This is a genomic window from Paenibacillus sp. 276b (genome assembly GCF_900107875.1).
Taxonomy (GTDB): Bacteria; Bacillota; Bacilli; order Paenibacillales; family Paenibacillaceae; genus Paenibacillus; species Paenibacillus marchantiae.
In genome coordinates, this window is sequence record NZ_FNRR01000009.1 from 115,344 (window position 1) to 173,014 (window position 57,671).

The 57,671-nt window shown below is 47.3% G+C and carries 50 protein-coding genes and 1 riboswitch (2 of these 51 cut by a window edge); of the genes, 41 read left to right on the forward strand and 9 right to left on the reverse strand.

Translation table 11 applies throughout. From position 1 onward, the window contains the following. The 18 genes from BLV50_RS28780 to BLV50_RS28865 all read left to right on the forward strand — a co-directional run. Positions 1 to 1,505 carry the 3' portion of a cbb3-type cytochrome c oxidase subunit I gene (locus BLV50_RS28780; RefSeq protein WP_063566559.1) on the forward strand. The gene continues 466 nt to the left of window position 1, outside the view, so 1,505 of the gene's 1,971 nt are visible here — the last part of the coding sequence; its start codon lies beyond the left edge, outside the window; it ends in the stop codon at positions 1,503 to 1,505. After that, complete coding sequence (gene cyoC / locus BLV50_RS28785; RefSeq protein WP_063566560.1) at positions 1,506 to 2,126, forward strand: cytochrome o ubiquinol oxidase subunit III; 621 nt, start codon at positions 1,506 to 1,508, stop codon at positions 2,124 to 2,126. It abuts the gene before it with no gap. Beyond that, the gene (cyoD, locus tag BLV50_RS28790; protein ID WP_063566561.1) at positions 2,127 to 2,456 is read left to right on the forward strand and encodes a cytochrome o ubiquinol oxidase subunit IV; all 330 of its coding nucleotides are present in this window, start codon (positions 2,127 to 2,129) and stop codon (positions 2,454 to 2,456) included. A 210-nt stretch (positions 2,457 to 2,666) separates the two neighbouring features. Beyond that, a complete protein-coding gene (locus tag BLV50_RS28795; RefSeq protein WP_063566562.1) occupies positions 2,667 to 3,683 on the forward strand; it encodes a LacI family DNA-binding transcriptional regulator in 1,017 nt (338 codons plus the stop codon). Positions 3,684 to 3,838: 155 nt separating this feature from the next. Then, a complete protein-coding gene (locus BLV50_RS28800) occupies positions 3,839 to 6,169 on the forward strand; it encodes a glycoside hydrolase family 65 protein (protein WP_090811362.1) in 2,331 nt (776 codons plus the stop codon). 26 nt (positions 6,170 to 6,195) lie between these two features. After that, a complete protein-coding gene (locus BLV50_RS28805; RefSeq protein WP_064640611.1) occupies positions 6,196 to 7,482 on the forward strand; it encodes an ABC transporter substrate-binding protein in 1,287 nt (428 codons plus the stop codon). A 59-nt stretch (positions 7,483 to 7,541) separates the two neighbouring features. Continuing rightward, the gene (locus BLV50_RS28810; RefSeq protein WP_053780124.1) at positions 7,542 to 8,438 is read left to right on the forward strand and encodes a carbohydrate ABC transporter permease; all 897 of its coding nucleotides are present in this window, start codon (positions 7,542 to 7,544) and stop codon (positions 8,436 to 8,438) included. Positions 8,439 to 8,452: 14 nt separating this feature from the next. Further along, complete coding sequence (locus BLV50_RS28815; protein ID WP_063566566.1) at positions 8,453 to 9,295, forward strand: carbohydrate ABC transporter permease; 843 nt, start codon at positions 8,453 to 8,455, stop codon at positions 9,293 to 9,295. 56 nt (positions 9,296 to 9,351) lie between these two features. Next, positions 9,352 to 11,553 carry an alpha-L-rhamnosidase-related protein gene (locus BLV50_RS28820; RefSeq protein WP_090811364.1) on the forward strand — a complete coding sequence of 734 codons (2,202 nt, stop codon included), beginning with the start codon at positions 9,352 to 9,354 and terminating at the stop codon, positions 11,551 to 11,553. A gap of 18 nt (positions 11,554 to 11,571) precedes the next feature. Continuing rightward, positions 11,572 to 12,261 carry a beta-phosphoglucomutase gene (pgmB, locus tag BLV50_RS28825; RefSeq protein ID WP_090811366.1) on the forward strand — a complete coding sequence of 230 codons (690 nt, stop codon included), beginning with the start codon at positions 11,572 to 11,574 and terminating at the stop codon, positions 12,259 to 12,261. A 21-nt stretch (positions 12,262 to 12,282) separates the two neighbouring features. Continuing rightward, positions 12,283 to 13,926: an alpha-glucosidase gene (locus tag BLV50_RS28830; protein ID WP_090811368.1), complete on the forward strand. Its 1,644-nt coding sequence runs from the start codon at positions 12,283 to 12,285 to the stop codon at positions 13,924 to 13,926. Between the two features lie 141 nt (positions 13,927 to 14,067). Beyond that, entirely contained in the window at positions 14,068 to 14,907 is an 840-nt protein-coding gene (gene kduI / locus BLV50_RS28835; protein WP_063566631.1) for a 5-dehydro-4-deoxy-D-glucuronate isomerase, read from the forward strand. Positions 14,908 to 14,944: 37 nt separating this feature from the next. Then, positions 14,945 to 15,703: a DeoR/GlpR family DNA-binding transcription regulator gene (locus tag BLV50_RS28840; RefSeq protein ID WP_177031288.1), complete on the forward strand. Its 759-nt coding sequence runs from the start codon at positions 14,945 to 14,947 to the stop codon at positions 15,701 to 15,703. Between the two features lie 82 nt (positions 15,704 to 15,785). Continuing rightward, positions 15,786 to 16,538 (forward strand): 2-dehydro-3-deoxy-D-gluconate 5-dehydrogenase KduD, encoded by a 753-nt coding sequence (kduD, locus tag BLV50_RS28845; RefSeq protein WP_090811430.1) that lies wholly within the window; start codon positions 15,786 to 15,788, stop codon positions 16,536 to 16,538. Between the two features lie 34 nt (positions 16,539 to 16,572). Next, positions 16,573 to 17,418, forward strand: a complete 846-nt coding sequence (locus tag BLV50_RS28850; protein ID WP_090811372.1) for a sugar phosphate isomerase/epimerase family protein — start codon at positions 16,573 to 16,575, stop codon at positions 17,416 to 17,418. 246 nt (positions 17,419 to 17,664) lie between these two features. Next, positions 17,665 to 18,972 carry a homocysteine synthase gene (locus BLV50_RS28855; protein ID WP_063566572.1) on the forward strand — a complete coding sequence of 436 codons (1,308 nt, stop codon included), beginning with the start codon at positions 17,665 to 17,667 and terminating at the stop codon, positions 18,970 to 18,972. Positions 18,973 to 19,343: 371 nt separating this feature from the next. Continuing rightward, on the forward strand, positions 19,344 to 21,356 hold the full coding sequence (locus tag BLV50_RS28860) for a heavy metal translocating P-type ATPase (protein ID WP_090811432.1): 2,013 nt from the start codon (positions 19,344 to 19,346) through the stop codon (positions 21,354 to 21,356). A 181-nt stretch (positions 21,357 to 21,537) separates the two neighbouring features. Continuing rightward, positions 21,538 to 22,353, forward strand: coding sequence for an alpha/beta fold hydrolase (locus BLV50_RS28865; RefSeq protein ID WP_090811374.1), 816 nt, complete (start codon positions 21,538 to 21,540; stop codon positions 22,351 to 22,353). Positions 22,354 to 22,508: 155 nt separating this feature from the next. On the opposite strand, the gene BLV50_RS28870 is transcribed toward BLV50_RS28865, so the two are convergent. After that, positions 22,509 to 23,240, reverse strand: a complete 732-nt coding sequence (locus BLV50_RS28870) for a ZIP family metal transporter (protein WP_053779008.1) — start codon at positions 23,238 to 23,240, stop codon at positions 22,509 to 22,511. 253 nt (positions 23,241 to 23,493) lie between these two features. On the opposite strand from BLV50_RS28870, the gene trxB reads away from it, so the two are divergent. Then, entirely contained in the window at positions 23,494 to 24,435 is a 942-nt protein-coding gene (trxB, locus tag BLV50_RS28875; RefSeq protein WP_076291238.1) for a thioredoxin-disulfide reductase, read from the forward strand. Positions 24,436 to 24,495: 60 nt separating this feature from the next. Continuing rightward, on the forward strand, positions 24,496 to 24,726 hold the full coding sequence (locus tag BLV50_RS28880; protein WP_024631391.1) for a glutaredoxin family protein: 231 nt from the start codon (positions 24,496 to 24,498) through the stop codon (positions 24,724 to 24,726). A gap of 219 nt (positions 24,727 to 24,945) precedes the next feature. On the opposite strand, the gene BLV50_RS28885 is transcribed toward BLV50_RS28880, so the two are convergent. After that, positions 24,946 to 25,143, reverse strand: a complete 198-nt coding sequence (locus BLV50_RS28885) for a hypothetical protein (protein WP_053779005.1) — start codon at positions 25,141 to 25,143, stop codon at positions 24,946 to 24,948. Between the two features lie 145 nt (positions 25,144 to 25,288). Then, positions 25,289 to 26,455 carry an ROK family transcriptional regulator gene (locus BLV50_RS28890; RefSeq protein ID WP_064641135.1) on the reverse strand — a complete coding sequence of 389 codons (1,167 nt, stop codon included), beginning with the start codon at positions 26,453 to 26,455 and terminating at the stop codon, positions 25,289 to 25,291. Between the two features lie 200 nt (positions 26,456 to 26,655). Between BLV50_RS28890 and xylA the strand changes: the two genes are divergently transcribed. From xylA to BLV50_RS28930, 8 genes are all read left to right on the forward strand, one after another. Then, on the forward strand, positions 26,656 to 27,972 hold the full coding sequence (xylA, locus tag BLV50_RS28895) for a xylose isomerase (RefSeq protein WP_063566575.1): 1,317 nt from the start codon (positions 26,656 to 26,658) through the stop codon (positions 27,970 to 27,972). A gap of 525 nt (positions 27,973 to 28,497) precedes the next feature. Further along, the gene (gene xylB, locus BLV50_RS28900; protein WP_090811376.1) at positions 28,498 to 29,991 is read left to right on the forward strand and encodes a xylulokinase; all 1,494 of its coding nucleotides are present in this window, start codon (positions 28,498 to 28,500) and stop codon (positions 29,989 to 29,991) included. 291 nt (positions 29,992 to 30,282) lie between these two features. Beyond that, positions 30,283 to 30,999 carry a glycosyltransferase family 2 protein gene (locus BLV50_RS28905; RefSeq protein ID WP_240321507.1) on the forward strand — a complete coding sequence of 239 codons (717 nt, stop codon included), beginning with the start codon at positions 30,283 to 30,285 and terminating at the stop codon, positions 30,997 to 30,999. A gap of 19 nt (positions 31,000 to 31,018) precedes the next feature. After that, positions 31,019 to 32,986 (forward strand): glycosyltransferase, encoded by a 1,968-nt coding sequence (locus BLV50_RS33635; protein WP_256338071.1) that lies wholly within the window; start codon positions 31,019 to 31,021, stop codon positions 32,984 to 32,986. 234 nt (positions 32,987 to 33,220) lie between these two features. Continuing rightward, positions 33,221 to 33,853, forward strand: coding sequence for a bifunctional 4-hydroxy-2-oxoglutarate aldolase/2-dehydro-3-deoxy-phosphogluconate aldolase (locus BLV50_RS28915; RefSeq protein ID WP_063566578.1), 633 nt, complete (start codon positions 33,221 to 33,223; stop codon positions 33,851 to 33,853). Between the two features lie 157 nt (positions 33,854 to 34,010). Continuing rightward, positions 34,011 to 34,961 (forward strand): alpha/beta hydrolase, encoded by a 951-nt coding sequence (locus tag BLV50_RS28920; protein ID WP_256338072.1) that lies wholly within the window; start codon positions 34,011 to 34,013, stop codon positions 34,959 to 34,961. Positions 34,962 to 35,164: 203 nt separating this feature from the next. Then, on the forward strand, positions 35,165 to 37,564 hold the full coding sequence (locus BLV50_RS28925; RefSeq protein ID WP_090811380.1) for a YcdB/YcdC domain-containing protein: 2,400 nt from the start codon (positions 35,165 to 35,167) through the stop codon (positions 37,562 to 37,564). A gap of 198 nt (positions 37,565 to 37,762) precedes the next feature. After that, a complete protein-coding gene (locus BLV50_RS28930; RefSeq protein WP_090811382.1) occupies positions 37,763 to 38,890 on the forward strand; it encodes a transglutaminase domain-containing protein in 1,128 nt (375 codons plus the stop codon). A 166-nt stretch (positions 38,891 to 39,056) separates the two neighbouring features. Here the strand turns inward: BLV50_RS28930 and BLV50_RS28935 are convergent, their stop codons facing one another. Both BLV50_RS28935 and BLV50_RS28940 read right to left on the reverse strand, forming a co-directional pair. Continuing rightward, the gene (locus BLV50_RS28935; RefSeq protein WP_063566581.1) at positions 39,057 to 40,523 is read right to left on the reverse strand and encodes an amino acid permease; all 1,467 of its coding nucleotides are present in this window, start codon (positions 40,521 to 40,523) and stop codon (positions 39,057 to 39,059) included. Positions 40,524 to 40,637: 114 nt separating this feature from the next. Beyond that, a riboswitch (Lysine riboswitch) is annotated at positions 40,638 to 40,855 on the reverse strand. Positions 40,856 to 40,997: 142 nt separating this feature from the next. Then, positions 40,998 to 42,140, reverse strand: a complete 1,143-nt coding sequence (locus BLV50_RS28940; RefSeq protein WP_090811384.1) for a virulence factor — start codon at positions 42,138 to 42,140, stop codon at positions 40,998 to 41,000. A gap of 225 nt (positions 42,141 to 42,365) precedes the next feature. Between BLV50_RS28940 and BLV50_RS28945 the strand changes: the two genes are divergently transcribed. Continuing rightward, positions 42,366 to 42,806: a hypothetical protein gene (locus BLV50_RS28945; RefSeq protein ID WP_090811386.1), complete on the forward strand. Its 441-nt coding sequence runs from the start codon at positions 42,366 to 42,368 to the stop codon at positions 42,804 to 42,806. Between the two features lie 40 nt (positions 42,807 to 42,846). Here BLV50_RS28945 and BLV50_RS28950 read toward each other — a convergent pair whose 3' ends face one another. Next, positions 42,847 to 43,545 (reverse strand): response regulator transcription factor, encoded by a 699-nt coding sequence (locus BLV50_RS28950; protein WP_064640594.1) that lies wholly within the window; start codon positions 43,543 to 43,545, stop codon positions 42,847 to 42,849. Positions 43,546 to 43,925: 380 nt separating this feature from the next. Here BLV50_RS28950 and BLV50_RS28955 point away from each other — a divergent pair, with 380 nt between their 5' ends. The 6 genes from BLV50_RS28955 (at position 43,926) to BLV50_RS28980 (ending at position 52,624) form a co-directional block, all read left to right on the forward strand. Further along, a complete protein-coding gene (locus BLV50_RS28955; RefSeq protein ID WP_177031289.1) occupies positions 43,926 to 46,736 on the forward strand; it encodes an ATP-binding protein in 2,811 nt (936 codons plus the stop codon). A gap of 327 nt (positions 46,737 to 47,063) precedes the next feature. Beyond that, positions 47,064 to 48,410: a cytochrome ubiquinol oxidase subunit I gene (locus BLV50_RS28960; protein WP_063566586.1), complete on the forward strand. Its 1,347-nt coding sequence runs from the start codon at positions 47,064 to 47,066 to the stop codon at positions 48,408 to 48,410. Then, positions 48,407 to 49,441, forward strand: coding sequence for a cytochrome d ubiquinol oxidase subunit II (locus BLV50_RS28965; protein WP_063566587.1), 1,035 nt, complete (start codon positions 48,407 to 48,409; stop codon positions 49,439 to 49,441). The genes BLV50_RS28960 and BLV50_RS28965 overlap by 4 nt, the downstream gene beginning before the upstream one ends. An 8-nt stretch (positions 49,442 to 49,449) precedes the next feature. Then, complete coding sequence (locus BLV50_RS28970) at positions 49,450 to 49,647, forward strand: cytochrome bd oxidase small subunit CydS family protein (RefSeq protein ID WP_063566588.1); 198 nt, start codon at positions 49,450 to 49,452, stop codon at positions 49,645 to 49,647. A gap of 71 nt (positions 49,648 to 49,718) precedes the next feature. Then, a complete protein-coding gene (locus tag BLV50_RS28975; RefSeq protein WP_090811390.1) occupies positions 49,719 to 50,783 on the forward strand; it encodes an MBL fold metallo-hydrolase in 1,065 nt (354 codons plus the stop codon). Between the two features lie 215 nt (positions 50,784 to 50,998). Further along, positions 50,999 to 52,624 (forward strand): ABC-F family ATP-binding cassette domain-containing protein, encoded by a 1,626-nt coding sequence (locus BLV50_RS28980; RefSeq protein ID WP_063566590.1) that lies wholly within the window; start codon positions 50,999 to 51,001, stop codon positions 52,622 to 52,624. A 167-nt stretch (positions 52,625 to 52,791) separates the two neighbouring features. Here the strand turns inward: BLV50_RS28980 and BLV50_RS28985 are convergent, their stop codons facing one another. Then, entirely contained in the window at positions 52,792 to 52,980 is a 189-nt protein-coding gene (locus BLV50_RS28985; protein ID WP_063566591.1) for a hypothetical protein, read from the reverse strand. 292 nt (positions 52,981 to 53,272) lie between these two features. Here BLV50_RS28985 and BLV50_RS28990 point away from each other — a divergent pair, with 292 nt between their 5' ends. Continuing rightward, positions 53,273 to 54,163, forward strand: a complete 891-nt coding sequence (locus tag BLV50_RS28990; protein WP_063566592.1) for a cation diffusion facilitator family transporter — start codon at positions 53,273 to 53,275, stop codon at positions 54,161 to 54,163. 105 nt (positions 54,164 to 54,268) lie between these two features. Here the strand turns inward: BLV50_RS28990 and BLV50_RS28995 are convergent, their stop codons facing one another. Together BLV50_RS28995 and BLV50_RS29000 are read right to left on the reverse strand one after the other, a co-directional pair. After that, positions 54,269 to 54,772: a hypothetical protein gene (locus BLV50_RS28995; protein WP_090811393.1), complete on the reverse strand. Its 504-nt coding sequence runs from the start codon at positions 54,770 to 54,772 to the stop codon at positions 54,269 to 54,271. Positions 54,773 to 55,170: 398 nt separating this feature from the next. Beyond that, complete coding sequence (locus tag BLV50_RS29000) at positions 55,171 to 55,335, reverse strand: DUF1328 domain-containing protein (RefSeq protein WP_017692264.1); 165 nt, start codon at positions 55,333 to 55,335, stop codon at positions 55,171 to 55,173. A 219-nt stretch (positions 55,336 to 55,554) separates the two neighbouring features. Here BLV50_RS29000 and BLV50_RS29005 point away from each other — a divergent pair, with 219 nt between their 5' ends. From BLV50_RS29005 to BLV50_RS29020, 5 genes are all read left to right on the forward strand, one after another. Beyond that, positions 55,555 to 56,067, forward strand: a complete 513-nt coding sequence (locus tag BLV50_RS29005; protein WP_063566593.1) for a DUF948 domain-containing protein — start codon at positions 55,555 to 55,557, stop codon at positions 56,065 to 56,067. A gap of 66 nt (positions 56,068 to 56,133) precedes the next feature. After that, the gene (locus tag BLV50_RS29010) at positions 56,134 to 56,667 is read left to right on the forward strand and encodes a hypothetical protein (protein WP_090811395.1); all 534 of its coding nucleotides are present in this window, start codon (positions 56,134 to 56,136) and stop codon (positions 56,665 to 56,667) included. 93 nt (positions 56,668 to 56,760) lie between these two features. Beyond that, positions 56,761 to 57,105, forward strand: coding sequence for a YflT domain-containing protein (locus BLV50_RS29015; protein WP_064640589.1), 345 nt, complete (start codon positions 56,761 to 56,763; stop codon positions 57,103 to 57,105). 39 nt (positions 57,106 to 57,144) lie between these two features. Beyond that, on the forward strand, positions 57,145 to 57,312 hold the full coding sequence (locus BLV50_RS33240; RefSeq protein WP_218135449.1) for a hypothetical protein: 168 nt from the start codon (positions 57,145 to 57,147) through the stop codon (positions 57,310 to 57,312). A gap of 184 nt (positions 57,313 to 57,496) precedes the next feature. Further along, positions 57,497 to 57,671, forward strand: the start of a protein-coding gene (locus tag BLV50_RS29020; RefSeq protein WP_063566596.1) for a PP2C family protein-serine/threonine phosphatase. 995 nt of this gene lie beyond the right edge of the window; the window shows 175 of its 1,170 coding nt (coding positions 1-175); its start codon is at positions 57,497 to 57,499; its stop codon lies beyond the right edge, outside the window.

Here is a 57,671-nt window from a genome sequence, read left to right on the forward strand (position 1 = left end):
TCAACCTGTCCTTCGTTATCGGTGGTTCACCGGACGCAGGTTGGCTCAGTTATCCGCCTTTATCGGAGCTATCGCATAGCCCGGGGGTGGGACAAAACTTCTATATATGGGGTATTCAGATTTCGGGTATCGGTTCCCTGGCTACCGGTATCAACTTCCTGGTTACCATCATTAAAATGCGTGCGCCAGGCATGAAATGGATGAAAATGCCGATGTTTACATGGTCGGTATTCTCCACTTGTATTATCATTCTGTTTGCATTCCCAATCTTGACAGTGACACTTGCATTGCTCTTCCTCGACAGGTTTGCGGGGGCGCATTTCTTCACACTTGATCTGGGCGGTAATCCGATGATGTATATCAACTTGATCTGGATGTGGGGTCACCCTGAGGTATATATCGTTGTCTTGCCGGCATTCGGTGTGTTCTCCGAGATTGTAAGTACATTCTCGAAGAAAAAATTGTTTGGTTACAAATCAATGGTATTTGCGATGCTGATCATTAGCTTCCTGTCCTTCTTTACATGGGCGCATCACTTCTTCACGATGGGTTCGGGAGCAGACGTTAATGCATTCTTCGCCGTAACCACGATGTTGATAGCCATACCAACAGGGGTTAAGATCTTCAACTGGCTGTTTACCATGTTCCGGGGAAGGATACGCATGGATACCCCGATGCTATGGACACTTGCATTTATTCCATGCTTTATCGTCGGAGGTATGACGGGGGTTATGTTATCCGTTGCACCTGCTGACTTCCAGTTCCACAACAGTTACTTCCTGATTGCCCACTTCCACCAAGTATTGATCGGTGGTGTAGTATTCGGATACTTTGCAGGTCTGTACTACTGGTGGCCTAAAATGTTTGGATTCCAACTGCCAGAAAAACTGGGTAAATGGGCTTTCTGGACTTGGAATATCGGTTTCTATGTCTGCTTCATGCCGCAGTACGCTGTCGGTTTGATGGGTATGACACGTCGTCTGAGCACCTATGGCTGGGATACCGGCTGGTGGGAACTGAACTTTGTATCCACAATCGGGGCTTTCCTGATGGGTGTCGGATTCTTGTTCCAGGTAGCACAAATCGCAGACGGCATTCGGAAATACAAAACACTCAAAGCATCTGGCGACCCTTGGGGTGGTCGTACGCTCGAGTGGTCGATTCCTTCACCTGCTCCTGAATATAACTTCGCCATTACACCGCGCGGAGATGATATTGATGAGTGGTGGGAAGAGAAAGAACGTCGTGCCAAAGGCATCTATCCACCTGAACAGCCGCTTGAGCCGATTCATATGCCTAAAAATTCCGCGATTCCGTTCATCATGTCTATATGCTGGTTCGTTGCCGGTTTCGGCTTTGTATTCGGATGGCTGTGGATGGCGATTCTTGGACTCGCTGGCGTAGGGATTTGCATGATCGCTCGTTCATTCTCATACGATACGGATTATTATATTCCGGTTGACGAAATTAAGCGTACCGAAGCGTCGTTAAGGGGGTCGGTATAAATGGCTCAAGCAGCCGCGAAGCACGGTCATGACCATGCACATGATCATGACCATGGTCACCATGACCCGCAAGAATTGAAAATACTCGGATTCTGGTTCTTCCTGATTTCCGACGTTATCCTGTTCTCCGTGTTGTTCGCAACCTTTATTGTGTTGCGTGACAATTCGGCGGGCGGACCTGTATTGTCTGAACTGATCAAAATGCCTGGCGTTATTGCCGAGACATTTATCTTGCTCACAAGTTCATTCACAAGTGGACTTGCGGTTCTTGCCATGAATCAGGGCAAGGTGAAGCAATTGATCAGCTGGCTGGCAGTTACAGCTGTTCTGGGTGCGAGCTTTATCGCCCTGGAAGTAACGGAATTTATTGAGTTGATTCATGAAGGGTTCAGTTATACAACGAGTGCAGCTTCTGGTGCATTCTTCACCCTTGTGGGAACTCACGGACTTCACGTATCGCTCGGTCTGATCTGGATGATCGGATTGATGCTTCAACTGAAAAAACGTGGAATTACCGATGTTACTCGCGGTAAAATCAACGTAATCAGCTTGTACTGGCACTTCTTGGACGTCGTCTGGATTTTCCTCCTGTCGATCGTCTATCTGATGGGGGTGATGTAGATGGCAGAGCATAACTCACATGAATCCCATGGCCACGAACAGCATGGTTCACTCAAGTCCTATGTCATCGGCTTCATTCTGTCCGTTGTCCTGACCATTGTTCCTTTGGTAGTGGTTCTGAATGACATGATGGGCAGAACAGCAACACTGAGTGTCGTTCTGGTAACAGCAGCACTTCAGTTTGTGGTTCAACTCTTCTTCTTCATGCATATCCGTGAATCGGAGAAGCCGCGTTGGAATGTAATGGCTTTGATCTTTGGTCTGTTGATCATGATGACCATCGTTATTGGTTCCATCTGGATCATGTTGAACAATACAGTTGCACATTAAGTTTTATAGGTTCAGGGATCTCCCGACTTTATTTAAAAGTCGAGAGATCTTTTTTTTATCCTTTTTCCATCCTGAATGCGGGCAGAATAAGGGAAGGGACGCATGAGATACAAAAAGTCGAAAATATTGTCGAAAAAAGTTCTTGATTTTTTTTCTTGAATCCGTATACTCAGAAATATAAGTAATCCGAAACGTTTTGGAGGAAAGCAATTGGCTACAATTAAAGACATATCACAAATGACGGGATTTTCGATTACGACCGTATCCAGAGCATTGAATGGGTACTCGGACGTCAGCGATAGTACGCGCAAACTGATTAAAGAAGCCGCCGAAACCCTGAACTATAGTCCAAATGGTCTAGCGAGAGGCCTGGTCATGAAGGAAACCAAAACGCTGGGGTTGCTCGTATCAGGCATGACGTACAAAAACATCGATAACAACTTTGTTTTCGAAGTGCTTTGCGGTATTAATGATAGCGCTGCCAATTCGGATTATGATCTGATTTTGTTCAGCACAAATACAGCGAAGCAAAAGATGAAAACGTACACACAGCTGTGCAGGGAACGAAAGGTGGACGGTGTCATTCTTCAGGGTGTGAAGACGGATGATCCGTATTTGCAGGAAGTATTGGATAGTGACATTCCTTGTGTATTGATTGATATACCCATTCACAGTGAGTATGTTGGTTTTGTATCAACGAATCACAAACAAAGTGCACAGACTGCTGTAGAGCACCTTATTGGTTTGGGTCATCGGCAGATTGCCATGGTGAACGGGTACCCCGAGGCTTTTGTATCCAAGGAGCGTTATGAAGGATATTCCGATGCAATGCGAAATGCAGGGTTGAGCTTGAAGCCTGAATGGATCGTAAACGGGAATTTCACGGAAGAGGAAGCACAGCAACAAGCTTCTGAATTGTTGAAGACATATCCGGAAATTACCGCAGTTTTTTGCGCAAGCGACATGATGGCTTTGGGTGTAATGAAGGCTGCGAATGAAATAGGCATCTCTATACCGGATGAATTATCTGTAGTAGGATTTGACGACATTCCAACAGCCGCTTATTTTCAACCACCACTCACCACCATCGGCCAGAACATGTATCAGTTGGGACATGAAGCTGCAAACCTGTTGATGGGCATGCTGAGATCGGAAGACAGTCCCAAATTTAATATTTTGCAAAATGAATTGGTTTTGAGATCCTCAACAGCCAAACCAGGTCGCTGAGTTTAGCTGAGAAACGGTTCGCGAGGGATTGCAAAATGAACGAGATGAAGAGAGCACCGAAATGTTTTATTTAATCCGAAACGTTTCGGTATTATTTTCACTCAAATCCAAAACGTTTCGGATACAACATAAGATAGACATAGGGGGAATACAAATTGCTGAAATACGATGCAGGACAAGGAGAATGGAGTAACTGGCTGGTAACTGAAACCGGGTTTGATCCGGCTCATCAAGGGAAAGGCGAAGCTGTGCTCTCACTTGGAAACGGCTACATGGGACTTCGCTCCGCTACGGACGAGAATTATGTTGGACAGGTGCGGAACTGGTTCGTAGCAGGAACCTTCAATAAGTTTGATGAGCATGAAGTAACAGAACTCCCTAATGCAGCGGATGTAACGGAACTTTCAATCACCCTGAATGGGGAAACCTTCAGCTTGGAAAAAGGAAGAACGATCAGCTACAGTCGTCAACTCAATCTCAAGAACGGTGAGCTGACCCGTAACGTGGTATGGCAGAGCCCAACTGGAGAAAGCTTTGAACTTCAATTCCGTCGCTTTGTTTCCTTGAGCAACCGTCATTTGGTTGGTTCATCCGTAAGTATCAAGCCACTGGATGGTCAGGCACGTGTTCACATTGCGTCTGGTATTAACGGACAATGGACGAACTCGGGTGCACAGCATTTCACGGAAGGCGAAAAACGGATATTTGAAAAGACTTATATTCAAATGACGTCAACGACGACACAATCGGCGGTTGATTTTGTAACCAATACGGTGCATCACTGGCAGCTGAATGGTGAAAAAGTTGAGCCGGAATTGCGTCAAACGATGGGACGCCGCAAGGTTGGCATCGAAGGCACAGTGACCGTGGAAGCCGGACAATCGGTAACACTGGAAAAAATCTCGAATGTGCATACCAGCCGCGATCTGGTGTACAGCAACGGTGGATATTCACTGGATCAAATGCGTGAATCTTCACTGACAGAACTGAAGCAAGAGTCGCAAAAAGGGTATGATCAGCTGTTTCGTGAAAGCGCTAACTCCTGGGCGGATACCTGGTCCACGTACAACATTGAAGTGGACAGCACAAGCGGATATGACCAGCTTGCTATCCGTTTCGCCATCTATCATCTCGTCATTATGACACCTGCTCATGATAATCGCATGGGAATCGGGGCGAAAGGATTAAGTGGTGAAGGGTACAAGGGACATTCCTTTTGGGATACGGAAATCTTCATCCTGCCTTTCTTCATCTACAGCAATCCCAAGATCGCAAGATCCTTGCTGGAATATCGATATCAGGGGTTGGATGGAGCTAGAAGCAAGGCCAAGGAGAACGGATTCGAAGGAGCCATGTATCCGTGGGAAGCAGCCTGGATCGAAGATGGCGAAGTTACACCGGTATGGGGAGATGTAGATATCGTAACCGGAGAACAGACGAAGATCTGGTCCGGCTTCATTGAACAGCATATTACCTCTGACATCGCTTATGCCGTTTGGCATTACGTCCAATCTACAGGCGATGAGGCGTTCATGGAGCAATATGGCTACGAGATCATTTTTGATACAGCAACGTTCTGGGCCAGCCGTCTGGAGTGGGATGAGGCCAAGGGCCGCTATCACATCAATGAGGTTGTTGGACCGGATGAATATAAGGAACATGTGGACAACAATGCATTCACCAATCATATGGCTCACTTCAATATGGAACTGGCCATTCAATATTATGAAAAGCTTGAGCAGGAAAAACCTGGATTACTCAAGGCATTGTCTGGGAAGCTTGACCTGACATCAGCTCGGAAAACATGGAACAAGCTGGATCAAATGTATCTGCCAGGGCCAAATGAACAAGGACTTATTCCACAAGATGATACCTACTTGCAGAAGAAAGTCATTGATCTTACCCCTTATAAAAATCAGACGAAAGTCGCCAGCATCTTCAATGATTACAACCTGGATCAGGTTGGTGAAATGCAAATTTCGAAGCAGGCTGACATCATGATGCTGTTCTTCCTGCTTGAGAATAAATTTGAACCCGCTATCAAACGTGCGAACTATGACTACTATGAGGAAAAAACATTGCATGATTCCTCATTGTCGCTGTCAACGCACAGTATCCTTGCCAGTGACTTCGGTAATCGTCCGCTCGCTTATGATCTGTTCCGCCGGGCGTCCGAGATTGATCTGGGACCGCATATGCACTCTTCGGATGCAGGCATCCACTCAGCTTCTCTGGGCGGAATATGGGAATGTGTCGTGATGGGATTTGCCGGAGTTCGCATGTTGGATGGCCAGCTTCATCTCGATCCGAAGCTGCCAGAGTCCTGGAGCAGTCTGAAATTCCCGCTTTACTGGCAAAACCAGCTGTTGCATATCACAATCACGTCCGAGGGTATTCTAATCGAGAGTGATGCAGAGGAAGAAATTTCTCTCCTTCTGTCCGGTCAGCAAGTTACTTTCAGCAAACGGTTTCAAACCTTGGTTTAATATAAATCCATGTGGAGGTCATTCAAATGAAAAAAGGGTCCGCAAGTTTGGTCATGATGCTGATTTTGGTATTAGTGTTATCTGCGTGTTCTTCAGGTGGAAGCAACAGCGCGGAAGGCGGAAAAGGAGAAAAAGTAAAACTCACCTTCTCCGTATGGGGGGATGTCAACTCCGGTGCGGATGAAGTGAAGCTTGCGGAAGAGTTCAATGCTGCACACCCGGATATCGAAGTGAAGTTTGAGCCTATTCCAAGTGAAGGTTATGGAACAAAACTCACTACATCTCTGGCAGCAGGTCAGGCTCCAGACGTATTCCTGGTTGGTGAAGGCGACTACTACAAATACGTTGATAAAGGTGTAATTGAGCCACTCGACGATTATTTGAGCAAAGACACTGCCTTTAATCTGGATATTTTCCAAAAGGATCTCATTGAAAATATGAAAATCGAAGGCAAACAATACTACTTGCCTAAAGATTTCAACCCACTTGCACTTTGGTACAACAAACGCATGTTTGATGAAGCGGGAATCCCTTATCCAACAGATGAATGGACTTGGGATGACATGATTGCAACTGCACAGAAACTGACTAAAAAAGATGGAAAAAAATATACTCAATTCGGATTCAACGCAGGCAAATGGGAATATCCGATTTATACGTACCTGTGGGATAACGGTACAGACATCGCGAATGAGGATGGAACAGCTGCGGAAGGCTACATGAACAGTGAAAAAACGATAGCGGCAATGGATAAATATGTATCCTGGTCTCAAGGAGATAGCCGTGTATCCCCGACGCCACTGGATTCCGAGACACTTGGCGGAGATTCATCGATGTTCATGACAGACAAGCTCGCCATGATGATTACAGGTCGTTGGATCAAAGGTGATCTCGACAAATCCGATGTTCAATATGGTTCTGCACTGATTCCACAAAATACGGACGGTACTCGTTCAAGCATTATCGCAAGTGCAGGTTGGGCGATCAACGCAGCCGGTAAAAATAAAGAAGCGGCTTATGAACTGGTGAAATGGCTCTCGGGTACAGATGCACAGAAGCTTCGTTCTGCGAACGGTAAAGTACTGCCAGCGACTGTGAAAGAACTGGACGAAGTCAAAGCCAAAGAAGTAGCAGACAAACCGGTCATCGAAATGATGGATTATGCTAAAAAACCGGTCACCATGCGTTCTACAAACGGACCTGTGTTTGTTGAAGAATTCACCAAGGCGCTGGAAAAAGTGCTGCTTGGCAAACAGGATGTCAAAGGCGCTCTGGATGAAGCTGCGAAGAACGTTGACAGCAAAATCAAGTAAAAACCATGCGGGTGAGTCGGCGGCCATGCTGATTCACCCTCTTCATCAAGGAGGCTGCTATGCGTAATTCTAAATCCGAGCGTGCCGGGTATTGGTTCATATTGCCCTGGCTTATAGGCTTGTTGCTCTTTACCATTGGTCCAATGTTATTCTCCCTGCTGCTGGCATTTAGTAAATGGGATATTATCACCGGCGTACAATCGATCGAATGGGTCGGTCTGGATAACTTCAAAACGATGTTTCATGATGAGCTTTTCTATCAATCGTTGAAAGTTACCTTTATCTTCGCTCTGGTATCCGTACCACTATATCAAGTGGCATCACTGCTTATCGCCTTGCTGCTGAATATGCGGAACAGAGGCATGAAATTTTTCCGATTGATCTATTTCATGCCATCCGTCATTCCAGCTGTAGCGGCATCAATGATGTGGATTATGATTTTCAATCCGGAATACGGCATTCTGAACCGGGCGCTTGCCTTTTTCGGCGTACAGGGGCCAGCTTGGCTTCAAGATCCGAGCTATGCGCTGGGCGCACTGATTGTCATGGGTTTGTGGGGCGTCGGCAATACGATCATCATTTATTTGTCCGGCTTGCAGGGCGTTCCAGAAGAGCTGTATGAAGCTGCCAATCTGGATGGCGCGGGACCGTTTCAACGGTTTTTCAACATTACATTACCTATGATTTCCCCAACGGTGTTCTTCAACGTAATTATGGGTATCATCGGTGGATTCCAGTATTTTACACAAGCATTTGTTATGACCAACGGGGGACCGCTTAACTCGACCTTGTTCTATAACTTGTATCTGTACAATAAAGCTTTTACCGATTTTGAAATGGGTTATGCTTCGGCATTGTCCTGGGTATTGTTCATCATCATTCTGGCGTTTACGTTGCTGGTCATCCGCAGCTCTTCGATGTGGGTCTATTACCAGGGCGATAACGAAAAGGATTGAGAGGAGGACAAATGATGAATCAAGCAACGACACGGAAACCGGTCTACTCGAAACTATTCTCTATGCTCATGCTTATCGCTGGTGCAGCCGTCGTGCTGATCCCACTGTTATGGACGTTTGCAACGTCTCTTAAAACACCTGCCGAGGTGTTCAAAGATGATTTTTTCCCGGCTGTATGGATGTGGTCTAACTATAAAAATGCCGTCTTGGCCATCCCGTTTTTTACATTTTTGAAAAATACGCTGATTATTCTGATTCCGGTATTAGTCGGTACCGTATTCTCGTCTGCCCTATGTGCGTATGGTTTCGCCCGGTTTAACTTCCGCGGCAAACGCACGCTGTTCCTGGTGCTATTGGCGACGATGATGCTGCCTTCGCAGGTAACGATGATCCCGATGTTCATCATGTTCAAGGAAATCGGCTGGGTTGATACATTTTTACCACTCATTATCCCTGCATTCTTCGGGGGCGGAGCGTTTAACATCTTCCTGATTCGCCAGTTCATGCGCGGTATTCCGCGTGATCTCGATGAGTCTGCTTTTGTAGACGGAGCCAATAAAATGCAGATTTTCACTAAAATCATGCTGCCACTCTCCATGCCGCCACTGATTGCCGTATCGATCTTTACCTTTATGGGCGTATGGAATGACTTCCAGGGACCACTCATTTATCTGAACTCCAGTGAGAAGTATACGCTGGCTCTCGGATTGTCCATGTTCAAAGGGTTGTATAACGTGGAATGGAACATGCTAATGGCTGCAACGATGCTGATTATGCTTCCGCCACTCCTTGTATTCTTTGTTGCACAAAAATACTTTATTGAAGGCATTTCCATCTCTTCTGCAATCAAGGGCTAATCGTCCGTATGAATAGAAGAGATGAGCGGTAAGCCAAACCGCAGAGGAGGACTACCATGGCCACATTAACAAGCAGACATCCTTTTAATTTGTATTATAACGCAGGTGAATATGTAAAGATTTGCGGTACCCAGGACGGATACTTTCCCGACTTTGGGCATCATATGGCTAACGAAATGGGTGGTGTATGGCTGCATCCGATCAAGCTGCTGGACGGCTTCTGGCTGAAGGTAACCGATCTGGATCGCAACATTGCGGTATGGGCAAGGGCAGACGGATTCACAAGTGAATCCTGGGGCGGAAGCCGGTTCGATTATGATCACGGATTGAGCCACATTCCGGTATCCATTGAACGCAACCAGTTTGCCCCCGATTATGAAAAAGGCATGGTCGCAGAATATGAGATAAGCGCTTACGGCAAAGGAACAACCCGGCTCAAGCTGGAGCTGCTGTCACGTACCGATCTCCGTCCAGTGTGGTATTCCGATGAGATCGGAATTATCCCAGGAGCGGGTGAAACGGCAGAAGCTATTTCTTCGCGCAAAGTCATCGTCAAAGATGATGCCCAAGACTGGTATGCCATGATAGGAAGTGATCTGCCTGGAACGGTAATGACGGTTGGTCCTGAGATTTACGGACCAGAACTGACGGCAGGCAAGGGCACAGGCATTTCTTTTGTAACCGAATGCACGCTGGAGGAGAAGGATGTGTTCCGCTTCCGGTTATTTGTTGCCGGTTCGGAGTCGTCCCGTGAAGCCTGTGAGCAGACTTATGCAGTCATCGAACGTGACTACGTCAGCTTGAAAGAGCAGAAGCAGCAACTCTACGACAAGTTGGATCAGCGCGCAGTGCTGACCATTGAAGGCGAGGATGAGCTGAACGAGCAATTTGCCTGGGTGAAGCGCAATAATCAGTGGCTGGTGCAGCAAGTAGACGGCATTGGTCGTGGATTGACGGCAGGTGGACCCACGTATCCGTGGTGGTTCGGCTGTGACAGTACGTATGCGCTTCAGGGTGTGCTTGCTACGGGAGACCATCAACTGGTGCGGGATACGCTGAATTTGTTGCTGGAGAAATCCAAGGAAGCAAACGGTAATGGACGTTTTGTGCATGAAGTGACCACGATAGGAGCCGTGTCTAATCTCGGCAACACGCAGGAGACGGCACACTATATCGCCTTTGTATGGGAAATGTTCCTGTGGACCGGAGATGATGCACTTCTGCGCGAGCATTATGACTATTGTGTTCAGGGAATCGACTGGCTGCTGGGTGAGATGGACCCGGACGGAGACCTGTTCCCTTCTGGTTACGGCATCATCGAGATTGCCGGATTGAATATGGAACTGATTGATAGTGCCGTATATACAGCCAAGGCTCTTCAGGCGCTGGAGCACATGAGTCTCTATTTGGGTGAAACGAAGCGGCATCAGACATATCAAAAACTGGCTGAAAGAGCGGTACGCGCAGTGAATGATGTGTATTGGTCTGAAAAAGACAGCCTCTATGCGGATGCCGTTGCACCTGTTTCTGATATTGTGCCCAAGGTGGATTACATGGTTTCTCTCGCTGAAAAGCAAGGGATCACAGACTACCGGGAGTACGTGGAAGGATTGCTTGCCGATGCAGGTGAGGATCAGAAAGATCGCGGTTGGCTGCTGAACAAAAACTGGGTCATTGTCACTCCAATGGAAGCAGGAATTGCCGATCAGGACAAAGCACAGCGTGCTCTGGAAGCGATGCGAAATCGCGACTTCATTGGTGAATACGGTACTTATCTTGCTGCCATTTACCAACAGGGCACGATGACAATCTCTACCGGAGCACATGCGGTTGCAGAAGCGGCGTACGGGCATCCGGATCACGCACTGGATTTACTGCGTCGGATGGGGAAAAGCTTCTCACGTGTAGTGCCAGGTTCTTTCTCGGAGATGTCCCCGGACTACGGCTGTGTAGTGCAGGCGTGGACCATCTATGCACTGGCTGTACCAGTCGTACGACATTTCTTCGGCGTTCAACCGGAAGCACAGCATCGCCGTGTAACCTTATCACCTAATATGCCGCAGGCATGGGATACCAAAACATGCAGTCTGGAGCACCTGATGGTAGGCGATGCGGAGTTCGATATTCATTTTGAATCCCGTGAGGGCAAACGTTATGCGAGCATTTCTAACGCATCGGGCTGGACGGTCGTTCTGGACTGGAAGGGCGAAAGACGGGAAAGCAACGAGAAACGAATCGAATGGCAACTAGAGCAATGACATGGGGAGGAACGGGTAATGAAAGGGAACGGAGCACTTCAAGCCGTTATTTTTGATTTGGATGGTGTCATTACTGACACGGCGGAGTACCATTATGTAGCGTGGAAGAAGCTGGGGGAATCGCTGGATATTCCGTTTGATCGGGAGTTCAACGAGCAGTTAAAGGGCATTAGCCGTGGGGAGTCACTGGCGCGCATTTTACGTCTGGGTGGCAAGGAAGAGGCGTTTTCGGCTGAGGAAAAGGAAGAATTCGCACAGCGTAAAAACGAACATTACGTCTCGTTGCTGGACTCGCTGACACCGGAGCATACCTACCCTGGAATTCGGGAATTACTGCTTGAGCTGCAAGCTTCAGGCATTCCTGCGGTGATCGCCTCGGCCAGTAAAAATGCCCCTCAAATTCTGAAGGCGCTAGAGTTGGACTCGCTGTTCCGCTTTGTGGTACATCCGGATTCCGTACCAAACGGCAAGCCAGCACCTGATCTATTCCTGCGCGGAGCGGAAGAAGTGGGTGCTGACGTTAAAGCCTGCATCGGCATCGAGGATGCGCAGGCGGGTATTGAGGCCATCAAATCCGCAGGCATGATCGCCGTGGGTATTGGTGAAGAAGCTGTACTTAAAGGTTCCGGAGCGGACGTGGTGCTGAAAGATACGAAACAGCTTACACTGTCATTCCTGGAGCGTACGTTGCAGGAGCATAGCCATTAAGCGGAAAAGGGGAGATGCAGCATGAACCGGGCATGGTGGAAAGAAGCCGTGGTATATCAGGTCTACTGGCGGAGCTTCCTGGATGCGAATGGGGACGGCATCGGGGATTTGGAGGGCTTGATGCTTAAGCTCGACTATATTAAAAGTCTGGGTATTGATGTCATCTGGCTTAATCCCATTTATGAATCGCCGGATAAAGACAACGGATACGATATCGCGGATTATTACCGTATCATGGCGAAAGCCGGAACGATGGAGCAGTTCAAGAAATTGCTGGACAAGGTCCATGAACTGGGCATGAAGCTCATTATGGATCTGGTGGTCAATCATACATCAGAGCAGCATGCATGGTTTGAAGAATCACGTTCATCTGTCGATAATCCGAAACGCGACTGGTATATATGGAAGCCGGGGAAACCGGATGGCCCACCGAACAACTGGCGCTCCTATTTTGAACCGTCGACCTGGACATATGACGAGCGGACGGGAGAGTATTATTTCCACTCCTTTGCCAAGGAGCAGCCTGATCTGAATTGGGAAAATCCCGAGCTGCGTCAGGAAATTTACCGGATGATGCGTTTCTGGCTGGATCAGGGCATTGATGGCTTCCGCATGGATGTTATTAATCTGCTCGCCAAGCTGGAAGGTTTCCCGAATGCGGAGCACCCGGAGAACATTGATTATCTGGGCAATAATCCGGGTATTCATGAATATTTGCAGGAAATGAACCGGGAGGTTCTCCAGCATTATGACATCATGACTGTAGGAGAAATTCCGTTTGTCACACCAGTAGATGGCCTTCTGTATGTGGGGGATAACCGGAAAGAGCTGCATACGTTATTCCATTTCCAGGTGGCGGATGACATGCCTACTTGGGATCTGGCACGGTACAAGGAAATTCAGGAGAGCTGGTATGAAGCATTCCGCCATGAAGGTTGGAACTCCCAGTTCCTGAACAATCACGATCACACCCGACAGGTTTCGAGGTACGGCAATGATGGACAATACCGTGTGGAATCCGCCAAACAACTGGCGACCATGATTCATACTCTTCCGGGAACACCGTATGTATTCCAGGGAGAGGAGATCGGCATGACGGGTGTCCGGTTCTCTTCCATTGATGAATATCACGATATTGCAATGAAGAACAAGTATAATGAAGAAATCGGTAAAGGTCGTGCGCCAGATGAAGTGCTCCACAGTCTTCAGCCGCTGAGCCGGGATAATTCCCGGACACCCATGCAGTGGGATGGCAGCAAGCACGCCGGGTTTACCGAAGGGCAGCCGTGGATGCAGGTGAATCCCAACTATGAAGAGATTAATGTGGAGCGGGATTTGGCCGCGCAGGACTCCATATTTGCATATTACCAGCAGCTGATTGCCCTGCGTAAAACACACGCGGTTATGGTCTATGGAGATTATAGTGACCAATCGGCAGGGGAAGAGCATGTATATGCATATAGCCGCAGTCTGGATGGAGAGACATGGCTTGTCATTCTCAATCACTCGGACCGGGAGCAGTCCTATCGTCTGCCTGCTTCATTCGCTGATCGAGCGACGAATGCCCGCTTGATCATTGGCAATTTGGATCGGTCAACCTCCGATGAGGTTAGAAACGGCACCGTTCGTTTGCGTCCTTATGAGGCGCTCATTTACTCCTTATAATACATCGCAAGATCAGCAGAGCCTGGCGGGGATTTTCCCGTCGGGTTCTTTTTTTATAAAAAAAGGTACACAAAAGATACATAATGAACTAAAATGAACTTATATGAACATTATCTGACTAACGAAAGGAATGGATTAATGATGCAAAACCGTTATGCTGCACACCCAAATGAAGTGAAAAACTATGATACCTCCCGTCTGCGCGAGGAATTTCTGATGGAGCAATTGTTTGCCACAGATGAGTTGGTAACCGTTTACTCTCATGTAGATCGTTATATTGTAGGAACGGCTGTACCTCAAAGCAAGGATATCGCACTTGAAGTGAATCTGAAGGATATCGGAACGAACTTTTTCCTAGAGCGTCGTGAAATCGGTATCATTAATGTTGGAGGCCATGGAACCGTGACAGCTGACGGTCAAGGCTACGAGATTGGTGCGAAAGAATGCCTGTACATCGGCAGAGGTGTAAAAGAAGTCGTGTTCAAGAGCAGCGGCAAGGATCAGCCGGCTCAGTTTTATTTTGTATCCACACCGGCTCACCACACATATCCAACAGTAAAAGCAACGCAAGAACAAGCTCAGCCGAACCACCTTGGCAGCATCGAAAGCTCGAATGAACGGACGATCTATCGCTATATCCATCAGGGAGAAGGCGGGATTCAGAGCTGTCAGCTGGTGATGGGCATTACGGAACTCGACAAGGGCAACATGTGGAATACGATGCCTGCACATACCCACAACCGCCGTTCCGAAGTATACTTGTATTTCAACCTGCCGGAAGATGGCGTCGTATTCCATATGATGGGCGAGCCAAATGAAACACGGCATCTGGTTGTACGTGACCGTCAGGCCATCATCTCTCCTAGCTGGTCTGTCCACAGTGGTGTCGGTACGAGCAGCTATACCTTCTGCTGGGCAATGGCTGGGGAAAACCAGACGTTCGAGGATATGGACGGCGTGGCGATGAAAGACCTGAAATAGGCGCGTAAATTCCAAAGAAACAGGAAGTTGATCTGTGATGAATCCATTGAAAAGACATGAAAAAATTATGGAGGCTCTGCTGGAGCGGCAGGAAGTCACCGTTAGTGATCTGAGTGAACTGCTGCAGGTGACGGGCAAGACCGTACGGGAGGATCTCGATAAGCTGGAAGGCATGGGATTGCTCGTACGTGTCCATGGGGGTGCGATGCTGGCTCAGAACGACCAGTACGGCATCCTCACGAGTCGTGGGGCTACGGAAAAGCATCATTCGGAGAAAACGGAGATTGCCGAGCGAGCCCTTGCGTATATCCGACCAGGAGATATTGTTGCGCTGGATGGCGGGAGCACTACGTTGGAGATGGCGAAGCGTATGGACAATCAGTCCATTACCGTGGTTACCAATGATCTGTTCATCATTGCTGAGCTGACCAAAAAGGAGCAGGTGCGACTGGTTGTGCCCGGCGGAGCAAGAGTTCGCAATATGCTGGTGGGAGACGATACGGCTGCCTTCATTTCCGGTCTCAACATTCACAAAGCGTTTATCTCCACGACGGCACTTCATCCGGAATTTGGACTTTCCATATATACAGGAGATCTGGTGCCACTAAAAAAAGCAATGATCTCTGCTTCACAGCAGGTCTATGGCGTCGTGGATCATTATAAATTCGGACAATTTGCCCTTCGGACCTTTGCACACTGTTCGGAGCTGGACTGTATCATCAGCGATAGTCGCTTGGATGAGGAGACAGCAGCCCTATACAGGCAAAATGGTATTGAAGTGGATTATCAGAGCTGATCTTCAGTTCCACAGTGGTTACATGACTGCCGAGGCTGAAGAACACGGTTTGCAACCCAATAACCATGCGGAGGAATCATTCATGAATCCATTTGATTTAAGCGGACAAGTTGCACTTGTCACTGGTACGTCAGGAGGACTGGGGCAAGGAATGGCGATTGGCCTTGCTGAAGCCGGCGCGGATGTTGTGCTGGTTTCCTACTCCAATCCATCGAAAACAGCGCGTGCTATTGAGGCTCTCGGACGTAAAGCGTATGTGATTGAAGCTGATTTGAGCCGTGAGGACGAATTGACCGGGGTGTTTGAAAAGGCATTAGCCTTTCAAGGGAGAATTGATATTCTGGTCAACAATGCAGGAATTATTCGTCGCACACCTGCAGCCGATCACGGTCAACAGGACTGGCATGATGTCATTGGTCTTAACCTGAACACGGTATTTTTCCTGAGCCAGTTGGCTGGCAGACATATGATTGAACGGGGAAGTGGCAAGATCATTAACATTGCATCCATGCTATCTTATCAGGGTGGAATTAATGTACCGGGATACACGGCCAGTAAACATGGGGTAGCCGGTTTAACGAAAGCACTCGCGAATGAATGGGCAGGCAAAGGTGTTCAAATCAACGGGATTGCACCAGGCTATATGGAAACAGACAATACAACTCAGATTCGCGCCGATGAAAATCGGTACCGTGACATCACGGCACGGATTCCGGCTGGACGCTGGGGAACACCTGAGGATCTGAAAGGTCCGGTTGTTTTCCTGGCATCGGCGGCTTCGGATTATTTGAATGGTCACGTACTGAATGTGGATGGCGGCTGGATGGCTCGTTAACGCTGTCAGCGATCGATGCAAAGGAGGCAATGACATGAAATTTGGTATTCTTGCGCATACGTTTGGTAAACAGCCTACAGCACAGCTTGCACAGACCATCGCAGATAACGGATTTAATTCGGTCCAGCTGGCATTAGCCAAGGCCTTGTCGGATGTGGACTCGGCCAACGGCAAGCTGAGCCCTGGACTGGCGAATGAGATCGGAGATCAATTTGCACAGCGCGGAGTCAAGATTGCGGTACTAGGTTGCTACATTAACCCGATTGATCCTGATCCTGTGGCTCGTCGTGCAGACATTGAACGATTCAAGGAGCATCTGCGTTATGCCCGGGATTTCGGTTGCAGCATGGTTGCAACGGAGACAGGGGGCCTGGATACGTATCGCGACACTCATCCGGATGCATATGAAGAAAAGGCATGGACGGTGCTGCGGGAGACGGTAGAGGAACTGGCGGAAGAGGCGGAAAAGTGGGGCGTTCATGCGGCGATTGAGCCAGTATCTACCCATACGCTTCATACACGTGAACATATGATCCGTCTGTTTGAAGAAATTCCTTCATCCAATCTGGGCATGCTGTTCGATCCTTGTAATCTGATCAAACAACCTCATGTGGCTGACCAGTCTGCATTCCTGCGTGAAGTGATGGAAACGCTGTATCAGCGTATCATTGTCATTCATGCCAAAGATGTGGCTTTCAATGCGCAGGGTGAAAAGTTCAATCCGGTGCCGGGTGAGGGCATTCTGGATTATCCGTTATTTTTTGAACTATTGAAGAGCTATAAACCACACATCGATATTTCACTAGAAGGGGTAACGGCGGAAGAAGCTGTCCCAGCGGCCAAGCATTTAAGTGAGATATGGAGTGGCGTTCGGGTATAAACGGTATAAATTCGCGCAGAAGTTCAGCAGGTGATGGTTGAAAAAAATCCGAAAAACCTTTGCGGGAGCAAAGGTTTTTTTGGTGTAGCAGTCTTACTGATACATATTTAATATTTCTCATCGGAAAAATCGGAAATATTTCTTTTCAAAAGCGACATCTTGTGAGAGAATATGGAAAACATACGCCACCATGTCATGACATCTAGGGATTTGCCAAACGTATAAGTTAAGGGAGGAAACAGATTTATGTCAAACGAACGTGAGCTTTCATTTGAAACATTGGCAATTCATGCCGGCCAGGAGATTGATCCGACCACCCATGCACGTGCAGTACCGTTGTACCAAACAACATCCTACGGATTCCGTGATACGGAGCATGCAGCCAATCTGTTTGGATTGAAAGAGTTTGGCAATATCTATACACGTCTGATGAATCCGACCACGGATGTGTTCGAACAACGTATTGCTGCACTTGAGGGAGGCGCTGGTGCACTGGCTACGGCTTCCGGTCAGGCAGCGATTACGTTCTCCCTCTTAAACATCGCAGGTGCGGGAGATGAGATTGTTTCCGCAGCGAGTCTGTATGGAGGAACGTACAATCTGTTCTCAACCACACTACCGAAACTTGGCTTAGATGTAAAGTTTGTAGATTCCAGTGATCCTGAAAATTTCCGGGCGGCGATTACGGACAAAACCAAAGCATTGTACGCTGAAACGATTGGTAATCCGCAAGGCAACGTACTGGACATTGAAGCTGTGGCAGCTATCGCCCATGAACATGGCATTCCTTTGATTGTAGACAATACATTCCCAAGTCCGTATCTGCTTCGTCCAATCGAACATGGAGCTGATATTGTCGTTCATTCGGCTACCAAATTTATTGGCGGTCACGGTACTTCCATTGGTGGAGTTATTGTGGACAGCGGCAAATTCGACTGGAAAGCGAGTGGCAAGTTCCCGGGACTGACAGAACCGGATTCCAGCTATCATGGTGTCGTATATACAGAAGCGGTTGGACCGATTGCTTATATTATCAAAGCTCGTGTACAATTGCTGCGTGACTTTGGTGCTACGATCTCACCTTTCAATTCATGGTTGCTCATTCAAGGGCTGGAGACACTGCATCTGCGTGTAGAACGTCATAGCAGCAACGCACTGGCTGTGGCGCAATATCTGGAGAAACATGAGGATGTGGAATGGGTAAGCTACGCAGGTTTGCCGAGTCACCCTTCCTATGAACTGGCACAGAAGTATTTGCCGAAAGGCCAGGGAGCCATTCTGACCTTTGGTATCAAAGGCGGAGTGGATGCAGGACGTAAACTGATTGAAAATGTGAAGCTGTTCTCTCACCTTGCCAACGTAGGTGACTCCAAGTCACTGATCATTCATCCGGCAAGTACGACGCATCAACAGCTGACAGAAGATGAGCAGACTGCAGCCGGAGTTAATCCTGAGCTGATTCGTCTATCTGTGGGTACAGAGAATATTCAGGATATCCTCTACGATCTGGAGCAAGCCATTAAGGCTAGCCAGCAATCAAGCGTTAGTGTTTAATTCATAACGTGAACAAATTAAATTCATACGAGCCGCTTGTCCTTATGGACGAGTGGCTTTTTTAATTTTACACCGGCTAAGGTGAAAAACCCATTTACAAATGCAAAGCACAGGCATATAATGAATCAAAAGTTGTATTGGGTAAAAATAATTGCATAAGTACAAAAATGATTATCATTCTCATTCAAAATGATTTGAAAATCATTCGACAACCATTCAATAACCATGCTGCTGCGGGATTCCCGCAGCAGCATGTGTCATTTTTAGGGTATTAACAATGGCTCTCATTCTCAATACGACTTCAATACACGGGACATGGATGCAGCAAAATGCACTCCACAACCCGACATTCAGAAAGGATTGTGATTCATATGCAAGCGATACACCAACCCATTCAAACCCAAGCAAAAGCTGAACAGCGTTCAACCAATACACCTGGCCCAGGCCGAGGGCGCAAACCAGACTTTCGGGCTATGCTGCGCAACAGGGAAATGCAAGCTGCTCTGGGCAGTGGACTTTTGATGCTTATTGCCTGGGCGACGGCATCATGGTCTAACCCGTTATCTGTACTGCTATATATTGTTGCTTATGCCATAGGTGGATGGACCAAAGCCAAAGAAGGCATAGAGACACTGGTCAAGGATCGTGATCTCGATGTAAATCTGCTCATGATTGCAGCATCATTGGGAGCGGCAGCCATCGGCTACTGGAATGAAGGCGCCATGCTGATCTTTATTTTTGCGTTAAGTGGTGCACTGGAAAGCTATGCAACGGAGCGCAGTCACAAGGATATTTCATCACTGCTGGCGCTCAAACCGGAAACGGCGCTGCGTATTGAGGACGGTAAAATGAATCGTGTATCCATCGATGATTTGCAGCCGGGGGATCTGTTGCTGGTGAAGCCGGGCGAACTGGTTCCGGCGGATGGTGTTGTGTACCGAGGCAGCTCTTTTATCAATCAGGCCTCGATTACAGGAGAATCCTTACCCGTAGACAAAATTGCTGGTGACGAAGTATTTGCAGGTACTGTGAACGGCGAAGGTGCCCTATATGTGGAGGTGACCAAATCCGCTGAAGGATCGTTGTTTGGCAAAATCATTAAATTGGTGGAAGAAGCGCAGACGGAAGTGCCGGATTCCCAACGCTTTATTGAGCGATTCGAGGGAATATACGCCCGTATTGTTGTCGCCGTAACGGTACTGGTTATTGCGGGAACACCTCTATTGCTTGGTTGGACGTGGAATGAGGCGTTTTACAAAGCAATGGTCTTTCTGGTTGTAGCTTCACCTTGTGCCCTGGTTTCTTCCATTATGCCGGTCATGTTATCAGCGATGTCCAGCAGTGCACGTCGCGGTATTCTTTTCAAGGGTGGCGCTCATGTGGAGAACATGGCCCAGACCCGGGTGGTTGCTTTTGATAAAACGGGGACATTGACGATGGGTACACCACAGGTGACCGATATTATAACGACAGACGGATATGACCGGACACAGTTGTTGGGTGCGGTAGCCGCCATCGAGAACCTTTCGATGCACCCACTGGCTCGGGCTATTGTGGAGCAGGCAAGCAAGGAGGACATCAACCTCCCGATTGCTGAACAGGTTCAAGCTCTGACGGGCTGGGGGATTGAAGGGAAAGTAGACGGCGTTCTCTGGAAAATTGGGAAAACGGATGAGTTGGATACGCATCATATCAGTGAGGTAAATAACGCAAATGATATAGAGAAGCAATTTATTGCTTCTAATATGGACGATCTTGCTGTGTGGTATGGCATACGTGCCCAACTTGAGGGAGAAGGCAAAACCGTGTCTGCCATAACAGCGAACGGGCAAATGGCCGGATTGATCGCGATGAGGGACACCGTGCGCCCACAAGCGGTTGCAGCGGTGAGAATGCTGGAAGCGATGGGTGTGAAAGTGGCTATGCTGACAGGTGATCGTCCCGAATCGGCAGCAGTGATCGCCCGTGAGACAGGTGTAAGCCTGGTATACGCAGGTTTGTTACCCGAAGATAAAGTGAAGCAGGTGCATCTGCTTCGCGAACAGTACGGGCAAGTGTTGATGGTTGGGGATGGTGTGAATGATGCGCCTGCACTTGCAGCGGCAACGGTTGGCATGGGCATGGGTGTATCAGGCAGTGGCACGGCACTGGAAGTAGCGGATGTTGTACTGATGAATGATAATATTGAAGAAATCGCCTGGGTAATCAGGCAGGCACGTCGGGCGCAGCGGACGGTGAAGCAGAATATGTTTTTTGCCATCACGGTAATTCTGGCTCTAATCGCGGGTAACTTCTTACAAGATGTTGCATTACCATTGGGTGTGGTAGGCCATGAAGGCAGCACAATCCTGGTTATTCTGAATGGACTAAGACTCCTGCGATAACGATATCCAATTGAAAAAAACGGCGTTTGAACCTTGGGTCAGCGGGTAATGAATCGAAGAGACAAATCCAGAGGAACGTTCTACATGGAATATGACTAAGGGAACGTTGTTATTGATACATTACCATGCAGTGCGGCAATCTGCCGCTGCAACGACATGACAATAAAGGGAGCTGTGAAATATGGGACGTTACGTACAAGTGGAACCGAATGTGAGTGTATTTGTTGAAGATATTGGCCAAGGAACACCGGTTGTCTTTTTGCACGGCTGGCCAGTTAATTATAAAATGTTTGAATATCAATTAAATGTACTGCCTAATCACGGCATTCGTGCCATTGCCATAGATTTCAGAGGTTATGGCAAGTCGGACGCACCGTCCACAGGCTATGACTACGACCGGATGGCGGACGATGTTCGTGCTGTGATTGATGATCTAGAGTTGAGTGACGTGGTACTTGCAGGTTTCTCCATGGGTGGAGCGATTGCCGTGCATTATATGGCCCGCCATGCGGGACATGGTGTATCCAAGCTAGCGCTATTGTCAGCGGCGGCACCGGTGTTCACGCAGCGTGAGGGTTATCCGTATGGCCTGACTCCAGCGCAGCTTACCGAGCGGATTATTGAGCCGATCTTCGTTGATCGTCCGAAGCTGCTGGAGACGTTTGGCGGCATGTTTTTCGCGAAGCAGCATAGCCAGCCGTTTATGGATTGGTTCCATGCACTCGGCATGGAGGCCTCGTCTTACAGTACGATTAACAGTGCGATTGCCCTGCGGGATGAGGATTTGCGAGGTGACCTGAGTTCGATTCAGGTACCTACAGCCATTTTGCACGGGAAGAAGGATGAGATATGCCCGTTTGAGTTCGCCGAGGAGATGCACAAAGGCATTGCCGGTTCTCAATTGATTGCTTTTGAGGAGAGCGGTCACGGGGCGTTCTATGATGAATTGGAAAAATTCAATGCCGAACTGATTCGATTTATCAAATCCGGAATCTGATCGTCTGTCGATCTTTACAGATCGTTTCAACTATTTCATTGAATCTTCATTTGTGAACAAAAAAAGAACCTGGAAGTTCAGCGAGCCGCTGTGCTTTCAGGTTTTTTTGCTGTCCATTCTTGTGTTCATGTGGGGGCTGTTCTTTGTTTTTTCCATTAGAAGAGTTCAGTCAGCCCAATCATCGTGATCAGTCCGAGCAAAAAGGAAACCGTTGCCGCCCGTGCGTTGCCGTCGCCGTGGCTTTCGGGAATCAATTCCTTGTACACGATGAACATCATCGCACCTGCTGCAAAGGCAAGACCATAAGGGACGAGACCTGAGACCAGACTACTGAGAGTGTAACCAATCATGGCTGTAACAATTTCAACTGCGCCAGTCAGCGTGGCGATACCGAGCGCTTTGAAGCGACCGATGTTCTGATTGACGAGGAAGAGGGCGACCAGGAATCCTTCCGGCGCATTCTGCAATCCAATGGAAAAGGCAATCAGATTGCCAAGTCCTGCGTCACTGCTTGCGTAGCTGACACCTACCGATAGCCCTTCGGGCAGGTTATGCATGGTGATGGCTGCAATAATCATGAAGGCTTTGGCTTCAATTTTGAAAGGCATCTTCTCGGGATTTTCCAGATCCACATGGGGAATCTTCATCTCCAGTACAAGCAGAACCATGCTGCCCAGCATGATACCAAGGGCAAGTACGAACAAATTGGATTGCCCGAGTGCTTCCGGTATGAGATTGTACACCGAGGCAGAGGTCATGATGCCTGCTGCGTAGGCAAGCAAAATATCACGCAGGCGGTGTGTTACTTTGCGCATAAATAGAATAGGTATGGCCCCAAGGCCGGTAGACATGGCTGAGATAAAGCTGCCAATGAGTGCATCGTTCATGCTTCCATTTTCCCTCCTGATGAAGACTTCTTCATAATCGCTGCCGAGCATTGACACCGTACATAAAAGAGATCATAATGAACAACAGATTAGAATGATTATAAATTAGAATTCCGTTTCTGCATAGGTTAATTGTCATAACGGGCAGGTCATGTGGACATGATGTAGGCTTTCGTTCTAGTGTATGCAAAAGCATTTGCTTTTGATGCCGGAGTGCCTGACCTTTTTGCAGAACCCGGGGGAGGAACTATACATGTATAAATCAATTATTATTGGAACAGGCCCTGCAGGGCTGACAGCAGCAATCTATTTGGCACGTGCCAACTTGAACCCACTCGTTATTGAAGGACCACAACCTGGTGGTCAACTAACAACAACAACAGAAGTGGAGAACTTCCCAGGTTTCCCTGACGGTATTATGGGTCCTGAACTGATGGACAATATGCGCAAACAAGCAGAACGCTTCGGTGCAGAATTCCGTACAGGCTGGGTAAACAACATCGATATGAGCGAGCGTCCATTCAAAATTCAGGTTGAAGGCATGGGTGAACTCGTATCCGAAACCTTGATCCTGTCTACGGGTGCATCTGCTAAATACCTTGGTATTCCTGGAGAAGAAACAAATGTGGGCCGTGGTGTCAGCACTTGTGCGACATGTGATGGATTCTTCTTCCGCAACAAAGAGATCATCGTTATTGGCGGTGGCGACTCCGCGCTGGAGGAAGCGAGCTTCCTGTCCCGTTTCGGTTCCAAAGTAACCCTGGTACACCGTCGTGAAGAACTGCGTGGTTCCAAAATCATGCAGGATCGTGCACGCAGCAATGAGAAAGTGGAAATGGCATTGAACCGTACCCCTCTTGAAGTGCTGGCTGGCGACAACGGCGTAACAGGATTGAAAGTACTGAACAACGAAACAGGTGAAGAAGAAATCATTCCTGCTAGTGGTGTATTCGTAGCGATTGGTCACACACCAAACACCGGATTCTTAGGCGGACAGATCACAACCGACGAACACGGTTATATTCTGACTACACCGGGCACATCCGAAACCAATATTCCAGGCGTATTCGCTTGTGGTGATGTACAGGATACCCGTTACAAACAAGCGATCACAGCAGCAGGTAGCGGATGTATGGCTGCGATGGATACAGAGAAATATATTGAGAGCTTGGAGCACAGCGCTGTAGTCCTGTAAGGGAAGAGCTGTTCTGAGCAATAGATCAGTCTATAAAATAACAATATGAGGTGAATAAACATGGAAAACGTAATTGTATACACATCAACCAACTGCCCAAACTGCAAATCGGTAAAGAGCTTCCTGGCTGACAAAGGCATCTCTTATGAAGAGCGTAACATCGAGACAAGCGATGAGTTCGCACAACAAGTATGGGATATGGGCGTACGTGCCGTACCTCTGACTGTTATTGGTGAACACCGTATTCTGGGTATGAACAAGACTCAATTCGCCAAAGCGCTGGACGCTTAATTTACCCTGTATAGGGTAAGTTCAAGTCAAATGCAGCTATTCCGGTTCGCGCGAGCCGTTTGAATATATATTGGAGAAGCCTTAGTCCGAATCAGGACTGAGGCTTCTTTTAATTGCAATATGAAAAATCCCCTTTCACAGCTACAACAGAGCACATGTTTCATGAACTCTTTTGTGGATGTAAAAAGGGATTTGACGTTAAAATCAAACATATTTTATCTAAAAAAATATACTCATAAAGGTCTGAAATACTACATACACCAGTACGCCTGACAGCATGTACATGAAACCAGCCTTCTTTTTGCTCTGAAACAATCGAAGTATGCCAAGGCTGAACAGCGGCGCAAGCACGATCAGGAACAGGAGTACGGTGACAAACATTTGCGCCGAGATATCTGAAGTATCCACGTAGGTCACGAATTTTCACTCCGTTTCGTCATCGGAATTAACACGGCGACATTCATGCCGCCATGACAAAAATCACATAACCCTATTATACCTCTGGATTTCTTTAACAAAAAGGGAGGAAATGGGGCAAAATGATGTCAATTTTCAGCGGTTATTAGACGGACACTCTTATTTTACCTAGAAATTGGGAAATTGCTGAGTAAGCGGCACCCACACGTGTGGACCGACTGCCCAGAGCAGCCCATTCAATCTGCAAACTGCGGCGGTGATAGGGCAACGTACGCTCCTCCACCACTTGTTTTAGCGCCGTTTCAATCCATGGTCCTGCTTCAGAAAGAGGGCCGCCGATAATGATGCGCTCAGGATTAAAACTGTTGACGATATTGGTGATGCCAACCCCCAGTTTGCGGCCGATTTCCTGGTATAATTTCAATACATCTTCATGGCCTTGCTGTGCATAATCAATCAATTCCCGTGTAGTATGTGCTGGCAAAAGCAATTGATGATCCGGGTGCTCATAAGCTTTCTCCGAAGCATATAACTCCCAGCAGCCACGATTGCCACAGGAGCAAGGTCTGCCCTCTGCTTCAATGGACATATGGCCTGTTTCTCCGGCATATCCCCAGGCACCTTTGTACAGCTCGCCATCCACCATAATGCCTGAACCAATCCCGATGCCTGCACTAATATAGATCAGATGACGTACACCGATACCCGCACCAAAATTCAATTCTCCATGTGCACCTGCATTCGCTTCATTGTCGATCGTGACAGGTAACTCGAATACTTCTTCCAGCATGGCACGCAGGGGAACCTTCTCCCACCCCAAGTTGGGTGCAAACAGCACCGTCCCTTCCTCGTCCACCATACCCGGCACCCCGATTCCAATGCCAATTACCCCGTGAGGGGAGGGAGGGGCTGCCTGAATCAGATGTTCTGCCGCAAGTTTCAGCTGTTCAAATACAGAGGAGACATCATGTTGTTCCAGCTTCACGGCGTACTCTGTGATGATATGACCTTCAAGATCGGTAAGCACACCCTTTAAGTGGGTCACGCTGAGTTCCAAACCTACGGCATATCCCGATGTACCGCGAAATAGCAACATCAGAGGTTTACGTCCACCGCTGGATTCCCCAGGGCCAATTTCCTGCAAGAGTTCATCATTGATCAGATCGGCAACCAGATTGGATACCGTTGCTTTGTTCAGCCCTGTAATCTCGGATACCCGTGCACGGGAGAGGGGGGCATGACGCCGAATCGTATCGAGGACGATCGACTTGTTTATTTTTTTGACCAGCATCTGGTCTCCGGTAATTTTCATATCCATAAGGCACTCCTATTCTTCTATAAAAGGGTTCAGACCCACAATCCGTAAACAAGCTATTCGACTATTATAGCGTAAACAAACGTGCAAAAAACATTTTTATTTTTACTTTGTTTAACCAATAGACAAAGTATAACCGATGTGTTAGGATAACGTTGTAAACGATTACTTTCAAAACTATTGAGGAGGCATTTTACATGGCCTATTTTGAATCCGTTAATAAAATTTCATTCGAAGGTAAAGATTCCACGAATCCATTTGCTTTTAAACATTATAATCCGGAAGAAGTTGTAGCCGGCAAATCGATGGAAGAGCACTTCCGTTTCGGCATGGCTTATTGGCATACATTAACAGCGGGTGGTAGTGACCCGTTTGGTGCGGAGACTGCTGTTCGTTCTTGGGATAAATACTCCGGTCTGGACCTCGCGAAAGTACGTGTGGAAGCAGCATTTGAATTTTTGGAAAAAATGAATCTCCCGTTCTTCTGTTTCCACGATGTGGACATCGCACCAGAAGGCAACAGCCTGCGTGAGTTCTACAGCAACATCGATACGATCGTTGACCTGATTGAAGGTCACATGAAATCCAGCGGCAAAAAACTGCTTTGGAATACAGCAAACATGTTCTCCAACCCACGCTTCATGTTTGGTGCAGCTTCCACTTGCAACGCAGATGTGTACGCTCATGCTGCAGCGCAAATCAAAAAAGGTCTGGAAGTGGGTAAACGTCTGGGCGCAGAAAACTATGTGTTCTGGGGCGGTCGTGAAGGTTATGACACATTGCTCAACACAGACATGCAACTGGAACAAGACAACATTGCCCGTATGTTCCACATGGCAGTAGACTACGCGAAGGAAATTGGCTTCGATGCACAATTCCTGATCGAGCCTAAACCGAAAGAGCCAACGAAGCACCAATACGACTATGATGCAGCAACATCCATTGCATTCCTGCAAAAATACGGTTTGGACAAACACTTCAAACTGAACCTGGAAGCTAATCATGCTACACTGGCTGGTCACACATTCGATCACGAGATCCGTGTTGCCCGCACAAACGGCATGCTCGGTTCCCTCGATGCCAACCAAGGCGACATGCTGATCGGTTGGGATACGGATGAGTTCCCGGTTGATATGTACGATGCTACATTGACAATGTACGAAGTATTGAAAAACGGCGGTATCGGCCGTGGTGGTGTGAACTTCGACGCCAAAGTCCGTCGTGGTTCCTTCGAAGCAGACGATCTGTTCCTGGCACACATCGCTGGTATGGATACGTATGCTAAAGGTCTGAAAGTAGCAGCGAAATTGATTGAAGATCGTGTATTCGATGACTTCATCGAAAAACGTTACAGCAGCTTCAGCGAAGGTATCGGTGCAGATGTGGTTGCAGGTAAAGCAACACTGGCTTCCCTTGCAGAGTACGCACTGAACAACGAAAGCCCACGCAAAAACCAATCCGGACGTCAGGAATTGCTGAGAGCAAAACTCAACCAATACATCCTGGCTGACTAATATCAGTTAGGCTTTTGGTATGGAAGATTGTGAACCAACCATACGTTTTGCCTGTAGTGACGCTTGTGCAGGAGTATAACAAAGTGTGCACGCCAGCATAGCCTAAGCTTGTACCACGGAACGCCTGAACAAGCATGACATTCGGACCGTCCCCGACTTTCCCCTGGGAAGGCGGGGACGGTTTTTTGATCCTTGAACCGAATGAGTTTCTTGTGCATTATGGTTTGCGTGTCCACTACTAATGACAGATATAGGTCGTAGGCACGATTTTAGCTACAGAAACGAGTACGTTTTACTCGTTTCATATCCATGTGTGTCCATGATTAAGCATGCAGAACGGAGTGAGCAGAAAGGACCCGGAGGAAGCGAAGCGGTCGCATTTATCCCCGGATTTCTCCCATATAAAAGGGATGAAGGAAATCCGGGGGTAACGGCGATCCAAGGGTTTTCTGATCACGGAGTGACTCTCATGTAAACTTGGATTCTTCGTGGATATAACCTGAGATAAACGAGAGGAGTTAACCCATGAGTTACGTAATTGGTGTCGATCTGGGAACCAGCGCAGTTAAAACGGTGCTGGTTAACCGTGAAGGGAAAGTGGCGTTTGAAGCTTCCGAGGCTTATCCGCTGTACCAACCCAAAGCTGGATACAGTGAGCAGAACCCCGAAGATTGGGTAGAGCAGACGATTGTATCGCTGCGCAAATTGCTGGAGGTGTCAGGCGTACATCCTTCGGAAATCGAAGGACTGAGCTTCTCCGGACAGATGCATGGATTGGTGCTGGTGGATGCCGAAGGTAAACCGCTGCGCAATGCCATTCTGTGGAACGATACACGGACAACAGCGCAGTGCCGCCGCATTGAGAAGGTGCTGGATAGCAAATTGTTAAGTATTGCCCGTAACCGTGCACTCGAAGGTTTTACCCTGCCCAAAATCCTGTGGGTACAGGAAAACGAGCCGGAATCGCTGCAACAGGCAGCTCTGTTCCTGTTGCCGAAGGACTATGTGCGGTATCGCCTGACAGGTGATTATGCCATGGATTATTCGGATGCAGCAGGCACATTGCTGCTGGATGTTGCAGGCAAGCAGTGGAGCAAGGAAATTGCAGAAGCTTTTGAGCTGTCGCTCTCCTTGTGCCCACGACTTGTGGAGTCATTTGAAGAAGTGGGCACATTGCTGCCTGAGATTGCGGATCAAACTGGACTTGCAGCCGCAACGAAAGTCTATGCAGGCGGTGCGGATAATGCTTGCGGAGCCATCGGCGCAGGCATTCTGAGTGAAGGACAGACGATGTGCAGCATCGGAACGTCCGGGGTAGTGCTTTCTTATGAAGAGCGTAAAGATCTCGATTTCGAAGGCAAAGTGCACTTTTTTAACCATGGCGAGAAAGATGCCTTCTATATTATGGGAGTAACCCTTGCGGCAGGATACAGCCTGTCCTGGTTCAAGGATACGTTTGCAGCAGACAAATCATTTGATGTGCTCTTGCAGGGCATTGATGCGATTCCAGCGGGAAGCAACGGGTTGCTGTTCACACCTTATATCGTCGGCGAGCGTACACCGCACCCGGATGCAAACATTCGTGGCAGCTTTATCGGCATGGATGCCGGACATAAGCTGGAGCATTTTGGACGTGCTGTGATGGAGGGCATTACGTTCTCACTGCGTGAGTCCATCGATATTCTGCGTAACGCTGGCAAAACAGTGAATGAAGTTATTTCCATTGGTGGCGGCGCCAAAAATGAAGCCTGGCTGCAAATGCAGGCCGATGTCTTCAATGCAACCATTGTGAAATTGGAAAGTGAACAGGGCCCGGCAATGGGCGCGGCAATGCTGGCGGCTTATGGCTGTGGCTGGTTCCCATCCTTGCAGGAATGTGCAGCAGCATTCATTCGTCCTGCCAAATCCTATGTGCCTAACCCGGAAACGGTTAAGGTGTATGACGGACTGTTTGCACTGTATCAGGATGTGTACGGGCAAACACGCAGCTTGAATGATCGTCTGGCAGCGTATCGTTGATTATTCAACCTCATCTATATTGAGATCTCAATAGGTCATTAACTATTAAACCAATGAAATATTCCATTAAGGAGGTACCTGCGAAAGCGGGTGCCTTTTTTGTCGTTGTTCATGAAAGAAGGGCATATCATATTTCAAGATTCCTAAACGTCATGAAAGGTTTCCCTGCCAGACATAACCCTGTTCCAGACGTGCATAGATTAGATATTGAGGTTAATAGAGGTTCAGCCAATTAATCATTCATATCACATCAATTATTACGCGTGACAGACTCAGCCTGGAGGTGGGGAGTTGGAAGATCGTGAAGCAACCACGAGGCCGCATGTCACCTTGTCCATGATTGTTCGCAATGAGGAGCACAGGTATCTCAGACAGGCGTTGGAGACTCACCGGCCGTGGATTGATCGTGCGGTGATCATTGACGACGGAAGTACAGACCATACCGTCGCTTTATGCCAGGAAATGCTGGAGGGAATCCCGCTTACGTTGATTGTGAATCCGGCCTCCCTATTTGCAGATGAGGTGAGTTTACGCAAGCAGCAGTGGGAGACAACAGTGGCTACAGGACCGGAATGGATCTTGAACCTGGACGCGGATGAAATTCTGACAACGGATTTTGGTATTGTACGGAATCAACTGTTGGGTGGAACGGAGGACGCCATTTATTTCAGGTTGTTTGATATGTGGAGTGATACACATTACCGGGAAGACCAATACTGGCAGGCTCATGCGTATTATCGGCCATTTCTGGTCCGATACCGACCGGAATGGAGCTATGAGTGGAAGGAAACCCCGCAGCACTGCGGCCGTTTTCCGCTAACGATTCAGCATTTTGCCTATGGATGTCACTCCCCTCGAGTGAAGCACTATGGTTGGGCGCGTGCAGAGGACCGGATTCGTAAATACGAGCGTTATCAAGCACTGGACCCGGATGCGAGATATGGCTGGAAGGAACAGTACGAATCCATTTTGGATGCAGATCCAATACTTCTGGAATGGTCGGAATAAGGGAAGGAGGACAATAGAGTTGAAGAAGGAAAAAGAAAAAGGTAAAGAAGAGCCAAAGGAAAAGATTCTTATCGCAAGCCCTGTTCGGCAGACGGCTGCGGTACTCCGTGAATTTCTCCAGTCCTTGGAATCGCTTGAGAGAACGACGGTAACGACAGACTATCTGTTTGTGGACGACAACGAAGAAGAAGCGGCATCCAATATGCTCCAGGAGTTTGTACTTCGGCATGAAGGCAACCTTTTGGATGCGAATGTAGATGAAACAGATGCCAATCAGGGAAAAGGAATTTACAACAAGGACGAGGGTGGGCACTATTGGCGTGACGAACAGATCTGGCGTGTAGCCGGACTGAAAAATCGTATTTTGGCATATGCCCGTGACCAGAAGTACGATGCCGTGTTCTTGATTGATTCCGATCTCGTCCTGCATCCACGGACATTGGAACAGCTCGTATCGAACAGGAAGGAGATCATCTCCAATATCTTCTGGACTCGATGGCAGCCGGGCACAAGGGAAATGCCACAAGTCTGGTTGCAGGATGAGTACGCCCTGTTTCGCAAGGGAGGCAAACGCAATACAGGGGAGGAAGCAGAGGACGAAGGTACACAGACGGATGCATTCCTGAGGCAATTGCGTACCCCGGGTTGTTATGAAGTGGGTGGACTTGGGGCGTGTACCCTTATTCGCAGGAACGTATTGGAGTCCGGAGTTTCCTATGACCAGATTCCGAATGTATCTTTCTGGGGAGAAGATCGCCATTTTTGCATCCGTGCTCAGGCACTGGGGTTCCGTTTATACGTAGATACACATTTTCCGGCCTATCACATCTACCGACTATCGGAATTGCCCGGAGTAGCTGCTTTTAATCGCAGAGCCATACGCGGAGAGGAATCGATCAGTATTTCGCTGTGTATGATTGTGAAAAATGAAGAGGCTTCCCTCTCCAGATGTCTGGACTCTGTTAATGGGATCGCTGACGAGATTGTAATTGTAGATACGGGTTCGACGGACCAGACGCGTCAGATCGCAGCTCGTTATACGGAACGCATCATTGATTTTGAATGGGTGGATGATTTTGCGGCAGCAAGGAACTTTGCTTTTGAACAGGCAACAAGTGAATATATACTATGGCTGGATGCAGATGATGTGTTTGAACCGGATGACCGGGTGAAGCTCATTGAACTGAAGCGCTCCCTGGACCCTGCTGTGGATAGTGTGACGATGGATTATCATCTGTCCTTTACGGCGGAGGGGAAGGTGGCATATAGTCTGAGGCGGAACCGACTGGTGCGCAGGGATCGGAATTATCGCTGGATTGGTGCCGTGCATGAATATTTGGAAGTGGCCGGTCATCTGCTGCATAGCGACGTGGCAGTCACGCATAAGAAAGATAAGGAATACACGGATCGCAATCTAAAGATTTATCGCAAACGCGAACAGGCAGGGGAGGAGTTCTCTCCGCGTGATTTATATTATTTTGGCAATGAATTGAAAGACCACGGGCATCTTGAAGATGCAGTACAGTACTATGGAAAATTTCTGGACACCGGGCTGGGATGGGTGGAGGATCAGATCGCAGCATGCCAGAAAATAGCTGATTGCGAGGTATCACTTGAACGTTCGGAAAAGGAAGTCTCGGCATTGTTGAGATCCTTTGCCTTTGATTTGCCGAGGGCAGAGATCTGCTGCCGATTGGGTGGATATTTTGCCGACCGTGCCGATTACCGCAAAGCCTTATACTGGTATGAACAGGCGACCCGCGCCGTACGCCCGACCGATCCAATGGTAGTATTGAATGAAGCTGCATGGACATGGATGCCGCATCTACAATTGTGTGTGTGTTATGACCGGATGGGCAATCGGGCAAAAGCCAAAGAGCACAATGACATTGCTTTGATGTACCATCCAACACATCCGAGCATGTTGTATAATGATAAGTATTTTAAGGATCTGGAGAAGGATAATAACGTGCTGGAAAATGCTTAGAGCAAACCTCTCTAATGGAACAAAGTGGATGAATAATCCCTTTTTCCATGGAGAGGTTTTTGTGTTCCTATTTAACTTTATACTGGAGACATTGGTGCACTCACTCTCACAAGAAATTGGATCAAATGATTTCATCCAGGGGACGATATGCTTTACAATAGTGACTAACGGAAAAGCGGTGATAACGAATACTTGTCTTCGGCTGCCGAATCTATGAAACAAGGGGAAGTTGGCATGAATCTGACGGAAGTATTATTGGAATCGAGACTGGTGGCTATTGTTCGTGGTATTAGCCGTGAATCTGCTCAGGCAGCAGGGCAGGGAATGACTGATGGTGGAATCCGACTGATGGAAGTGACGCTGAACACACCTGGGGCACACGATATTATTGCAGACTGGCGTGCAAGGCATGAGGGGAAGGCTTATATCGGGGCGGGCACGGTACTCAATGTGCAGATGGCCAAAGAAGCCGTCGCAGCGGGTGCTCAATTTCTCGTATCTCCGAATGTCGATCTGTCTGTTATTGAATATGCTGTAGAACATGGAGTGGAGATCTGGCCCGGTGCGATGACGCCAACGGAGATTGTGGCTGCCTATGAAGCAGGAGCAAGAGTGGTGAAGCTGTTCCCAATGGCGAGTCTGGGTATTCCGTATTTACGTGAAATTAAGGCTCCACTGAATCATATTCCACTGCTTGCAACAGGAGGAGCCACCCTGGATAACATTGCAGATTATTATGCAGCGGGTGCGGCGGCAGTGGGGCTTGGAAGTGCACTTTTGCCACGAGAAGCACTTGCAGCAGGGAATGATGAGCAGATTGCCGCTTGCACACGTGCATTTGTGGAAATAGCGAAACTCGAGGGTTGAACCAGGAAACCAACAGAAGTGGACCAGACACATCGGGGTATATATAAGGAGAGCTTCTGTACCATTAGATAATATAAGAAGTGATGTGGATTAACGTCCTGTTAACCTTGCTGTCTTATGATGGAGTTAGGCCAGAAAACGGAGAGGAGTGACACCAGTGAAAGCTAAAACGATGATTGGCGGGATGATTGCTGTTGCCGCGGTAACTGCGGGTGGTTTATGGAAGGCAGCGGTGAATAGTCAGACCCCCAAAAAGATTCCGATTACGCTCACACCGCCCATGCCATTTGAGGATATAACCTTTGAGAGTGGAGGCGGGCGAGTGCATGGCTGGTTCATTCCGGCTGGAGCTCATATCCCGAAGCCTTGGCCTTTGGTTATTATTGCACATGGATGGGGCTCCAACCGATCACGTGTCCTCCGTTATGCTCGTCCCATTTGGGAAGCAGGTTATGCGCTCTTTATGTACGATGTTCGAAGCCATGGAGCCAGTGATCCAGTTAAAGCGGCTTCAGCTTACCTGTTCCGCGACGATTTGCTATCAGCATTGCAATATACGTCCTCACGGCCGGAAATTGATCCAGCAGCAATCGGTGTGCTTGGGCACTCCTTGGGCGGGCTAGGCACGATCCTCGCTGTGACGGAGGGCATTCCTGTATCAGCGGTGATCACGGACTCCATGCCATCCCAATTCGAGGTTATCGTAAGTTCCGAGCTGAGACGGCGCCGTCTGCCTCTGTTTCCGCTGGCCCAGCTGATTCCGCGAATCTGGTTCTGGCGGCTTGGTGAATCTCTGAAAACGTATCGCCAGCGCGATCCAGTTATGCTGCTGAACGAACGGCGCAAAGGCATGCAGCTGCCGATGCTTATGGTGCATTCCAAAGGTGATAACTTTATTCCACCAAGCGAACTTGAATATTTTATGTCCAAAGCGGATCCGCCCGTGGAGCATCTATGGGTCAATAGCGGTGGCCATAGCTGTTCAGAAGAAGATCCCGCGTTCTGGAATACGGTGATTCCATTTTTGAAAACTCATGTACAGGTGCAGGCTCAGTCCAATGAATCTGTTATACCGAACGTTAATATAGAGAAAATTCAGCCCACTTGATGCTCAGGCTGATCGTCGAAACGTCAACCCGGTTGGCGTTTTTTTGCTGTTTCTATAAAATATGCAGAAATTCACATTTGTAAAATTGTTGGGAAAATGACGATTAAAAAGGAAGCTTATGGTATCATAGAATAGACTGGCAATATTCATGCGAGGTTATTTTGCATGCAACCTTGTATGAAATTGAAGGGAGAGGTCCAGATTTGAGTTTTGATTGGAATTTTAATGTGCGATTCAAAATGTTTACAGCCAAAGCGGCTACAGCAGCCATGGCAACTTTGCTTCTGGCATCACAGACACCAGGGTTTGCAGGCAGCGCGTCGGCAGCGACAGCGGAACAGGTAACAGAATCCGCAGCGGGGGAAACGGAACAACCACTTGGATTAACAGACAACGAGGTGCCTGAAGGAGCCAAAATCTCCTCCAAGCAAGCCAGCGAGAATATACTGAAATTATTTCCATTGTTAAAAAAGGCGACGATTTCATCTGTACGATTCGATTCACCGAACTCTTACCCACCACCGGATTACAAGGCGTGGGAGATTGGCTTTCAAATTGTCGAAGGAAATCATACGATGGGATTCAGCGCAACGGTACATGCGGGCACGGGGGAAGTGCTAAGCGTACATTTGCCTTCTGAATTACTGGATAAGCAGTCTACTGCTTCTGATGTCAAATTGACCAAAGACGAGGCTGAGAAGTATGCAGAGGCATTACTATTCAAAGCTATTCCCGGATTGAAAGAAAATGAGTATGCTTCTCTTGGAGATGTGTATCAATTCACTGCACAGCAATCTTTGTTTGGCAGAACGGAATATCGATATGGTTACCAACTCAAGCATGAAGGTTTGTTGTCTGAGGCAGAGACGATCTACATAAGTGTGGATGAAAGTGGCCTGGTGACAGGCTATTCAAGAAGTACAACTGGAGCTGAATATCCTTCATCGAAGTCGGCAGCATCGGAAGAGAAGGCCAGTCAACGATTTGAGGAGCAATTTGATGTACAGCTCGCTTATATCTCGAATGATCGTCTATCCTCGCTCAAAGGACAAAAGTATTATCTTGGTTATATGCCGAAGAATTCCAGCATGGTTCCGCTGGATGCTAATACACTGGAGCCGATTAACGCGATGACTGGAAAAGCTATTGGTGATGAAGATTCTTTACAGCAGAATAAACCTTTAAAAGGAAGTGTAGCTCCTTTTGTCGCAGCGAACGGCCAGAAATTAAATGCACAACAGGCTGAGAACATCATTAAAAAGAACTTTGATATTCCGAAAGGTTACAAGTTGGAGCATAGTCAGTTAAGCAAAGGTGAGTATGCGAGTCCTAACAATCAAGTATGGAGCCTGAGCTGGAGCAATCGAAATGCGAATGTATCCTACATGTTCATGCGAGATATTTCAGCACAGGTAGATGCGCTTACTGGACAGATTTATAGTTACAGCTTGTATCAACGGGTGGAGCCGGGTGCTGCGCAGGAGAAACCAGCGGATGAGAATGAGACTAAGTCTGTAACCCGGACACAAGCCGAGAAACTTGCAATCAATAAGGTGATTGCATTGGTTCCAAGTGCAGCAGAACAATTCCGGTTGTCCAGCGTGCTTGAATTTGAAGGTGCACGTACATTTATGTTCCAGCGCTACATGAACGGAATTGCGGTTATGGATGATACAGTACAAGTACAAGTCCTGAAGGATGGAGCCATCAACGAATTTTATACAAGAATTGCTGCAACGCCTGAACAATTGCCTGGAAACACCAAACCAGCCATCAGTTATGAAAAGGCAAAGGCAACCTATCTGGAAGCATTCAAGTTAACACTGGCTTACTCCCGCTACGGTGGTTATGCCATGAGTACAGGTCAGGTCGTTCCCTCGGGTGTAAACCTGGTTTACCAGCCTACACGAAATGGAAATTCGATTTCCGCCAGTTATGAAGTACTTGATGCTAACACTGGGGAATGGAAGTTTTTATACGGTACTGGAAGTGCCACAGCGAATGTTGAACCTAGTGATATTTCGGGTCATGTGGCGGAGGCTTCGCTTAGGAATATGACTCAACATGCCGTAATTCACTCAGATGAGCAGGGACGTGTATTCCCAGACCGGGTCATCACGAAGGGTGATTGGTTTACCTATCTGGCAAGAGCGGTTAACCCGAATATGGATATGTATTACAGTGGAAACGGGAGTGAGAAGCTATATGCTGACATTACCCCGGAGAGCCCTTATTACCAAGCTGTGCGGACATTGATTGATCAGCGCTGGTTAGCGGGTGCTGATTCTGAAACGAAGCTAAATCCAGAAGAGGAGATGACTCGTGAAGAGTTGGCAGTATTGCTCGTGCGCATTTTGCGCTATGAGAAACTGGCCGGATTCTACACATTGCCATCGGATCTTCCCAACCTGGCAGATGCCAGTGCAGTCAACAACAAGGGAGCGGTCTCCCTCAGCATCAAGCTGGGATTGTTGCCTTCGATTGAAGGACGATTCATGCCTGCACGCAAAGTGACGGTTGCCGAGGCGGCTCAGGTATTGGAACGTCTGGCCAAGCTTCAGGGCAAGACGGATACCTTTATGAGCGGCAATCGTTTATATTGATTGGAGTTTGTTGCATAAATGCCCGGAAGAGTCATATGATGAGGATAACGGGTAGGTTAGGGTGTTTTGCTGAAGACAGGGGGACCTTCTACGGAGGGTCTCTTTTGATGCTTTTCGACAAAACTAGAAGCCTGCCGTCAATCCCTTTTGTGATACAATGAGGCATGAGAACTTTGCAAAGAGAGGTGGTATCCTTTCATGGGCAAGCACGGAAAACGAGTGATAACCCTGCTATTGGCTGGTTGTCTTGTTGCTGTGGCACTGCCACATGCAGTCGATCTGGATCAGCTGTACGCGGCGTCGGGAACATCGGACATATCCACGAATACGGATCTGCGCGAGACGTTGCTGAATGCGATGTCCCAGCGTACGGAGGAACTTGTTTTTACATACAAAGGCAATGTGAAAGGCCTCAAAAAACAGTTGCAGAGCTCCATTGACGAAGCAATGACCAGTGATCCTTATATTCAATATACCGTTAAAAGTTATGCATTTAACTATAAAGGCTCCAATGTATCCGCAGAGGTACATGTGAAGCTGGCCTATCGGGAAACGAAGCAGCAGACCGACTACGTGAACCGCAAGGTGACCAACGTGCTCAAAGAGATTATCGTGCCTGGCATGACGAATCATGAGAAAGTTAAAGTCATTCATGACTGGATTGTACTTAACCTTTCCTACGATACATCCTTGCAGAAATATACTGCATACGATGGACTTGTTACCGGCAGTACCGTATGTCAGGGATATTCATTGCTGGCTTATCGCATGCTGGAGCAGGTGGGTATAGAGAACCGGATTGTGGAAGGAACGGCTGGTGAGCAATTACACGCCTGGAATCTCGTCAAGCTGGATGGCAAGTGGTACCATATGGATACGACGTGGGATGATCCTACTCCTGACCGTAAGGGCAAGGTAAGTCACAATTATTATTTGCTCAGTGATGATGAGATGGCACGTGACCATGTATGGACAGCTAAAGGCAAGTATCCTGCTGCCTCTGCTCCCTATCGTGAAGCTTTGCAAACTTTGGTGAAGGCGGGAGGTAGCAAGGCAAACGCGTACCAGAAGCTGTATCATACACTGGAATACTCGCTCTACGACGAAAGTGATGCGATTAGTGGTCATTCTGCACTGAAAACTAAAGTTCAGAGTGTGCTCAAGGATGGTGGAACCTCGCTGACTTTCAGATACAAAGGTACCGAGACGGGACTAGTAGAGGATTTGCAGGATCTGTATCAGCTTGGCATGAAGTCGATATCGTATTACGTATCCAACATGGAGGATACCGTGGATCTGCGTGTGAAAATTACCTGGACCATGTGACATCAAACTTTGTATGAATGATTATAATAGGACACACCTTATGGTGAACAAGGACGCTCATGGATGAGCGTTCTTTTTTTACGTGGATGATGGCTATCCCGAAACTTGGACGAACAAAAAAGGCAACCTTCTCTCCAGTGGAAAGAAGGTTGCCTGTGCAATATCGTTATTCGTTTGTAGTTGTAAAATCACATTCCTGTAATGGTACAACTTTTGTTTTCTTAATAAATTTATAACCCAGCCATAAGATCAGGAACAGTGGAACGCTTAAGTAAGCGACGAGGGCTCCGCTCCAATCGATCTGATCGCCCGTGAACGCCTGATAGTTCTGTCCAATAATGACGACGATACATAACACAAAAGCAAAGATCGGACCAAATGGGAACCAGCGTGCACGGTAGGGCAGATCGTTCAAATCCCGACCTTGGGCCACATACGCACGGCGGAAGCGATAATGGCTGATGGCAATGCCGAGCCAGGTGATAAAGCCACACATACCGGATGCATTCAGCAGCCAGGTGTATACAATGCCATCACCGAAAAGGGAGGCTAGAAAGGCGAGCATACCTACCGCTGTGGTCAAGAGCAGGGCGTTCATTGGAATGCCCTTTTTGTTCAGCCGACCCAAGAAGCGAGGCGCTTTGCCATCCCGGGCAAGAGCATACAGAACACGACTTGAAGCATACATGCCTGAATTCCCGGCAGACAGTACAGAGGTCAGAATAACGGCATTCATGACGGAAGCTGCAATGGCCAGACCCGCTTTTTCAAAGACAAGAGTAAACGGACTAACTCCGATGTTGTTCAGATCACCTTTAAGCAGATTCGGATGTGTGTAAGGAATGATCAGACTGATGACTGTAATCGCCAGAATGTAGAAGATCAGAATACGCCAGAACACTTGCCGAATAGCACGAGGGACATTTTCACGCGGATTTTCACTCTCACCGGCTGCGACGCCAATGAGCTCCGTTCCCTGGAATGAGAACCCGGCAGCCATAAATACACCGAGAACCGCAAAGAATCCGCCATGGAATGGGGCGTCTCCTATAGTAAAGTTACTGAATCCAACCGCTTCTCCGCCGATAATGCCGAAGATCATGAGCACACCAACGGTAAGGAAGATGATCACTGTAGCGACTTTGATAATGGCGAACCAGTATTCCGACTCTCCGTACCCTTTAACAGACAGTACATTTAGGGCAAAGATTAATACGAGGAACAACAGACTCCACAACATGGATGAACTGTCAGGGAACCAGTATTTGATGAGTACGGTTGCTGCAGCGAGTTCTGCTGCAATGGTGACGGCCCAGTTGTACCAGAAGTTCCAACCCATGGCGAACCCAAGGGCAGGATCGACGAAGCGGGCCGCATACGTATTGAATGAACCGGAGTCAGGCATGAAGGTAGCCAGCTCTCCGAGACTGGTCATAAGAAAGAAGACCATGATGCCGACGGCAACGTAAGCAATCAGTGCACCGCCGGGGCCTGCATTGGAAATAGCGGTTCCGCTTGCGAGGAACAGTCCTGTACCAATGGATCCACCGAGTGCAATCATGGTCATATGCCGTGCGCGTAGTCCTTTTTTCAGGGTAGGTCCTGTGTTAGTTTGGTTGTTGCGGTCTTGCATGGAAACACTCCTTCTTTCAGCGTACTAATGGGTTCAGAACAATGGAAATAACCAAAAGACCGCAGGCATTAGCCTGCGGTCTTTATTATCAATCGTCCGCACCTCGTCCCAGATGTTTAAGATAGCTCAACACAGAAGAAATCATACCCTCCGAGGAAGGCATCATACATCTGTGACAGTTCTGCACCTTTCGGCAACAGCCCCAGCCGCGCTGGACAACGTAAGGAACCGTCCTGCGAGCTTCGGCGGGTGCACCTTTCGGCTGAATTCATAAGCGGCTCCTTAGCGCCTCCTTCAGCGTACTGATCGCACCCGCGACCTCTACCTCATCATCATGGATGAGGTGTATCTATTGTCTATGAAATTATAAATCACAGAACGTAACACTCAATGTCCTGTTTAGTAAACAGACAATCAGTATAACCCCCATGGTATTCCAGTGCAATAACAATTGTTGGATATGAATCGAAAGGACTATTCCGACGTCTTGTTACGCCCAGCCATCTGCTGCCATACGGTTCCAGCTGCCTGTTCCCCGGATTCAATCCGTTCCAGTGCCATTTTGGCTTGCAGGCTGACTTCAAACTCAGGATCTTCGGCTGCCTTCCGCAGAGCTTGCTCTGCTTCTTCGGTTCCCACTTCGTACAGGAAGCGGGCCGCACGCCAGCGTACAAGCTTGCTCTTGTCGGATAACGTAGCTGTCATGGCTGCCGTTGCTGCAGAATCACCGATATCGGAGAGGGTATCTCCGGCAGTTCGACGTACAGCAGGCGAACTATCCTGCAGAGCTTCGTACAGCAATTCCATCGCTTCCGGTGTACGCATATCACCAAGATATACAACAGCCAGCCGGCGTATCTGCATTTTATTGTCATGGAGTGCATGAGCAACGAGTGGCAGCCGTTCTGCTGTAGGTTCCATGCCATCAAATGCAGCATAGCGAACATTCCAGTCCTCATTATGCAGAGCCTCTTCAAGCTCGGCACCATCCAGCTGGCGGCGACGTTCCACGAATTCTTCGGCATTGGAGCCGTGCTCAATGGCTTGTTGAATCACGCGTTCCAGACGCTCAGGCGGATATGCTGCTTCCAGCTCCTGTTCAACTTCTCTTGCGATTTCAGGCAATTCACCGTAGCGAACGCCATAGTCACTCAGTTTCCGTTCCTTGATCAGCGTTGCACTGGCGACTTCAGTAACGGCTTTGACGAATCGATCCGAGAGCGAAATGCGCTCTTCCTTGGCGCCGGCTTTGACCCGAATTTGCATCGGCACACCTCTGAAAAATTGAACGAATACCTGTGCTTCACCGAAGTGCTCACCAGAGGCATCTTCAGATTCAATCCAGTCCAGATCAATTCCCTGTTGGCCAAGACGGCTTTGGACTTCGCCAAGTATGACGGACCAATCCGCATTTCCCTTGCGGTCAAGAGCTACGAAGTCGGTCGTGTGGAATACACTTTTTACTCCGGGAATATGAAGCATCTGGCGAATAAACGCCGGAGCAGACCGTTCGTTATCCAGTGTATATGTTCTGCGGATCCCGTCCTCCAGACGTTCGTCCAGATGCAGCATCATCGTATTGGGACTGGGTGTTGGTTCAATGGAAACAATATTCATCGGTTCATAACCTCCTGTACCGGATTCATTCTTAAAGTTCCCGCAATGGACACGGGCATATCCCTATTTTACATGAATTGCCGCAAACTGCGAAATGGGTAATGAACCTTACACAGTTTGTTAAGACGTACGAAGATAGTTAACACTTCTTTTATGTTCACACACGAACATTTTTAAATGAAGATTGGCACAATAAGAAGAGAGAATGAACTGGAGGTTATACCTATGGAACCCATTACCGTACTTTCGGACGGAAGTCGTGGTATTGATTATGACAATATGATTGAATTGTTGAATGAATGGATAACAGACGAGCAGAGGGAGCCCGCAATGAAGAGAGAAAAGAACGTAAATAACGAGGAGGGGGAGGAATGGGGCACAGCTCACTATTGTATTGTGGATTATCAGGACGCTGGGCAAGCCGTATCAGCAGCGAATGCCATTCGGGCATTTATGCCTCAGATTCCTTTGCTGGTGATTACGGATTTTCAATCGTTGATTCGCAAGCGCCATTTGCAGCTTATTACGGGTACGGGCCTGATAAAGATGATCCTCTGGCAAGAGGAAGAACCAGATCGGCTGATCATGGAGATCCAGCGGTTGCTGCATTCTTTTGCATACAAAACAAAAACAGCTCAGCCCTCAACCCAGTCGATTAGACGATGACAGAGAGAGGACATGAGCCATTATTTCATTTCGGCGTGTACTAAATGACGTATTTATATCCCGTTCCCCAAACCGTCTTGATATACCTTGGATTTTTGGGGTCGGGTTCAATTTTTTTACGCAGGCTGGAGATGTGCACATCGATTGTACGGTCCAGATATGCCCGTTCTGAGCCTTTAATACGATCCATGAGTTCATTGCGGGTGAACACTTTGCCGGGATTTCGGTACAATTCCTTCATAATTTCAAACTCAATATGAGTGACCTCAATTTCAAGGCCATCCACAAACAAAGTTCTTCTGTACTCATTCACACTGACATGTCCGACAATTTCAGCCGGTTTGTCCTCTTTTATCGGCTTGTCCGGGTAGGAGATGGCCGATCTGCGCAATAATGCCTTAATTCGTGCGTCAAGCTCTTTTAGACTAAAGGGTTTACAAAGAAAATCATCCGCACCATTGTGCAATGCTCGGAGCCGATCATTCAGCATGGTGCTGGCTGAGATCATTAATATGGGTACAGTCGAGTGTTGGCGAAACGCATCAACCAGATCATTACCGTCTGTTTCAGGCAGCATCAAGTCAGTCACTACAATATCGGGCTGGAATCGTGGGAAAAGTTGAAGTGCTTCGCGTGCATGATGGACCCGTTCAGTTATGTAACCCTCCTCCTCAAGAAAGAAAGCAATCATGTCGGCCAGATTTTTCTCATCTTCTATAAGAAGAACTTTGATAGACATTGAGGTCACACTCCTGATGAAATGAATTTGTTAAGAAACTTCTTAGAAAAAGCCGTAATATGTGTGGAAATGCTGCAAATTTTTTAATGTTTGTATTCCAGAATATAGGATGCATATGTAGTTAGTTCTATAGGGTTTCAGCTAAACTTCAGTATTTTACCATGAATGCAGCTCAATTGCCGATCATTCAAAATTTCCCAAAGCTACATCGAGTAGTTATTACAGTATAATGTATCAGAACGGTTTGAGGGAAATAAAGTAGATCTTACGAGCTTTAATCCATAGGAGGTACCAACGTTGTTGTTGAATGCAAACATAGAAATCAGTCATAAGGCCAGCTGCCTATGGACTACATAAAGGTAAATAAGGTGTTGGAGTGGATGGTAATCAAACTCCGTATTCCGTGGTTGGGTACGGCCATCCTAATTATCCTTGGTACGCTGGGAACGATATTTCCGCTGACTCTGTTTTATGGGGTACAGCTGTTGTTCGGCACAGCCGCAACTTTTATTGCCTTGCGCTTACATGGAGCCATATACGGATTCACTTCTTTGATAGCAATCTGTACCTTGGGTGTATTATTCGGGGGTCTAGTCCCAAATAGTTTTTTTATGATTGGCGCTCATACTATTGAATTAATCTGGATGCTGGGATGGCAGATCCGATGGAAGAATGGAAGTGTCATGAAGGCCAATGCTGCATTCTGGGTCGTGATGTTATTGCCAGTGACCTTTTATGGATATTTCATGATGAGCATGAATCTTGAAGAATTAAAGTATGGATATATGCATGTTGCTGTGACTAGCATGGTGAATGCACTAATTGCAGGTATTGTGGTGGACTTCTGGATTACCAATGGCGAGCTGAAGTCGAAACGGACAGGAACCATTCCGCTCACACGGATTGCTTTTAAATACGTCGTAGCTTTTGTAGTCGTTGTCTCTCTTGTTCTGTTATCGGCCGATAGCCGAAGACAGCTAGGTCAGATCAATGACACCATTGTATCTAATCTAAAACATGCTGCGAATGCTGTGATCAAGGATTTAAATGATCGATATCTAACCCAAGAGAACATGCATCAAAGTATGGAGCGTTATCATCATCTACTGGGTGTGAATGTCATCATTCTTGACCCAAATGATAAGGTCATTGCTTCTGGGCTGGATACGCTCCAAGTGGGAGAATACCTGGATATCAACAAATATCGTGTTCTCAAGCCAGGCGAGAACAGCATACTATTTCATTCCGGGGATGCTTATTATAGTGATGTACTTACTCACTGGAAACAGGCATCGTTCATGTACGAAGCAGATATGACTACAAGCACTCCATATCGAGTATTTGTTGAGACCAACTCAGCCAATTATTACACTCGGATTGAGGCGATCTACTTGACCACACTTCAATCTCTGTTCATCATTTTTGTGGCTTCCATGATTGTCGCCGCTCCTCTCAGCCGAAAAGTGATAAGTCCATTGAAGCGTCTTACACGCATGACTGGTTCTCTTCCGAGGCTGTTATTTCGTAATGGGGAGATGGAATGGCCAACCAGCCATGTAACAGAAGTACAGATACTGATTGGTAATTTGCGCAAAATGGCTGATGTGCTTCTAGAGCAATTCGAACAGATTCGTCAGGACAAGCTCACTCTGGAGGACAGGGTTAGAGAGCGAACCAAAGAACTGAAGAATAGTGAGGAGATCAAACGCGCCATTATTGATTCATCCATCGATGCCATTATTGCTGTGGATTCAAACGGACTGATTATCGAGTTTAATCCCGAAGCCGAAAGAATGTTTGGTCTGAAACGAGAAGAAGTTGTTTTCGAGAAGGAGGCCCCTTCCCTTTTTCAAGGAGCGAGCTGTATGGAAATCAAAGAAATGCTGGAGAGATTCGAATATATCCGGGGTAAACGGCATGTCATTGTCGAAGAGATTTCAGGTATTCGTTGGGATGGTTCGGTTTTTCCGATTGAGTATAAAATTGTAGAAATTCAATTGGGCAATAACGAAACGCTGTATAACTTGTTTATCAAGGATATTACCGAGCGCACAAGGGCTGAAGAAGATCGTGTGCGTCATGCGCTGGCTCTGGAGAAGCTGAATGCGGAGCTGTTTCATGAAAAAGTTGCCATTCAGGAACAGCGTGACATCAGCGAGCATTTCATTGAATCCGTTCGGGAAGGTCTGGTCATGTCAGATCGTTCCGGCACCATCACAATAGTGAATAGAAGAATGGAAGAAATGTTTGGCCTCGGAGATTTTTCGGGCAGATCGATCGAAGATTTAGCCAATGCCATTGATACCCTGGTGTTAACCGCCGATTTCAATTTGGTTGAGCAGACTCGTGCTTTTCTGAACGGAGAACTGGCCTTTGTGGAGACTGAATTTATATTCAATGATGTGGAAAAGAGTGTATTTTCCCTGTACATGAAGCAAATGGATGTTCCTGGTAAAAACCATGGATTTCTCCTGGTGTTCCGCGATCGTACGGAGGAAGAACGCCTGAATCGGATGAAAAACGAACTGATCAGCGTGGTGTCCCATGAGCTTCGTACCCCTGTAGCAACCATTATGGGCTATGTGGAACTAATGATGATGTATGATCTTCCCGCCTCACAGCGTCAGGACTTCATGGAGACCATTTCTTCGGAAGGCGCACGGCTGAGTAGTCTGCTGGATGATGTACTTGATATTCAACGTCTGGACAATGAAGGAATGACCTATCATAAGACGTATGTACCGTTGCTTGAGTTGGTTGAGGGTGTTGCTGAGCAATGGAATATGCAATCCATTCAGCGCATTTATGTACATGCGTTTAATGGAGACTTTTTTGCTTACGCGGACCAGAATCGGATGGTTCAGTTGCTGCATAATTTGGTAGGTAATGCAGTCAAGTACTCACCTGGAGCAGACCGAATTGATATTACGCTGTGGGAAGAAAAAGAATGGTTATGCATCGATGTACGTGATTATGGAATAGGTATTCCAGAGAACGTGCAGGACCTGCTATTTACGAAGTTTTATCGTGTGGACAATTCGGATCATCGTCAGATTGGCGGGACTGGACTGGGGCTTTACATTTCGCGCAAAATTGTAGAGGACCACCAGGGAACGCTTACCTTTATATCCGCACCGCACAAAGGAAGCACGTTCAAGGTTCGATTGCCTAAGCAAGACGAACTATTGTAAGGCAAGAGAAGCCTTTATCTAATAGGATGCTTTTATCCTGAAATAGATAAAGGCTTTTTTTGTTTTTCAAAATTCCCCGGATAAAAAAACAACTTCTTTTGCAAACTGTCTATAGAGCCATAATTTGCATGCCATGCAAAAGGAGGACGGCAGGTCTATGTTCCGTAAACAAGAGAAAACCCTTATTATCGTCTGCCTGGTCGCAGCCGTGATCGTGCTGTATGCCGTTGTCAAAAGTATTATCCGGATCATGAGTTATTGAGGCATATCGTCACACAGGCGGTATGAAGTCGTACATAACGATTATGTGAAAGAGGAGTGTAACCCATGTCATCCCTGGATCCTGTTCTGCTCAGCCGGATGCTGACCGGTCTTACCCTGTTTGTGCACATCATTTTTGCTTCCATCGGTGTAGGCGTTCCACTCATGATCGCCTTGGCTGAATGGCGCGGACTGCGCACCAATGATATCCATTACACCTTGCTGGCGCGCAGATGGGCGCGAGGTTTCGTTATTACCGTTGCAGTTGGTGTAGTTACAGGCACCTCAATTGGTTTACAGCTCAGCCTGCTGTGGCCGATGTTTATGCGAGTAGCGGGGCAGGCGATTGCCTTGCCGCTGTTTATGGAGACGTTCGCCTTTTTTATAGAGGCCATCTTTCTTGGAATCTACCTCTACACATGGGACCGTTTCAAAAAGAAATATACCCATATGCTGCTGTTGATTCCGGTGGCTCTAGGATCCTCTGCCTCCGCGATATTCATTACAACGGTGAATTCTTTCATGAACCAGCCTCAGGGGTTTACCCTGATTAATGGCATCATGAAGGACATCCATCCAATTGCTGCGATGCTGAATCCGGCTACCCCGACCAAGGTATCTCACGTGCTCGCCTCGTCATACACATTGAGTGCGGGTATATTGGCAGGCATCGCCGCATTCAGCTTGCTTCGGGGTCGGGATCATGTGTATTACAAAAAGGCGCTTAAACTCACAACGGTATGTGCGCTCGTATTTGCGGTCAGCACCGTCATGATCGGAGATTCTTCCGGTAAATTTCTGGCGAAATACCAGCCGGAGAAGCTGGCCGCCGCAGAGTGGCATTTTAAAACGATGACGAAGGCGCCGCTAGTGTATGGGGGTATCCTTGATGAGAACAATGAAGTGAAATACGCCATTGAGATCCCCTATGCACTCAGCATACTGGCGGGAAACAGACCGGACACGGAAGTGAAAGGACTTGAAGAATTTCCGGCCGATCTGAGGCCACCGTTGTCCATTCACTATATGTTTGACCTGAAAGTAACGACCGGCGTGATCATTCTGCTGATTCCGGTGCTTTATGTGTTCCGACGCTGGCTGCCGGGGCGCAAGCCTTATCCCAAATGGCTCTTGCTCGGCATCGTCCTGCTTGGACCCCTGGCCATGATTGCCATTGAGCTCGGCTGGATGTTCGCCGAGGTCGGCAGACAGCCGTGGATATTGCGCGGGTACATGAAGGTGTCGGAAGCAGCAACAACATCATCCTCTGTAGGCTGGATGCTGGTTCTGTTTATTCTGCTGTACCTGATCCTTTGCTTTTCAGCGATTCGGGTACTCAGCAAGCTGTTCCGTAACAAGGAAGCAGAGAAGGAACTGGAGTCTCTTGGTCTGGAAGGAGGGATCGTGCATTGAGCTTTGAAATTGCAGGCATCGCGATCTTGTGGACGTTTCTGTTTGGATATCTGATCGTGGCTTCGATTGATTTTGGGGCCGGATTTTTCAGCTTTTACAGCATATTAACCGGACACGAGAACAAAATCCATAACATTATTCAGCGCTATCTCTCACCCGTGTGGGAAGTGACGAATGTGTTTCTGATCTTTTTTGTTGTTGGTCTGGTCGGATTTTATCCGGATAGCGCTTTTTATTATGGGACAGCGCTGCTTGTTCCAGGTTCATTAGCGATTGTGCTGCTTGCGATCCGGGGCGTGTACTACGCCTATAATACCTATGGGAACAATGGTCAGAACAGCCGGATTTACATGGCATTGTATGGAGCGACGGGATTGCTGATTCCGGCGGTGTTTTCCACCATTTTGGCGATATCCGAAGGTGGAATTATTGAGCAGGTGGGTGATCAGGTATTTTTTCGCTGGCGTGAGTTTTTGACGAATCCGTATACCTGGTCTGTTGTATTGCTTGCACTGGTAAGTGTGCTCTATATCTCAGCGATGTTTCTTTCCTACTATGCCAAGCGGGCGGAGGATGAGACTGCGTTTGAAGTTCTTCGGGAGTATGCACTCTTATGGAGTCTGCCTACGATTTTTGCCAGCTTTCTGGCATTTTTACAGATTAACAAACAGAATCCCGCACACTTTGAGCAGATGTTAAATATCTCATGGATGTTTATCGCATCTTTTATCTGTTTTGTGATCGCCGTCTCGCTGGTATGGAAACGTAAATATTTGGGCTGGTGTTTTATCGCCGTGATGCTGCAGTTCGCCTTTGCCTGGTACGGCTATGGGCGCTCACATCTTCCATACATTCTGTATCCGTACATTAATATTTTCGACAGCTTTACGAACAAGACGATGGGTATTGCGCTCATTACGGCGTTCAGCCTGGGACTGCTGGTGCTCATTCCTTCACTCGTGCTCATTATGAAGCTGTTTCTGTTTGATGCCAATTATGTGCGAGGTAATGCTGGCAAAAAGAAAGGATGAGTCCGTTCATGCTTCCCAACAAGCTGTTCATCATGCTTCCACGGTTACTTCTCAGCTCTGACGAGGGAGTGAGGGGTATTCCCGGTATAACGGGATTAAGTTTTTTTGAGACCTTTACGATTATGTACGCCCCGCCACTGATTATCGTGGCTGCAATTGCGTTTTTGTTCGTCTACTTGGCGAAGTGCAAAAATCCAAAGGATTGATTCGTTGGTACGTACTTTCCAATTCGGGGTAATCTTTTGTTAAGATACGAGGAAGGGAGGAGGGCCCTTTCATGCCGAAAATCCGTTATAACAACATTGATAATGTAAGTACGGACAAAACGCTGAAGGAATTCAAGCAATGGAGGGAGCAACGGCGCAGCAAAGTTAAGGATTATTCCTACACCGTGCCCAAGCACCCACCTGAACTGGATTATCTGCACGCCAACCGGGCTGAAACCACGATTACCTGGATTGGTCATTCCACGTTTTTCATTCAATATCATGGACTAAACATCGTGACAGACCCGGTCTGGGCGGAAAAAATGGGGTTTCAGCGCAGACTCGGTGCCCCTGGCATTCCGATTCAGGATATTCCGCCTCTGGATGTCATTTTGATCTCGCATTCACACTATGATCATTTGCATCTCGCATCGCTGCGGAAGTTGGTCACAGCCAAGACACTGCTCATCGTTCCCGATGGTCTCAAGCGCAAAATGGTGCGCAAAGGTTTCCATCGGTGTCATGAGATGAAGTGGTGGGAACATATTACGCTTGGCGGGGTCAAAATAACCTTTGTACCCGCGCAGCACTGGACACGCCGAACCCTATTTGATACCAACACGTCCCATTGGGGCGGTTATGTATTCGAACAAAATCACCCGGCAGTCATTCCGTCGGAGGAGAGTGCCGCGACGAGCGAAGGACATGGTCATGAAATTTCCCGAGCAGCAGGAACGGATGAGTCAATAGAGGCATCGGCTGATCAATCTTCTGGCGGTCCGCCAATCATTTATTTTGTAGGGGATACAGGATACTTTCAGGGATTCAAAACGATTGGAGAACGCTTCGACATCGGTGTTACCCTGATGCCAATCGGTGCGTACGACCCGGAATGGTTCATGACATCCCAGCATGTGACGCCGGAAGAAGCGTTGCAGGGATTTGTAGAAACGGGTTCCCAGCTTATGGTTCCCATGCATTATGGAACATTTAAGTTAGCGGATGACACACCTAAGGAAGCGCTGGATCGAATGGAAGTTGAACGAGAACGACTTGGAATCAACGCAGAGCGCATTCGGGTGCTCGGACATGGGGAAACATTGCGTATTCGACACGAAGAAAGCAAACAGGACTAACAAAAGTGATCCAAATATGCTAATGTAAGGGTATATCCGCATGAATAAACGATTACCAAATCTTTAACGAGTAAAAAGCGGCCAATTTTCGAATTTGCCGCTTTTTTGTGTTATAATATGGTGCCAGAATAGGCATCGGGATATTGAATCCAAGATTAATGCAAGTTGCTATTCATGCAGTATGCAGATTAATAAATAAAGGATGGTAATGCTTAATGATCAGTACAAGCGGCATCACGCTTCGCTACGGAAAACGTGCACTCTTTGAAGATGTGAATATCAAATTCACACCAGGCAACTGTTACGGCCTGATCGGCGCCAATGGAGCCGGCAAATCAACATTTTTGAAAATTTTGTCCGGTGAAATCGAATCGAACTCGGGAGAGGTGCACATCACCCCGGGCGAACGCATGGCCGTATTGAAGCAAAACCACTTCGAATATGATGAATATCAAGTGCTCGAAACGGTTATTATGGGCCACAGTCGCCTCTATGCCATTATGAAAGAGAAAGATACGCTGTATGCCAAAGCGGACTTCACTGAAGAAGACGGCCTGCGTGCCGGAGAGCTTGAAGGCGAGTTTGCTGAGCTGAACGGTTGGGATGCTGAGCCGGATGCAGCGGCACTCTTGATCGGTCTGGGTATCGATCGTGATATGCATGAGAAGAAAATGGTTGAACTGAGCGGTAACGAAAAAGTTCGTGTCCTGCTTGCACAAGCCTTGTTTGGTCGTCCAAACAACCTGTTGCTCGATGAGCCTACCAACCACTTGGATCTCGAATCCATTCAATGGCTGGAAAACTTCCTCATGGACTATGAAGGTACCGTTATTGTAGTATCCCATGACCGTCACTTCCTGAACAAAGTATGTACACACATTGCAGATATTGATTTCGGTAAAATCCAGCTGTACGTAGGTAACTACGATTTCTGGTATGAATCCAGCCAATTGGCACTTGCTTTGCAACGTGATGCTAATAAGAAAAAAGAAGAGAAGATTAAAGACTTGCAAGCCTTTATTCAACGCTTCTCGGCGAATGCTTCCAAATCGAAGCAAGCGACCTCCCGGAAGAAACAACTCGACAAAATCACGTTGGATGATCTTCGTCCATCGAACCGGAAATATCCGTTTATCAACTTCAAGCCTGAGCGTGAAGCGGGTAAACAATTGTTGACCGTTGACCGTATCAACAAAACAATTGATGGTGTGAATATGCTGAATGATCTCAGCTTTGTGGTGAATAAAGGGGATAAGATTGCCTTTGTTGGCCCGAACGGTAATGCCAAATCATTGTTGTTTGATATCCTTATGGGTGAAACAGAAGCGGATAGTGGTGAATACACTTGGGGTATTACTACAACTCAAGCTTATTTCCCGAAAGACAACTCCAAATATTTTGACGGCGTAGATATGAGTCTCGTGGATTGGCTTCGTCAATATTCCAAAGATCAGGATGAAACGTACCTGCGTGGATTCTTGGGTCGTATGTTGTTCTCAGGCGAGGAATCCCTGAAAAAAGCAAGTGTACTCTCCGGGGGAGAGAAAGTTCGTTGTATGCTGGCGAAAATGATGCAAACAGGCGCTAACGCTCTGATTCTAGATGAGCCAACGAACCACTTGGATCTGGAGTCCATTACCGCACTGAACAACGGTATGATTGATTTTGACGGCACCATGCTGTTTACATCCCATGACCATCAGTTCATTCAAACCATCGCTAACCGGATTATTGAAATCACGCCAAACGGCGTTATTGATCGCCAAATGAGCTATGATGAGTACCTGGAAAGTGACGAAATTAAAGAATTGCGTAACAAAATGTATCCGGTAGAAGCTTAAGATAAGCTATTCAGGCTACATTGAGAATGGTTAACGTAGTTAACTGTACGTTTTTATAAAAGATAAAAAGAACCGCAAGCTCTCCAGAGGAGGCTTGCGGTTCTTTTTTGGTCATACAGGGTGATCCTGTAACCATAGAAACATCTCATACAAGAGCTTCTTGCGGTCTAGGATCCGCCAGTACGGCGGCGCTGATTGTTAGGCTTTTTGTTGTTTTGGCTCTTCATTGCTTTAGGGCCGCCTTCAAAATAGGCACTGGATTGGTTACCGGTGTTTGCCTGTTCTTTCTTCTGTGCCAGTTTCTGGCGTATGGCATCCTGCAAACTGACCTTTTTCGGTTCGTTATTATCGCTCATCGTTATTTCCCTCCCGGTCTTACAGTAAGCCGTCCAAATTGGACGGGATGTACTCATTTTATACGTTTTACAAAAGCCCCACAAGGGCAACCTGATAAAATGCTGAAAACCTTCACTTTTTTGACTGAGCCAACATTTTTTCTCTTCACCTACAGCCCTGCGGTCTGGCAACTTTGTTTCGGCTTCCCTACAGCAATGCAGCTTGGCAACACTGTTTCTATAGACCCACACAGTACGCATTTGGTAACATGGAACAACCGTAATACGAAACGTTAAAGGAGTGTCGCCCGGTTTGAACGCCTACGAAGAAATACGCAAAGGAGAGCGCGGGGCTTGGGTCAGTATTGTGGCCTATCTGGTCTTGTCTGCTTTTAAATTGATCTGCGGATATTTGTTTGCTTCCAGCGCTTTGCTGGCGGATGGTTTTAATAACCTTACAGATATTGTTGCGTCGGTTGCTGTATTGATCGGACTTCGCATATCCCAGAAGCCACCTGATTCCGATCATGCCTATGGTCACTTTAGAGCGGAAACAGTCGCTGCCCTAATTGCTTCATTTATTATGGCCATGGTTGGCCTGCAGGTATTGGTTGAAGCAGTTCGTTCCTGGTATGAAGGAAACTTTGTAGCACCAAATCTGTGGTCAGCAGCAGTTGCCGTTGTCTGTGCGCTGGTAATGCTGGGCGTATATCGTTACAATCATCGTCTTGCCAAACAAATTAACAGTCAGGCCCTGATGGCTGCGGCCAAAGATAATCGTTCGGATGCCTGGGTCAGCATAGGGGCTGCGATCGGGATCATCGGTGCACAATTTGGCCTTCCTTGGTTGGACAAAGTAGCTGCAATTGCTGTAGGTCTGTTGATTTGTAAAACAGCTTGGGAGATTTTCCGTGATTCAACACATCGTCTGACAGACGGATTTGATCAGAAAGAACTGACAGACCTAAGATCCTCTGTGGCGCGGGTTCCTGGTGTGGAAATGATCAAGGACGTGAAGGCGCGTGTGCACGGCAGTCATGTACTGGTGGATGTGGTTATTGAGGTGGATGGAGGACTGAGCCTGATCGAAGGTCATCAGATCTGTGACCGGGTCGAAGAGCGCTTGAAACGTTCACATAACATTATGCACGTACATGTGCATGTGGAGCCGAAGATGGAAGAAGGAACGACGGAAAGTCCTTGAAATGGGTAGGGACAAACCGGAAATAAGCGCATTTTCAAATGATAAGAGGACAGCCGCTGCCTGCGTGCTGTCCTCTTTACTTATCGTTAGAACGATTATACGATACTATTGAATAGCAACGTGGATCCAAGCTTTACCTTTCCATGTATACACTTGTACCCATTGACCACCATCGAATCCATCTACAACTTCACCTGTCGTATCAATGACTTGGGAACCCAGTGCACCGATTGGTTTGCCATTAGGTGCATCGTAGAACCATGTGCGCTCCAACAGGTTGAGCAGCATTGTAGGGACCAGAACCTCATCTCCTGCTTTCACAACAGGCTCATCAAAGATTTTGTCATCCTTTGTTGAAGTTGTTGTTTCAGTAGTCGTTGAAGTACCTTCTGTACCCGTTGTGTCTACTGTTGTGCCAGTTACGGTCTCAGCTGTGCCTTCTACAGTGTCTACAGCAGGTTTGTTCACTTCAACAGCTGGCGTTGTTGTGGTTGAAGGAGTTCCTGTTTCTGGAGCTACCGTTCCGGTAACCGCTTCCTCAGCACCTGCGGCAGCAGCCATGGATCCCATCAAAGTCAGAGCAGCGGCAAAACTTACGATTTTTTTCATTTGTTTTTCCTCCTCGGTTAGGTATGTAGTTTGTTGTCCTGTGTTAAAAGTAACCAAGCAAGCTCACTTGTGAATCACAAATTATAACAATATTTTCTTGGATTCTCCAGTGTCAACTGGAGCATATGTGGGTATAAGGAGAGCCTGTAAATATCATACTTCGGTGGGAGAAAACCGGGTTGGCTATGTCATAATGGTCCTGTTTTTATGATGTAATCGGGGAGAAGCGATGAATAGACCAGAAGGGAGCGTAATACATAATAGAGAGAAGTCGTAATGTGCTTGGGGAAGAATTGTTGCAAAAAAAGATATTATGAACGCACAAAAGCCTACCGGCTTTTGCAAGCGCGATAGGCTTTTGTATGTATCGAGTGCTGTTCATAATTGGGAAGCCCTATTCATCGCATTCGACTGCGTCCCGTAATCAGGGAGATGACGAACAGTACAACAAAGATGAAGAAGAGTACTTTGGCAATCGAAGCAGCTGCTTCAACAATACCGAAGAATCCGAAAATACCTGCAACAAGAGCAATAATTAGAAATAGTACCGACCATTTCAACATGTGTATCATCCTTTCGTTTATAGAACTTGGTAGCGAGAAGTGTTCGTCTCACTGCCGTGTGTAGTTGTTCTTTAACCGAGGCCTTTAGGGTTGAAACATTGCGATATTTTACCAGGAGGAGTTGTTTTTACAGTTCATATCCTATTTGTTTCGCCTCGGAATGGGTCGGGTAACTAAGCAATAACAAAACCGATTTATACTGGAAAGTGAGGTTCTTTTATGATCTATCAAATTAGTGTGGCTTTAATTGCAATTGCATTTGCAGTACTTGTATTCTTTTTAATTCGTACCTTGAAGTCCGCTCAGGGTTCACTCGACAATGTGTCACAGACACTGCAGGAAGTTCAGAAGACCATTGATGAGCTTAGTTATGAAGTTAAACAGACGGTAAGGCATGCCAATGATATTACAGTTGATGTGCAGCACAAAATGAAACAAATTGATCCTGTTATGGAATCTGTACAGAATCTGGGTGAAGTGCTGAACGAAGTGACGGAAGCAGCAAAGCAGGTGTCATCCACTTTGATGGCCAAGTTTCAGACGAAACGCAGCAGCACTGAACAGAACAAACGTTCAGAAGTAGCGAATGTAGTACAGACGCCGCCTGCTACACCGACAGATCGGACACTGCAATCCTATGAAGCTACATATCATGATGATGCCAAAGGCGGAAAAGGCTGGCTGAAATATGTGGATGTAGCCGCTAATGTATGGCAACGTATGCGGAAATAGCATGACCGTTTTGTAATGAATAGAAGTCTTCAGAGCGGTGATGAACCTGATGAAAGGGTGAGAATCATGATGAAACTACTGCTTGTTATGTTTAGCGTAATTTCTCCCTTTTCCGTTCAACCGGCAGCGGTACCCGCTGCTCATGATATGCAATGGACGGTAGTGGAAGAGGAGACACCAGAGATCATTCTGGCTGCTGATCGATCCGGACCTGTCCAGCACTTTCGGACTCTGAATGACATTTCTCTGGATGACAGCATAAATGATATTTTAGCCAATAAAGGCAAACCGGTTCATAAGGAACTTGATCCATACCTGGGTTGCCCTGAGTATCAATTCAAAGATGTAACGGTTGGGCTCTGCGAAGATACAGGAGTGGTCAATTATGTGCATATTGATGCTTCCGAGAAACGTCTGAAGCTTAATCAGGAATGGATTGATATGAATATTGAGGCCATTCGAGATATTTTGGGCAAGCCGTATTATGTAGCAGAGGATGGAGAAGTATTTCTTCGAGGAAGTCAGGCGCTGAAAGTATATATGAAGCCAGGTTCCAATCATATTGAAGGAATAGACCTCTTTGATGAATCGGTTTCCTAGGATTGGTTAATCCAGAAACGTTTCAACCCGATATCGTATGGTTATATACTAAGTAGCTCGATAAAGAAGAATAATCAGAGGAGAGTGGAAACGATGAATTCAACCAATGCGCAAGCTTATGCAAAAGTGGTAGAAAACGGAGTCCAAGCGGTAGAAGCGGTGAAAGAATTGCAGATTACCGGATACCTTGCTGATCATATCTTCGTTCTAGCCCATGAAAAGGATCGTACAGATCGGATTGCCGATACGGCAGATGCCAAAGAGATTGGCATCAAGGAAGAAGGCGTATTTGATTCCTTGGCGAATCTGTTCCGCTCCCGCGGTGATGAACTCCGGGCCAAAATTGTTTCGATGGGCTTCACCGAAGCTGAGGCAGATTTTTACGAGAGTGAACTCGATAAAGGCAAAGTACTTGTGATTGCCAAAAAGAAAGAATAGCTTAGCCGATACAAACACGTAAGCTGGAGCCTTCTGAGAATGGACAAGCTTCAGAACCAAGTATTTTGCATCATTCAAAAGAGCTTTCAAGTTAATGACGCAGAATGCTTAACCAAAAACATAGATAAGGAATGGGGATATCCCCATTCCTTATCTATGTTTTTGCAAGTTTGGAAGCGGGATCAGGACGCAGCAAAAACAGGGTAACAAGCGGGTGAATTCTCCTGCGATGGTGCCATTTACTGATAGAAGTTTTTTGATAATACGATTATAGTTATACTAGGAATTATTATGTCTACCGCTGTGTTGTATGCGAAAATTGTATAATTAAGGTTGTTAGATGACCTGATAAGAATCGACAAACCCGGACGCCACAGATAAGGAGATAGAAATGAGAATACTTATTGTTGACGACAATCCGACGAATGTCATTATCATTCGAGAAATTCTGAAAAAAGAAAACTATCGTGACATTGTAACGGCAAGTTCTGCCATGGAGATGTTTGAAGTCCTTGGGATAGGTGAGGAAAACAATGAACTTCGTCCCAAGCCGTCGGATATTGACC

Coding starts and splice junctions, on each gene's coding strand:
- BLV50_RS29005 (WP_063566593.1), top strand. CDS start 55,555: ATGATCTATCAAATTAGTGTGGCTTTAATTGCAATTGCATTTGCAGTA.
- BLV50_RS28880 (WP_024631391.1), top strand. CDS start 24,496: ATGGAAAACGTAATTGTATACACATCAACCAACTGCCCAAACTGCAAA.
- BLV50_RS28935 (WP_063566581.1), bottom strand. CDS start 40,523: ATGCAAGACCGCAACAACCAAACTAACACAGGACCTACCCTGAAAAAA.
- BLV50_RS28985 (WP_063566591.1), bottom strand. CDS start 52,980: ATGAGCGATAATAACGAACCGAAAAAGGTCAGTTTGCAGGATGCCATA.
- BLV50_RS33240 (WP_218135449.1), top strand. CDS start 57,145: ATGGACAAGCTTCAGAACCAAGTATTTTGCATCATTCAAAAGAGCTTT.
- BLV50_RS28850 (WP_090811372.1), top strand. CDS start 16,573: ATGAAATTTGGTATTCTTGCGCATACGTTTGGTAAACAGCCTACAGCA.
- BLV50_RS28805 (WP_064640611.1), top strand. CDS start 6,196: ATGAAAAAAGGGTCCGCAAGTTTGGTCATGATGCTGATTTTGGTATTA.
- BLV50_RS28955 (WP_177031289.1), top strand. CDS start 43,926: ATGGTAATCAAACTCCGTATTCCGTGGTTGGGTACGGCCATCCTAATT.
- BLV50_RS28950 (WP_064640594.1), bottom strand. CDS start 43,545: ATGTCTATCAAAGTTCTTCTTATAGAAGATGAGAAAAATCTGGCCGAC.
- BLV50_RS29000 (WP_017692264.1), bottom strand. CDS start 55,335: ATGTTGAAATGGTCGGTACTATTTCTAATTATTGCTCTTGTTGCAGGT.
- kduD (WP_090811430.1), top strand. CDS start 15,786: ATGAATCCATTTGATTTAAGCGGACAAGTTGCACTTGTCACTGGTACG.
- pgmB (WP_090811366.1), top strand. CDS start 11,572: ATGAAAGGGAACGGAGCACTTCAAGCCGTTATTTTTGATTTGGATGGT.
- BLV50_RS28995 (WP_090811393.1), bottom strand. CDS start 54,772: ATGAAAAAAATCGTAAGTTTTGCCGCTGCTCTGACTTTGATGGGATCC.
- BLV50_RS28975 (WP_090811390.1), top strand. CDS start 49,719: ATGCCGAAAATCCGTTATAACAACATTGATAATGTAAGTACGGACAAA.
- BLV50_RS28860 (WP_090811432.1), top strand. CDS start 19,344: ATGCAAGCGATACACCAACCCATTCAAACCCAAGCAAAAGCTGAACAG.
- BLV50_RS28945 (WP_090811386.1), top strand. CDS start 42,366: ATGGAACCCATTACCGTACTTTCGGACGGAAGTCGTGGTATTGATTAT.
- xylA (WP_063566575.1), top strand. CDS start 26,656: ATGGCCTATTTTGAATCCGTTAATAAAATTTCATTCGAAGGTAAAGAT.
- cyoD (WP_063566561.1), top strand. CDS start 2,127: ATGGCAGAGCATAACTCACATGAATCCCATGGCCACGAACAGCATGGT.
- BLV50_RS28810 (WP_053780124.1), top strand. CDS start 7,542: ATGCGTAATTCTAAATCCGAGCGTGCCGGGTATTGGTTCATATTGCCC.
- BLV50_RS28870 (WP_053779008.1), bottom strand. CDS start 23,240: ATGAACGATGCACTCATTGGCAGCTTTATCTCAGCCATGTCTACCGGC.
- kduI (WP_063566631.1), top strand. CDS start 14,068: ATGCAAAACCGTTATGCTGCACACCCAAATGAAGTGAAAAACTATGAT.
- BLV50_RS28980 (WP_063566590.1), top strand. CDS start 50,999: ATGATCAGTACAAGCGGCATCACGCTTCGCTACGGAAAACGTGCACTC.
- BLV50_RS28830 (WP_090811368.1), top strand. CDS start 12,283: ATGAACCGGGCATGGTGGAAAGAAGCCGTGGTATATCAGGTCTACTGG.
- BLV50_RS28970 (WP_063566588.1), top strand. CDS start 49,450: ATGCTTCCCAACAAGCTGTTCATCATGCTTCCACGGTTACTTCTCAGC.
- BLV50_RS28960 (WP_063566586.1), top strand. CDS start 47,064: ATGTCATCCCTGGATCCTGTTCTGCTCAGCCGGATGCTGACCGGTCTT.
- BLV50_RS29010 (WP_090811395.1), top strand. CDS start 56,134: ATGATGAAACTACTGCTTGTTATGTTTAGCGTAATTTCTCCCTTTTCC.
- cyoC (WP_063566560.1), top strand. CDS start 1,506: ATGGCTCAAGCAGCCGCGAAGCACGGTCATGACCATGCACATGATCAT.
- BLV50_RS28890 (WP_064641135.1), bottom strand. CDS start 26,455: ATGAAAATTACCGGAGACCAGATGCTGGTCAAAAAAATAAACAAGTCG.
- BLV50_RS28815 (WP_063566566.1), top strand. CDS start 8,453: ATGAATCAAGCAACGACACGGAAACCGGTCTACTCGAAACTATTCTCT.
- BLV50_RS28940 (WP_090811384.1), bottom strand. CDS start 42,140: ATGAATATTGTTTCCATTGAACCAACACCCAGTCCCAATACGATGATG.
- BLV50_RS29015 (WP_064640589.1), top strand. CDS start 56,761: ATGAATTCAACCAATGCGCAAGCTTATGCAAAAGTGGTAGAAAACGGA.
- BLV50_RS28820 (WP_090811364.1), top strand. CDS start 9,352: ATGGCCACATTAACAAGCAGACATCCTTTTAATTTGTATTATAACGCA.
- BLV50_RS28855 (WP_063566572.1), top strand. CDS start 17,665: ATGTCAAACGAACGTGAGCTTTCATTTGAAACATTGGCAATTCATGCC.
- BLV50_RS28915 (WP_063566578.1), top strand. CDS start 33,221: ATGAATCTGACGGAAGTATTATTGGAATCGAGACTGGTGGCTATTGTT.
- BLV50_RS28865 (WP_090811374.1), top strand. CDS start 21,538: ATGGGACGTTACGTACAAGTGGAACCGAATGTGAGTGTATTTGTTGAA.
- trxB (WP_076291238.1), top strand. CDS start 23,494: ATGTATAAATCAATTATTATTGGAACAGGCCCTGCAGGGCTGACAGCA.
- BLV50_RS28840 (WP_177031288.1), top strand. CDS start 14,945: ATGAATCCATTGAAAAGACATGAAAAAATTATGGAGGCTCTGCTGGAG.
- xylB (WP_090811376.1), top strand. CDS start 28,498: ATGAGTTACGTAATTGGTGTCGATCTGGGAACCAGCGCAGTTAAAACG.
- BLV50_RS28930 (WP_090811382.1), top strand. CDS start 37,763: ATGGGCAAGCACGGAAAACGAGTGATAACCCTGCTATTGGCTGGTTGT.